Source organism: Hydrogenophaga sp. 2FB (assembly GCF_005503365.1).
Lineage (GTDB): Bacteria > Pseudomonadota > Gammaproteobacteria > Burkholderiales > Burkholderiaceae_C > Hydrogenophaga.
The window spans coordinates 1-57,167 of the sequence record NZ_SCML01000006.1 but is presented as its reverse complement, the minus strand read 5'-3'; the positions used below and the strand labels follow the sequence as shown (position 1 = coordinate 57,167).

Here is a 57,167-nt window from a genome sequence, read left to right as displayed (position 1 = left end):
TGGTGATGCGCGCGCCGTGCAGGCGCGTCTTGCCCTTCGCCAGCCCGGCGACCATGTAGCCATGCTCGACGGCGATTTCGGCGCCCATGGCCTGCATGCCCTTGATGTGCTGGTCCACCGGGCGCGAGCCGATAGCGCAACCACCCGGCAGCGACACGCGCGCATGGCCGAAGCGCGCGAGCAGCGGCCCGAGCACCAGCACCGACGCGCGCATGGTCTTCACCAGTTCATATGGCGCTTCGGCCTTGATCGGGTCGGCCGCATGCAGTGTGATGGCGCCGCGATCGGCGCGCGTCTGCGTCTGCACACCCATGTTGTCGAGCAGCTTGCGCATGGTGACCACGTCCTGCAGGCGCGGCAGGTTGTTCAGCGTCACCGGCTCGGCGGTGAGCAGCGCGGCGCACAGCTCGGGCAGCGCGGCGTTCTTGGCGCCGGAGATGGTGACTTCGCCTTGCAGCGTGCGGCCACCGTTGATTCGCAGTTTGTCCATGGGGCGCGTCAGTTTCGGGGTTGGGCCGCCCATTCGGCGGGGGTGTAGGTCTTCATCGACAGGGCGTGCACCTCGTCGGTCTGGATGCGGCCGCCCAGCGTGCCGTACACGGCCTGGTGGCGCTTGATCAGGCGCAAACCATCGAACGCGGGCGAGACGATCACGGCCGACCAATGGCGGCCATCGCCCGAGACTTCGAGGTGCTCGCACGGCAGGCCGGCGGCGATGAGGGATTGCAGTTCTTCAGCGGTCATGGGGTGGTCAGTGCCGGATCTTGTAGCCGGTCTTGAGCAGGTGCAGCGCGATCGCACTCACGATGGCCAGCGCGCCGCCCACCAGCGCCAGGCTGATCCACGGAGAGACATCGCTCACGCCGAAGAAGCCATAGCGGAAGCCGTCGATCATGTAGAAAAACGGGTTGAGGTGGCTCACGCGCTGCCAGAAATCGGGCAGGGAATGGATGGAGTAGAACACGCCCGAGAGGAAGGTCATGGGCACGATGATGAAGTTCTGGAAGGCGGCCATCTGGTCGAACTTCTCGGCCCAGAGCCCGGCGATCAGGCCCAGGGTGCCCAACAAAGCCGCCCCCATGAAGCCGAACGCCAGAATCCACAGCGGCGCCACCAGCGAAGGCTGCGCGAACCACCAGGTGGCCGCCATCACGCCCACGCCCACGGCCAGGCCGCGCACGATCGAGGACCCCACGTAGGCCACGAACCAGGCGCGGTGCGACAGCGGCGTGAGCAGCAGGAACACGATGCTGCCCATGATCTTGCTCTGGATCAGCGAGGACGAGCTGTTGGCGAAGGCGTTCTGCAGCACGCTCATCATGACCAGGCCGGGCAGGAGGAACGCGGTGTAGCTCACCGTGTCGTACACCCGCACGCGGCCTTCGAGCACGTGGCCGAAGATCATCAGGTACAGGATGGCGGTGATCACCGGTGCCGCGACGGTCTGGAAGCCCACCTTCCAGAAGCGCAGCACTTCCTTGTAGAACAGGGTTTGCCAGCCGGTCATACCGTGACCTCCACGGGTGCGGCGGGGCGCGGTTGCGCACCGGTGAGGTCGAGGAACACATCCTCCAGATCGGCCTTGCGGATCTCGATGTCTTCGGGCGACACGCCCACCTCGCGCAAGCGCGCGAGGATGCGTTCGACCGCCAGCGCGTCGTTGGCGGGCAGTTGCACCACGCGCCCGGTGATGCGGGCCTGCACGGCCAGGTCGGTCGGCAAGGCCGCGTCGGTCTTGAAGCGCAGCACGTTGGAGGCCGCGCGCGCCAGCAGCGCCGACGTGGTTTCGAGCGCCACCACCCGGCCCTGCTTGAGCATGGCGATGCGCCCGCACAGGGCCTCGGCTTCTTCCAGGTAGTGCGTGGTCAGCAGCACCGTGCTGCCCAGGCGCTTGTTGAGGTCGGAGACGAACTGCCACAGCGTCTGGCGCAGTTCCACGTCCACGCCGGCCGTGGGTTCGTCGAGCACGATCACCGGCGGCTTGTGCACCAGCGCCTGCGCGATCAACACGCGGCGCTTCATGCCGCCCGAGAGCTGGCGCATGTTGGCGGTGGCCTTGTCGGCCAGGCCCAGGCCTTCGAGCAGTTCGTCGATCCAGGCGTCGTTGCGCTGGATACCGAAGTAGCCGGACTGGATGCGCAGGGCCTCGCGCACGTTGAAGAAGGGGTCGAACACCAGCTCTTGCGGCACGACGCCCAGTTTGCGGCGCGCGGTGGCGTAGTCGGCCTGCACGTCGCTGCCGTGCACGAGCACGCGACCGCTGGTGGCGCGCGCCAGACCCGCGAGAACGCTGATGAGGGTGGTCTTGCCCGCGCCGTTGGGGCCCAGCAAACCGAAGAACTCGCCGGGTTCGATGTCGAAGGAGACCGATTGCAGCGCGTGCAGTTCGCCGCGCGGGGTCGCATAGGTTTTGGAGACTTGCTGGAAGGAAACGGCTGACATGCGCGGGCGGGACCCAAGGCTCACCGGCCACGGCGCAGGACATCTGGCCGCCGCCGGCGAACCGGGTATTTTATGCGTCCCCACCCTGCGGCGCTGGGCTGGGGTCACCCGCCCCAGCCCGGTTCAGGTGGCGAGCAGGTCGCGCACGCCGTAGAGCGACGCCAGTTCTTCCAGGCGCCCGGGCCAGCCGCTGACGCGCAGCGACTTGCCCTGGCTGAGCAGGCAGCGGCGCAATTCCAGCAGGACCGCCAGCGCCGAGGAGTCGAACACCCGCAGCGAACCGGCATCCACCTCCACCGTGGCGCCGGGCTGGCGCGACAGCTCGTCACCGAGACGACTCAGAGTCAGATCCGCCTCGGCCAGGGTCAGGCGGTCGGGCAAGGCAAGGAGAGCCATGCGGTGTTTACTTGGCCTTGGGGGCCGCGCTGCTCTTGTTGCGCTGCACCAGCGAGGCGATCAGGCCGTCGATGCCCTTGCTGCTGATTTCCTGCGCGAACTGGGTGCGGTAGGTTTCCACCAGCCACACGCCGAGCACGTTGAGGTCATAGATCTTCCAGCCCGTGGGCGTCTTTTCCATGCGGTAGTCGAGCTGGATCGGGTCGCCCCGGCCACGCACTTCCGAGCGCACCACCACTTCGGTGTCTTCAGGCTTGGAGCGCATCGGGCGGAAGCTCAGGGTCTGGTCTTTCACTTCGCCGAGCGCGCCGGAGTAGGTGCGCACCAGCAGGGTCTTGAACTCGTCCTGCAACTGCTTTTGCTGCTCGGGCGTGGCCTGGCGCCAGTAGCGGCCCACAACGGAAGAGGTCATGCGCGTGAAGTTCACGTTGGGCATGATCTTGCTGTCCACCAGCGCCATGATGCGGTTGATGTCGCCGGCCTGGATGGCGGCATCGGACTTGATGGTGTTGAGCACTTCGGTGGAGAGGCGCTTGACCATGGCATCGGGCGCTTCGTCCTGCGCCAGGGCGGGCAGGGAGAGGCTGGCGACGGCCATCGTCGCGGCGGCGAGCCAGGAGCGGCGTTTCAACATGTGGTTTCCTTTCGAGGCCATCATCGGCCGTGCTGCAGTGATTGCAGACTAAAGCATCGGACGGCCGGGATTGTGAAGGGGTTCCCCTTCAATCGTTGCGATTCGTATCTTTGGGCTTGTCGCCGCCGTCGCTGTCGCCGTCACCCAGGCCGATGCCACGGTCCACCATGTCGTCGATCTGGCTTTGGCGGCGGTTCAGGTAGAGATCGCGCGTGAAGCTGTATTTGTCCAGCGCGGCGTCTTCCAGCAAAGTGGTCGCCCGGAGGTACGTGGCGCGGGTGTCCACGATGCGCAGCGCGCTGAGGGAGTTGCGGGTTGCCACATGGTCGATGCTGTTCACGGGATCGCCATAGGCGTTGACCACCGTGCCGGCACCATCGCGCACCGACGAAGGGCCCAGCAATGGCAGCACCAGATAGGCCCCCGCAGGCGCACCCCAGAAGCCCATGGTCTGTCCGAAATCCAGGCGGGTGCGCGGAATGCCCATTTCCGTGGCGATGTCCAGCACGCCCGCGAGCCCGAAGACGGAGTTCACGCTGAAACGCATGAGGTTTTCGGTGGCTTCGCGGGGGCGCAGTTGCAGGCCCGCGTTCACCGACGACCACAGGTCGGTCAGGTTGTTGAAGAAGTTGCCCACGCCGGTGCGCACCGGGCTGGGGGTGACGTTCTGGTAGGCCGTCGCCACAGGCTTGAGCACGGCCGTGTCGAGCGCGTCGTTGAATTGGTAAACACCCCGGTTGAGCGGCTCGAGCGGATCGCGCGGATTGGCGTCCGGCCCGGTGGCGCAGCCCGCCGTGAGCGCGATGGCCACCGCCAGCGCGGCGCCTTTCAACATGGCGGCCGTGGGAGGTTGGTGAGTGCGTGTCATGGTGTGGGTTTCCCTGGGCATGCGCCCGGCTGTTTTTGTGTGATCAGCCTGCATTCTCTGCGGCCCCGCGAGGCAGCCGGCCCGCGCTGTTGCAAAGTCCCCACAAGGATTACTTGGGTGCTTCCGCCTCTTTGTTGTTGCTGCCGTCCGCCGCTTTGCTGAACAGGAACTGGCTGATGAGGTTTTCCAGCACGATCGCGGACTGCGTCTGCGTGATCACGTCGCCGTCGGCGAAGTTGCGTTCGTCGCCACCGGGTTCGATGCCGATGTACTGCTCGCCGAGCAATCCGCTGGTGAGGATCTTGAGCGAGCTGTCCTTGGGGAAGGCGTAGCGCGACTGCAGTTCCAGGCGGATGTTGGCCTGGAAGGTCTTGTCGTCGAAGCTGATCGATTCGACGCGACCGACCACCACGCCCGCGCTGCGCACCGCCGCCTTGGGCTTGACGCCGCCGACGTTGTCGAAGCGGCCGGTCACGTGGTACGTCTTCTCGAAATTCAGGCTCAGCAGATTGGCCGATTGCAACGCGAGGAACAGGATGGCAACCGCGCCGATCAGCACGAACAGGCCCACCCAGACGTCGTTCTTGGAAGTTTGCATGTCCATTTTCACCACTCCAGATCAGATGCTGAACATCATGGCGGTGAGGACGAAGTCCAGCGCCAGCACGGTCAGCGAAGCCACCACCACCGTGCGGGTGGTGGCGCGAGAAACCCCTTCGGGCGTGGGATGCGCCTCGAAGCCTTGCAGCAAGGCCACGAAGGTCACGGCGAAGCCGAACACCACGCTCTTGACGATGCCGTTGCCAACATCGGCCCACACGTCCACCCCGCCCTGCATCTGGCTCCAGAAAGCGCCGCTGTCCAGGCCGATGAGCAACACACCCACAACCCAGCCACCGATGATGCCGACGGCGCTGAACACGGCCGCGAGCAAGGGCATGGTGATCACGCCGGCCCAGAAACGCGGCGCGAGCACACGGCGCACCGGATCCACCGCCATCATTTCCATGGCGCTGAGCTGCTCGCCCGCTTTCATGAGACCGATCTCGGCGGTGAGCGAGGTGCCGGCGCGGCCCGCGAACAACAAGGCCGTGACCACGGGGCCGAGTTCGCGCATCAACGACAGCGCCACCAACAGGCCGAGCGCTTCGGTCGCGCCGTAGCGTTGCAGCGTGTAATAGCCCTGCAGGCTGAGCACGAAGCCCACGAAGAGGCCCGAGACGCCGATGATGGCCAGCGAGTGGTTGCCCAGGAAGTGGATCTGGTCGCGCACCAGGGAAGGACGGCGCATCGCCGCGCCCATCAGCCACAGCAGGCGAAGGAACAGGCGGGTGCCGTCGCCGATGCTGGCGAGCAGCAGGCGCGCCGCACGGCCCACACGGGCGGGATGCAGGGCGTTCATGGGCGTGCTCCCCGGCCTGGTTGCGGGCCGAAATCGTTGGCGAGTTCCGGGCCCGGGTGGTGGAAACGCACCGGCCCGTCGGGCAGTGCATTGACGAACTGGTGCACCAGCGGGTCCTGGCTGTGGCGCACTTCTTCGGGCGTGCCTTGCGCGGCGATCTTGCCGTTGGCCAGCACGATCACCTGGTCGGCAATGTGGAAGGTTTCGTCCAGGTCGTGCGACACCACGATGCTGGTGAGCCCCATGGCGTCGTTGAGCTGGCGGATCAGGCGTGCGGCGGTGCCGAGCGAGATCGGGTCCAGGCCGGCGAAGGGCTCGTCGTACATCACGAGTTCGGGGTCGAGCGCGATCGCGCGCGCCAGCGCCACACGACGCGCCATGCCGCCCGACAACTCGCTGGGCATGAGGTTGCGTGCGCCACGCAGGCCCACGGCATTGAGCTTCATCAACACGATGTCGCGCACCAGGGCGTCGGGCAGTTGCGTGTGCTCGCGCAACGGGAAGGCCACGTTGTCAAACACGCTCATGTCGGTGAACAGCGCGCCAAACTGAAACAACATGCCCATGCGCCGGCGCGCTTCGTACAGGGCCTTGGCCCGCATGGTGGTGACATCCTGTCCATCGAACAGGGTCTGGCCCGATTGGGCGCGGATCTGCCCGCCAATCAGCTTGAGCACGGTGGTCTTGCCGCCGCCGGACGCGCCCATGAGCGCGGTGACCTTGCCACGCGGCACGGTCAGCGAGATGTTGTCGAGGATGGCGCGCTGGCCGTAACCGAAGGTCAGGTTGCGCAGCTCGACCAGAGGGGTGTTGGACTCGGTAGGCATCAAACAAAAAACCGGGCAGTTCGGAGCCCGGTTTTTGGATGATACGGGATTCGGGTTTAACCCCCGATCCGTTACCAGCGGTGTCAGCGCGGCAGGTCGGAGAAGCCCATCAGGAACTCGTCCACCGAGCGGGCGGCCTGGCGGCCTTCGCGGATCGCCCATACCACCAGGCTCTGGCCACGGCGCATGTCACCCGCGGCGAACACCTTGGGCACGTTGGTCGCGTAGCCGTCGATGAAGTCGGTGCTGGCCTTGGCGTTGCCGCGCGCGTCCTTCTCCACACCGAAGCCGTCAAGGATGGTGGCGACCGGGTTCACGAAGCCCATGGCCAGCAGCACCATGTCGGCCTTGTAGGTTTTCTCCGTGCCGGGGATCTCGACCAGCTTGCCGTCCTTCATTTCGACGTGCACGGTGGTGAGGCCGGTGACCTTGCCCTTCTCGCCGATGAATTCCTTGGTGGAGATGGCGAACTCGCGCACGCAACCTTCTTCATGGCTGGAACTGGTGCGCAGCTTGAGCGGCCAGTAGGGCCACACCAGGGGCTTGTTCTCTTCTTCGGGTGGCTGCGGCATCACCTCGAACTGCGTGACGCTGACCGCGCCGTGGCGGTTGCTGGTGCCCACGCAGTCGCTGCCGGTGTCGCCACCGCCGATCACGATGACGTGTTTGCCATCGGCGCGCAACTGGCCTTTGACTTTGTCGCCGGCGTTGACCTTGTTCTGCTGCGGCAGGAACTCCATGGCGAAATGGATGCCGTCCAGGTCGCGGCCGGGCACGGGCAGGTCGCGGCTTTGCTCGGAACCGCCGGTCAACACCACGGCGTCAAAGTCCTTCTGCAGCTGCGCCGGCGTGATGGTTTCTTTGGCCCAGTTGGTGACCTTGCTGCCCTTGGGCAACTCGCCCACCATGACGCCGGTGCGGAACACCACGCCTTCGGCCTCCATCTGCTGGACGCGCAGGTCGATGTGGCTCTTCTCCATCTTGAAGTCGGGAATGCCGTAACGCAGCAGGCCACCCACGCGGTCGTTCTTCTCGAACAAGGTCACGTCATGGCCCACGCGCGCGAGTTGTTGCGCGGCAGCCATGCCGGCCGGGCCAGAGCCCACCACGGCGACCTTCTTGCCCGTCTTGTGGCGCGCCGGCTGCGGCTGCACCCAGCCTTCGGCCCAGGCGCGGTCGATGATCGCGTGCTCGATCGACTTGATGCCGACCGCGTCGTCGTTCACGTTGAGCGTGCAGGCGGCCTCGCAAGGCGCGGGGCAGATGCGGCCGGTGAACTCCGGGAAGTTGTTGGTGCTGTGCAGCACGGTGATGGCGTTCTGCCAGTCGCCCTGAAACACGAGGTCGTTGAAGTCCGGAATGATGTTGTTGACCGGGCAGCCGCTGTTGCAGAACGGCGTGCCGCAGTCCATGCAGCGCGCGGCCTGGACCTTGGATTGCGGCTCATCGAGGCCGACGACGAATTCCTTGTAGTGCTTCACGCGCTCCGGCACGGGCTTGTAGCCCTCTTCCAGACGCTCGAATTCCATGAAGCCGGTGACTTTTCCCATGATGCGATTCCTTCGTTTGCTTGCGTGCGTGCGTGCGTGCGGCTTATTTGGCGGGCACGGTGGCTTTTTTCGCCGTGACCTGGGCCTTGGCGGTGGCTTCGGTCGCGGCCTTGCGGGCGTTGATCTCGCCCAGCGCGCGCTTGTACTCGTTGGGGAACACCTTCACGAACTTGCCGCGCGACTGCGCCCAGGTGTCGAGCAGTTCGCGCGCGCGCTTGCTGCCGGTCCAGCGGTTGTGGTCTTCGAGCAGCTTCTTCAGTTGCGCTTCGTCGCTCAGCTCGCGGTGCCAGATGGCGCGGTCCAGCGTGGCTTCCTGCTCGGCGGTGGACAGCACTTTTTCCAGGCTGACCATGGCCGTGTTGCAGCGCTTGGCGAAATCGCCGTCCTCGTCGTACACGTAGGCAATGCCGCCGCTCATGCCGGCGGCAAAGTTGCGGCCGGTCTTGCCGAGCACGGCCACGGTGCCACCGGTCATGTATTCACAACCGTGGTCGCCCGTGCCTTCCACCACCGCGGTGGCACCCGAGAGGCGCACCGCGAAGCGCTCGCCAGCCACGCCGCTGAAGAAGGCTTCACCGGTGGTGGCCCCGTACATCACGGTGTTGCCCACGATGATGTTGCGCACGGCTTCGCCGCGGAAGTCGATGCTGGGGCGCACCACCACGCGGCCGCCGGACAGGCCCTTGCCGGTGTAGTCGTTGGCGTCGCCAATCAGGTACAGCGTGATGCCGCGCGTGAGGAACGCGCCGAACGACTGGCCGCCCGTGCCTTCGAGCTGGATGCGGATGGTGTCATCGGGCAAACCTTCGGGGTGCACCTTGGTCACGGCGCCCGAGAGCATCGCGCCCACCGAGCGGTTGACGTTGCGCGCCACCTCGATGAATTGCACGCGCTCCCCCTTGTCGATGGCCGCGCGCGACTTCTGGATCAGGATGTTGTCGAGCGACTTCTCCAGCCCATGCTCCTGGTTCTGGGTGTGGAAACGGGGCACATCGGCCGGCACGATCGGTTGCGCCAACAAGCGTCCAAAGTCCAGGCCACGCGCCTTCCAGTGTTCGATGCCTTGCTTCATGTCCAGCAGGTCGGCGCGGCCGATCAGATCGTCGAACTTGCGGATGCCCAGCTGCGCCATGATCTGGCGCGCTTCTTCGGCGATGAAGAAGAAGTAGTTCACCACGTGCTCGGGCTTGCCGGTGAATTTCTTGCGCAGCACCGGGTCTTGCGTGGCCACGCCCACCGGGCAGGTGTTGAGGTGGCACTTGCGCATCATGATGCAGCCTTCCACCACCAGCGGAGCGGTGGCGAAGCCGAACTCGTCGGCACCGAGCAAGGCGCCGATAACCACGTCGCGGCCGGTTTTCATCTGGCCGTCGGCCTGCACGCGGATGCGGCTGCGCAGGCGGTTGAGCACCAGCGTCTGCTGCGTTTCGGCCAGGCCGATTTCCCAGGGGCTGCCGGCGTGCTTGATGGAGGACCAGGGCGAAGCGCCCGTGCCACCGTCGTGGCCCGCGATCACCACGTGGTCGGCCTTGCACTTGGCCACGCCCGCCGCGATGGTGCCCACGCCGATTTCGGACACCAGCTTGACGCTGATGCTCGAGTGCGGCGCGACGTTCTTCAGATCGTGGATCAGCTGCGCCAGATCTTCGATCGAATAGATGTCGTGGTGCGGCGGCGGCGAGATCAGGCCCACGCCGGGCACGCTGTGGCGCAGCTTGCCGATGTAGTCGCTCACCTTGCCACCGGGCAGTTGACCGCCCTCGCCTGGCTTGGCGCCCTGCGCCATCTTGATCTGGATCTGGTCGGCGCTGTTGAGGTACTCGGCCGTGACACCGAAGCGGCCCGACGCCACCTGCTTGATCTTCGAGCGCATCGAATCGCCCGCTTGAAGTTCGTAGTCGACCTCGAAGGTGTCCTTGCCCAGCAGGTCGGACATGGTCTGGCCCTGCTTGATCGGGATGCCCTTGAGCTCGTTGCGGTAGCGCAGCGCGTCTTCACCACCTTCACCGGTGTTGCTCTTGCCGCCGATGCGGTTCATGGCCACGGCCAGCGTGGCGTGGGCCTCGGTGGAGATGGAGCCGAGCGACATGGCGCCGGTAGCGAAGCGTTTGACGATTTCCGCGGCGGGCTCGACTTCGTCGATCGGAATCGCGGTGCTCGGATCGATCTTGAATTCGAACAGGCCGCGCAGCGTCATGTGGCGGCGACTCTGGTCGTTGATGAGCTGAGCGTACTCCTTGTACGTGTTCCAGTTGTTCGCGCGCGTGCTGTGCTGCAGCTTGGCGATGGCGTCGGGCGTCCACATGTGCTCTTCGCCGCGAGTGCGCCAGGCGTATTCGCCACCGGCTTCGAGCATGGTGGCCAGCACCGGGTCGTGGCCGAAAGCGGCCTTGTGCATGCGGATGCCCTCTTCGGCGATCTCGAACACGCCGATGCCGCCCACGCGGCTGGCGGTGCCGGTGAAGAACTTGTCGACCGTCTCGCTGTTGAGGCCGATAGCTTCGAACAGCTGCGCACCGCAGTACGACATGTAGGTCGACACGCCCATCTTGGACATGATCTTGGACAGACCCTTGCCGATGGCCTTGACGTAGTTATAGATCGCTTTGTCCGCGCTCAGGTCGCCCGGCAGCCCCTTGCTGATGGCTTCCAGGGTTTCCATCGCCAGGTAGGGGTGCACCGCTTCGGCGCCGTAGCCCGCGAGCACGGCGAAGTGGTGCACCTCGCGCGCCGTGCCGGTCTCCACCACCAGACCGGCGGTGGTGCGCAGGCCTTCACGCACCAGGTGCTGGTGAATGGCGGAGAGCGCGAGCAGCGCGGGAATGGCGATTTGCGTGGCGCTGATGGCGCGGTCGCTGATGATCAGGATGTTCTTGCCACCCTTGATCGCGTCCACCGCGCTCGCGCACAGCGAGGCCAGCTTGGCTTCCACGCCTTCACGGCCCCAGGCCGCCGGGTAGGTGATGTCCAGCGTGTGGCTGCGGAACTTGCCCTGCGTCACGGCTTCGATGTCGCGCAGCTTGGCCATGTCGGCGAAGTCGAGCACGGGCTGGCTCACCTCGAGCCGCATCGGCGGGTTGACCTGGTTGATGTCGAGCAGGTTGGGCTTGGGGCCGATGAAGGACACCAGCGACATCACGATCGCTTCGCGGATCGGGTCGATCGGTGGGTTCGTCACCTGCGCGAACAACTGCTTGAAGTAGTTGTAGAGCGGCTTGTTCTTGTCGGAGAGCACGGCCAGCGGGCTGTCGTTGCCCATGGAGCCGATGCCCTCTTCGCCGTTGGCGGCCATCGGGCTCATCAGGAACTTGATGTCTTCCTGGGTGTAGCCAAAGGCCTGTTGACGGTCCAGCAACTCGGGCGCGACGCGCTCCATGCCGGCGGTTTGCGGCTCGGTGGCGCCGATGCCCTGCTCCTGTGCCGACTCGCCAGCCACGGGCGTTTCCACGTCGTCGAGGCGGATGCGCAGGTTGTCGATCCACTGCTTGTAGGGCTTGCTGTTGGCGAGGTTGGCCTTGAGCTCCTCGTCGTCGATCATGCGGCCTTGTTCCAGGTCGATCAGGAACATCTTGCCGGGTTGCAGGCGCCACTTGCGCACGATCTTGTTTTCCGGCACGGGCAACACGCCCGACTCGGAACCCATGATCACGAAATCGTCGTCGGTGATGCAGTAGCGCGAGGGGCGCAGGCCGTTGCGGTCCAGCGTGGCGCCGATCTGGCGGCCGTCGGTGAACACGATCGAGGCCGGGCCGTCCCACGGCTCCATCATGGCCGCGTGGTATTCGTAGAAAGCCTTTCGGCGCAGGTCCATGGTGGTGTGCTGCTCCCAAGGCTCGGGGATCATCATCATCACCGCTTGCGCCAACGGGTAGCCGGCCATGGTGAGCAGTTCAAGGCAGTTGTCGAACGTGGCGGTGTCGGACTGGCTGGCGAAGCTGATCGGGTACAGCTTCTGCAGATCGGCGCCCAACACGGGGGACGACATCACGCCTTCGCGCGCCTTCATCCAGTTGTAGTTGCCCTTGACGGTGTTGATTTCGCCGTTGTGCGCGACGTAACGGTATGGGTGCGCCAGCGGCCACTCGGGGAAGGTGTTGGTGGAGAAGCGCTGGTGCACCAGGCCGAGGGCCGACACACAGCGCTCGTCTTCCAGATCACGGAAGTAGGTGCCCACCTGATCGGCCAGCAACAGGCCCTTGTAGACCACGGTGCGGCTGCTCATGCTGACCACGTAGTACTCTTTGCTGTGGGTCAGCTTGAGGCTCTGGATGTGGGCGCTGGCGGTCTTGCGGATCACGTACAGCTTGCGTTCCAGCGCGTCCTGGACGATCACGTCGTTGCCACGGCCGATGAACACCTGGCGGATGATCGGCTCCTTCTCGCGCACCGTGGGCGACATCGGCATGTCGCGGTTCACCGGCACATCGCGCCAGCCCAGCAGCACCTGGCCTTCGGCCGCGATCGCGCGCTCCATCTCTTGCTCGCAAGCCAGGCGGCTGGCGTGTTCCTTGGGCATGAAGATCATGCCCACGCCGTATTCACCGGCGGGTGGCAGCGTCACGCCTTGAGCAGCCATTTCCTCGCGGTACAGCGCGTCGGGCAGTTGGATCAGCAGACCCGCGCCATCGCCCATGAGCTTGTCGGCACCCACCGCGCCCCGGTGGTCAAGGTTCTCAAGAATCTTCAGGCCCTGCTGCACGATCGCATGGCTCTTCTCGCCCTTGATGTGCGCCACGAAGCCCACGCCGCACGCGTCGTGCTCGTTGGCCGGGTCGTATAGACCATGTTGTTGAAGATGCTGCTGCTCGGCTGCCGTGTTCATGGCGCTTCCTTCTCGGTTCGTGGGGCGTAAATGCAAAAACGGATGTGGAGCTTATTGCATTGCAACAACAATGCCAAGCAATTTAAATGGGGTCAGATTCCATTTAAATTCCGACAAATTCAATCTACATTTTATTGGGGACAGATCAAATTGAAACGAATTTGGCCGCTTGACCGCGAGCTGCTCAGTCCTTTTCCACCGGCGCAGACGCCGGGCGTCCCGGGCGGGAACGCGTGGTTCTGCGCGGTGTGCGCTTCTGCAAGTCGGCGGAAAACTCGGCGTCGCCCAACGCCCAGCCGTGCACGGTGGCATCGGTAATGACGCCTTGCTGCGCAGCCGACTGCCCCACACGCACCAACTCGGTGTACGCCGCCTCGCGTGCGAAGGGTGTGTTGCCCAGCGCCCAATAGGTGGATGGAGGCGTGATGCGTCGGTCTGCCGTCTGGCCGATGTAGTGACGGTGGCTGGACCAAGGGTGGTTTTTCGGATCCACCACTATGCCTGCACGCACCGGGTTGAGGTCCATGTAGACCATGCAGGCAAGCAGATAGCGCTCCGTCTGAACGAGCGTGGACTTGTAGCGCCCTTCCCACAGCGTGCCCGTGCGGTGGTGCAGGTCGTTGAAATAGCGCACATAACGCCGCCCCACGGCCTGCATCATCAGCGGCACGCCCTGCGCGCTCTCGGGTGTGAGCAGCAGGTGAAAGTGGTTGTCCATCAACACGTAGGCGTGGAGCGCCACCTGGTGCTTGCGCGCGTTTTCGCTCAACAGATCCAGCAAGACCTCACGGTCGGCATCGCTCTTGACGATGTCCTGGCGGTTGTTGCCGCGCTGGATGATGTGGTGTGGGTAGCCAGGGACGGTGAGGCGGGGAAGACGGGCCATGGTGCGGAGTTGGCGTGCGGCCACGCCGCCGAATTGGAATCCGACCCCGATTATGAATGTGTGCGCCACACCATCTGAAGTCGAATCGCTATTGCCACACCCAACAACGAGGACGCGCCCGTCACAACCCACGTCCATTGCCAACCACCCACCACGGTCGCCACCCATGCTACCAGGGGCGGCCCCAGAAACTGACCCAGTGAGGAGAACTGCTGCATCCAGCCCACCGTGGTGGACACGGTGTCGCTGTCGGGCGCGAGCTTCACCGCCAGTCCAAACAAGGTGCCCGGAATCAGGCCACCGACACCGGAAAACGCCAGCACGGCGAGGTACTGCAGGACCGGGTGTCCGTCGGCACCAAATGCGACTCCTGCCCCCAGACCCATGACAACGTAGGCCAACACAAGCACCGCGCCAGGCCGCGCGCCGCGCGCGAGCCACCAACCTGCGCCGATGTTGCCAGCCATGTTGATACCTGCCGCGAGTGCGCTGAGCGAGGCCACCACCGACCCGGCATACCCGGCCTGGCTGTAGATCGTGGGCAGGAAGCCCACCACGGCCAGCCACTGCCCCGAATAGAGAAAGAACGCCAAGGCCAACAACCACGGACCGGGTGCATGCAAGGTCCGCCGCAGCCGTTCCCCCAATGCGGCAGCATCCGATCGCCTTTCAGAGACCGTCGGCAATGACCCGTCCGGTGTCACCCCCTGCGCGAGCGCTGCCGCGGCCAGCAACGACAACAGCGCCAGCAAGGCCCACGCCCAGCGCCAGCCTATGGCAGACAGCAAGGGTACGCCGAGCAGCAACGCCAGCGCGGTCCCCACCGGCATGTAGGCGCCCCACCAACCCAGGGAGCGCGAGAGCATGGGCGCGTGATGCACGCGTTGGCGCAGCAGCCCCGGCGCCGGTAGCACCGCCAGCAAAAAACCCATGCCCTCTACGACGCGTGTGGCCAGCAACACCATGACATTGGTCGCCAGGGCGCCCAGCGCGCTGCCCAGCGCCAACAGCAGCAGGCCGGCCATCATGACGCGGCGGGGGCCGAGCTTGTCGGCCATGAGACCCACCGGCAGACCCAGCGTCATGCCCGCCAGTTGCACCAGCGAGAGTAGAAAACCGGCTTGCACCAGCGTCACGCCCAGGCTCTCCGTCAACGCCGGGATGGCCACGGGCAACTTGCCCACGTGCAATGCGCAAGTCACACCTACCATCACCACGAGGGCGGCCAAACGCCGCGGATCCGAGTCTGCGTGGCTTGTCACGGAAACAGCACCGCGCCAAACAGGCGCTCGTGCTCGCGAATCGCAAAGCGGTCGGTCATGCCAGCGATGTAGTCGGCCACCGCACGGGCCAGCAGCCGACGGCGCCCGTGGGCTTCGGGCAGCTCGTGGGGCGCTTCCATGTAACGCTCGAAGAGGTCGGCGACCACGCGACGGGCCCGATCGGTGGTCTCCATCACCTGCGGATGGCGATACAGGTTGCGAAAAAGAAACGTCTTCAAGGTCTGGGAGCGTTCGCGCATGCCGTCAGAAAAAGCCACCAGCGGCGGGCTCGCGCGCACCGCAGCCGGCGAGTCCACACCCGTAGCCGTGATACGCGACTGCGTCGTCGCAATCACGTCGTAGACCTGATCGCTGAGCATGAGACGGATGGTTTCAAACAGCAGTCGGCGCCCCATGAGCGATGGGTGCGCGTCCACCGCAACTTGGCGGTAGTGCCGAAAGAGCTCGACCTCATCCAGCTGTTCAATGGCAAGCAGGCCGGAACGCACACCGTCGTCGATGTCGTGCGCGTTGTAGGCGATTTCATCGGCGAGGTTGCAGAGTTGGGCCTCCAGCGATGGCGATCCACCTTTCAGGAATCGCGACGCCACACCGCCGGGCTCTTGCTGCTCCAGTCGTTGCGCATTGGCCTTGGAACAATGTTTAAGAATGCCTTCACGGGTTTCAAAGCACAGGTTAAGGCCATCGAATGCCGGGTAGCGCTCCTCCAGTTCGTCCACCACGCGCAGACTTTGCAGGTTGTGCTCGAAGCCCAAGCCATCGCCGCCCTCAGAGACGAGGCCTGCCGAGAAGCTCTTGAGGCTGCTGTTGAGCGCATCTTGCCCAGCATGGCCAAACGGGGTATGGCCCAAGTCGTGGGCCAGCGCAATGGCTTCCACCAAGTCCTCGTTGAGCCGCAGCGACCGTGCAATGCTGCGCCCCAATTGCGCGACTTCGAGCGAATGGGTCAGTCGTGTGCGGAAGAGGTCGCCTTCGTGGTTGAGGAAGACCTGCGTCTTGTAGACGAGACGTCGAAACGCAGTGGAATGGATCACCCGGTCTCGATCACGCTGAAACGCGGTCCGGGTCGGCGCTTCGGGCTCTGGATAACGTCGACCACGGCTGGCAGCCGGGTCGCTGGCAAAGCAGGCCAACGGTCCCTTGTGCGCCACGGCGGTCGAAGGAGCCATCACACCCGGCAACTGGCGTTGATCACAGCGGCCACGATCGCATCGGGCGCACTGCGCACCGACGCGTGACCGATAGGGTCGATCACGACAAACTTGATCTCACCGGCTTCGGCCTTTTTGTCCACGCGCATGAGCGCCAGATAGCGGTCCACGTTGTTTTGCTCGTCCAGGACCGGCGCCACCAGGGGAAGACCGGCGCGGAGCACCAACTGCGCCAATCGTTCAACGAAAGCCTGGTCCACCAGCCCCAAGGCTGCCGAGAGCCGCGCCGCCATGACCATTCCGCACCCCACCGCTTCGCCATGCAGCCACGCGCCGTAGCCCATGCCGGCCTCGATTGCGTGGCCAAAGGTGTGGCCGAAATTCAGAATGGCGCGCACGCCGGATTCGCGCTCGTCCTGGCCGACGACCCAGGCCTTGATTTCGCAACTGCGGCGCACCGCAAAGGCCAGCGCGCCCGGATCGCGTGCCAACAGCGCGTCTAGGTTGGCTTCAAGCCAGTCCATGAACGACACGTCTGCGATGGGCCCGTACTTGATGATCTCCGCCAGGCCTGCGCTGAGTTCGCGATCGGGCAACGTTTTGAGCACTTCCAGATCACACAGCACCCGCTGCGGCTGGTAGAACGCCCCGATCATGTTCTTGCCCATCGGGTGGTTGATCGCCGTCTTGCCACCCACTGACGAATCCACCTGGGCCAGAAGCGTGGTCGGCACCTGCACGAACGGTACGCCACGCATGTAGCTGGCGGCGGCAAAGCCCGTCATGTCCCCCACCACCCCTCCACCGAGGGCAAACAGCACCGTGCTGCGGTCACAGCGGTTGGCTAGCAAGGCATCAAAGATGAGGTTGAGGGACTCCCAGTTCTTGTAGGACTCGCCGTCGGGCAGCACGACCGTATGCACGGAGGGGAAGCGGCTCTTCAGCGCGTTGGCCAGCCGATCGCCGTACAACGCGGCCACCGTCGGATTGGTCACGATCATCGCGCTCGCTGCGCGAGGAAGATCCGCATAGTTCGCCGCGTCGCCCAGCAGATTCGCACCAATCGCGATCCCATAGCTGCGATCGCCCAGATCGATGTTTACCCACTGAGTTTGCGAATCCGGATGCTGTGAAGTCATGGGCACCGAGTTTATTCGGTGTCCGCGCTTCAGTGGTCCGAGGTACCGCGTTCTGATGGAACCGCGGCGGCTGCTTGCCCCAACTCCACCTGCATCACAATCATATTGACGAGTGTCGCCACGGACGGGCGGCCAGTTTCGATCACGAAGTGCGACACCGTACGGTACAGCGGATCGCGCGCGTCGAACAAGTCTCGCAACCGCTGCAAGGGATCCGCCACCTGAAGCAGCGGTCTGTTGCGATCGTGGCGCAGCCGCCGGAACAGCTCTTCCGGCGCGGACTTCAAGTAGAAGACGGTGCCACGCTCATGCAAATGCATCCGGTTTTCGGATCGCAGCACTGAACCGCCACCGGTAGACACTACCGCGACGGGACCCTGCGTGAACTCGTCAACGATCGCGGCCTCAAGGTCGCGGAATCGCTCTTCACCTTCGCGCTCGAAAAACTCACGGATCGAACAGCCAAGCCGCTGCTCGATCACGTGGTCGGTGTCGACAAAGGGGAGTGCGAGGCGACGGGCAAGTTGTCGGCCCACGGTCGATTTGCCGGAGCCCGGCAGGCCGACGAGAAAACACGATGAAACGCTCAATTGATGGCCGAGCGCCCCAGCACACGTGGCGTGATGAAGATAAGCAACTCGGATTTGTTGGAGATACGGTCGCGCGATTTGAACAGATTCCCGACCCCCGGCAAATCCCCCAGCAAGGGCACCTTGTTGACCTGGTCTCGTTCGGTCTGCTCGAAAATGCCCCCGATCACGACCGTACCACCGTTTTCCACCAGCACTTGGGTTTGCACATGCTTGGTATTGATGGCAATGCCATCTGGCGTCGACTCGCCGCGGCTGTCTTTGTTGATGTCCAGATCCAGAATGATGTTGCCCTCGGGCGTGATCTGCGGCGTCACTTCCAACTTGAGGTTGGCCTTCCGGAACGCGATGGCGGTGGCGCCGCTGGACGTGGCCGTCTGATAGGGAAACTCCGTGCCTTGCTCGATCAAAGCCTTGACCTGATCGGCCGTGACCACGCGAGGGCTAGAGACGATACGGCCTTTTCCGTCAGACTCCAGGGCAGATATTTCAAGACTCAGAAATCTCGATGCATTCGGGCTGAACAGAGACAGCGCGTACGACGCCGCAGCAGCAGACCCTGGATTGGCTGGCAAGCTCACGAAGGGGGCGGACGTCAGCGTCGGACCCGCCGCGCTCGACACAGCACCATAGGTCGAGCCGAAGTTGCCATTCACTTGATTGCCGTTCACGGAGCCCACGCCAAAGCCGCGCACACCGCCGCCCAATCGCACACCCAGCGATTTACCAAAGGTGTCATCGGCTTCCACGATCCGCGCTTCGATCATCACCTGACGGATTGCAATATCGAGCTTGCTGATGAGTTCCTGCACCTGTTCCAGACGAGACGGGATGTCGGTCACGAACAGCTGGTTGGTTCGCGGTTCGGAGATCACACTGCCTCGGCTGGAGAGGATGCGAGCATTGGCGCTGCCCGAGCCGGTGCTACCCGAGCCCGTTGACGTCAATTGGGCTGCAATGTCGGCCGCCTTGGCATAGTTCATCTGGAAGGCCTGGGTGCGAAGCGTTTCCAGGCTTTCAATCGAGGCCTTGGATTCCAGCTCCTGCTTTTCCCGCGCAGCAATTTCGTCTTTGGGCGCAATCCACAACACATTGCCCGATTTGCGCATGCCCAGGCCCTTGGCTTGCAAGATGATGTCCAACGCTTGATCCCAAGGAACATCTTTGAGTCTAAGCGTCACCGCGCCGGTCACCGAGTCGGACGTCACGATGTTGAAGTTCGTGAAGTCTGCTATCACCTGCAGCAACGAACGCACTTCGATGTTCTGGAAGTTCAGTGAGAGTTTCTCTCCGTTGTACCCCGGACCTTGCGTGAGCTTGGACGCATCGATCTTTTGTTCACGCACTTCCAACACGAATTGGTTATCACTCTGGTAGGCCGAGTGCTCCCAATTGCCGGTGGGTGTAACCACCATGCGCACGCGATCCCCGGTTTGTGACGTCGTCACGCTCTGCACAGGGGTACCAAAGTCGCTGACATCGAGGCGACGGCGCAAGCCCTCGGGCAAGGAGGTCTTGAGAAATTCAACCACCAGATTTTGACCTTGCTGCCGAATGTCCACGCCGACCTGGTTGTTGGCCAGTTCGACCACCACGCGACCCGCGTTGCCAACACCGCGACGAAAATCGATGTCACGCAGGGCGGCGACGTCACGATTCCGGTTTTCGGCGAACGCTGACGGAGGTGCGGTGGGTGCCGACACCGGCTGCGCACGTTCAAGGATCACCAACAACGTCTTGCCTTCGATCTTGGCTTCGTAAGCGGCCGCCTGCTTCAGGTTGATGACAACACGCGTTCGGTCACCGGCTTGAACGACGTTGGCCGACCGAAGATTGCCTTCATTGATCTCGACTGCGTTGCGACCAATGGCATTGGCGACCCCCGGGAAATCCAGCGCAATGCGCGCTGGCGCCTGAACAGTGAAACCAGTAGGCAACGCGGTCAACGGCTCGGTCGTATTGATGCGAACAACCTCCACGCCACCTTGAACGCCTCCTGTCACCGACTGGATTGCGTTCTGAGCATGCGCCCAAACGGCGGTCAACGCCATGCATGCGAACATGGCCCCCTTGAGCATTCCGCGCTGCACACCCGCGAATACGGTCGCCTTGTTTGGCTTGTTGTTCATTTAGAAGCATCCTCTTGTAACTGCAGCGCCGCAGCGCGCTCCGTCCATTCCCCAGCGGAATCCTGCACGATCTCGCGCATCACCACTTCTCGTTCGGTAATTCGGGTGACTCGCCCATAGTTCTGGCCCAGATAGCTGCCCGGCTTCACTTGGTACAACAACTCGCCCACCTTGACCAAAGCCACCAGTTGACCATCGCGATTCAGACTGCCCACCAAGGACATCGTGTCGAGCGGAAACGCCTCCAAGGGCTGTTTGCGCCGATTAAGTTCGGGCTCGATAAGTGCCGAATTGACCACAGGCGCCGATTGAGAACCACGTAAGGCGCTGGCCAGTTTCTCACTGCTGAAGGGTGGCGTCAGGCGCTCGCCTTCGTACGCTTGCGGAACGAATTTGGTCGGCTCGGGAATGGGAGCGACCGAAGGCCTGATCGAATTGCGTTCGCTCTGCATCCAGGCTTGAAGTTCGTCTTGACCGGACGACGTGCACGCCGCCAACGCGAACGCCAGCACCAGAGTGCCGCCCACGGATATCCCTCGAATCTGCATCACTTCTTCGCTCCCTTCGCCGCCTGCTGTTGCGCGGCAACCTCCTCCTGATCGAGGTACCGGAAGGTCTTGGCCGTTCCGTCCATGGTCAGCACGCCTTCACGGTCCTTGACAGGGGTCAGGCTGAGGTTGTTGAGCGTGACGATGCGAGAGAGGTTGGCAATATCTGCCGCGAACAGCCCAATGTCGTGGTAGGTGCCCGTCACGCGCAACGCGATCGGCAGTTCAGCGTAGTATTCCTTTACGCTCACTTGGCCAGGACGAAACAGCTCGAACTGCAAGCTGCGGCCCAACCCGGCCTGGTTAATATCCGACAGCAGCGCGTCCATTTCCGCTTTACTGGGAAGTTGCTTCTCAAGCTGTGTCACATACTGCTGCACCTGCTCAAGTTGCTTGCGCAGAGCATCCAGATTGACTGCCTGTACGAGCTTCTTGCGATAGTCCTCGCGAAGCTGCTCTTCGCGCGCTTTCTCCGCAATCAGTTCTTCATCGGATGTCTTCAGCCATGCAAACCACAAGCCCGCGATCACGGCCACACACACGGCGACAAACAATAGGTTACGAGGTAGCCCCGGCCACTGAGATGGGTCATTGGGATCAAGGCCAGTGAATTGGCCTTTGAGCTTGTCCTGGATTCCCTTGAAATCCACATTCATACTGGGCGATTTGGCCATGGTGCGCGGTCCTGGATCAACCTTTGCTGGGAGCGGCGACGGCGGGCGCAGCAGATGGGCGCTTGAGTGAAACGCGAATCGTGAAGTTCGAAACGCGGCGTTGCTCGCGCCCCGCCTCTCCAAACCTCGCCGCAACAATCTCTACCAGCTCAGGCTTGACCAACCAAGGGCTGTTGTTGCCGAGATTGCGCAGCAGATCCGATACACGTTCTTGCGACTGCGCCACCCCCAGGAGGAGCACGCTCTGGCTCTCTTGCTTCATGCTGGTCAGGTAGACGCCATCGGGCAACTGCTCGGCCAGTTCGTCCAGCAGATGCACGGGAAGATTGCGATCGCCTTGCAAATTTTCCACCGCCGTCTGGCGCGCGCGCAAGGACGCGATTTCGCGCTGCAGATTGGCAATGTCCTTGATCTCTGCTTCCAGTTTGGAAATCTCGGACTGCAGAAACTGGTTTCGCTCCTGCTGTTCTGCGATCTGGCCTTGATACCAAGTAAAGACGGCACCACAAATCACGCCACCGAGCAGTGCGGACAAACCCAACTGCGTGAAGAACTGATCCTTTTGCCGCTTTCTGGTCGCCTCGCGGTGAGGCAACAAGTTGATCAAGATCATTGGTAAAACCTCCGCAGCGCCAAGCCGGTGGAGGTCAGGTACGACGGTGCCTCGCGAGAGATTTTTCGGGCCTGAATCGAGGTGGCCATTTCCATCGCATCAAACGGATTGATCACCATGCACGCGAACGAGGTCTGGTGGGTCACCGCCTCCGTGAGTCCAGGCAATGCCGCACTGCCCCCGGCCAGCAGAATGTGGTCGAGTTTGTTGTAAGGCGTGCTTGTAAAAAAGAATTGAAGGGCTCGCCCGATTTCCTGGGCCATGCTCTCGATGAACGGATCCAGCACAGCCGCGCGGTAGTCGTCGGGCAGGTCGCCGGAGCGCTTTTTCGCCTCAGCCTCGTCCGACGAGAATCCATACTGACGGACGATGAGTTGTGTCAGCTGGGCACCGCCGAAAGCCTGATCGCGCTCATACAGCACGTCGTCGTTGCGTATCACCTGCATGCTGGTGGTCAGAGCACCCACTTCAAACAGCGCCACCAGAGAATCCACGCCTTGGTTCGGCAACGTTTCAATCACGCGCCCTGCTGCCATGCGGGATGCATAGGACTCAACGTCCATGACCACCGGCTTGAGCCCCGCGGCTTCAGCCAGGCCCTGCCGATCCGACACCTTTTCCTTGCGCGAAGCGGCGATCAACACTTCCACATCGCCGACCGAACTTGCACTGGGTCCGATCACGCAAAAATCCAGGCTCACTTCATCCAGCGAAAAGGGAATGTACTGATTGGCCTCGGACTCCACCTGGGCTTCCAGCTCCTTGTCTGAAAGGCCGCCCGGCAGAATGATTTTCTTGGTGATCACCGCCGAGGCCGGCAGCGCGAGTGCCACGTTCTTTGTCTTGCTGCCACTCTTGCGCACAACACGGCGTACCGCTTCCGCCACCTCATCGAATTTTTCGATGTTGCCATCGGTGATCCAGCCCCGCTCCAGCGGTTCCATGGCGCAACGCTCCAGCACCAGATCGCCCGACCGGTTGCGGCCAAGCTCCACCAACTTGACACTGGAGGAGCTGACGTCGATGCCCAACAAGGGCGCCGGTTCCCGGCTGAATAACGACCCCAATGAGATCAAGGTGGCCCCCAAAAATGGTAACGACAGGTGTCGTCAAACTTAAGAATTCACTTCAATGCTAGCAGCAAGCCCATTGTCCAGCAAAGATTTTTTGCCTTTGAGACAAAGTGAAACGTTGTCAAAAGCATACGCATCAAGGCCCATCAAGAATTGCTTTATCGGCGCGTTGGCCGCGAACTTCGCAACGACTCACAATACGCCGACGCGACCGGTTGCCGGCTCGCGGATTTTTATAATCAAGGGCCACGGCTCTGAACGACTGCATGCCCAAAACAGACACTTCTTCAACCCACTCCTCTGACGTACCAGTATCGGCCGGGCACCCTGTGCTGATCTGGCTGGGTCGCTTGGTGGTGGGTCTGGCCGGACTGGCGGCGGCGGGTGTTGCGTGCGTGTTGATGGCCGTCGGCATCGCGCTGGCAGTGGCCTATCCCAACCTGCCGGAGGTGGCGGGATTGGCGGATTACCGGCCCAAGTTGCCCTTGCGGGTGATCACGGCCGACGGTCAATTGATCGGCGAGTTTGGTGAGGAACGGCGCAACCTGCTCACCATTCAAGAGATTCCCGCGGTGATGAAGAACGCGGTGCTGGCCATCGAGGACGCGCGGTTTTTCGAGCACAACGGCGTCGACTACCGCGGCATGATCCGCGCGGCGCTGGCCAATTTGCGGCAGGCAAAAAGCCAGGGCGCATCGACCATCACGATGCAGGTGGCGCGCAATGTCTACCTGTCCGCGGAGAAGAGCTACACGCGCAAGATTTATGAGGTGCTGCTGACCTTCAAGCTCGAGCACATGCTGACCAAGGAGCAAATCCTTGAGATCTACATGAACCAGATTTATCTGGGTCAACGTGCCTACGGCTTTGCGGCGGCATCCCAGATCTATTTCGGCAAATCGCTCAAGGATGTGACGGTCGCCGAAGCAGCGATGCTCGCGGGCCTGCCACAGGCACCGTCGGCCTACAACCCAGTGAAGAACCCTCGGCGGGCGCGCAGCCGTCAGTTGCACATCATCGACCGCATGGTCGAGAACGGGTTCATAACCGCCGAGGAAGCCGAAGCGGCCAAGTCCGAGCAGCTCAAGCTGCGCTCACTGGGCGGGTCCGACCGACTGCACGCCGAGTATGTCGCGGAGATGGTGCGTCAATCCATCGTTTCCCAGTACGGAGAAGAGGCGTACACGAGAGGTCTGGTAGTCACCACGACGCTCAAGGCCGCCGAACAACGGGCCGCTTACAAAGCCATGCGACAGGGTGTACTGGACTTCGAACGGCGGCAGTTTTACCGCGGTCCGGAGTTGTTCATCGACTTGCCGAAAGAGCGGCCGGCGCTGGACGACGCCATCGATGAAGCCCTGAACGAGCGGCCAGACAATGACGACTTGCTGTCGGCGGTGGTGCTGGAAGCGAACGCCAAGCGGGTGGTTGCCGTGCGACAGGATGGTGAACCGTTCGAGATCACGGGCGAGGGCCTCAAGCCGGTGCAATCGGGTCTGTCGGACAAGGCCGGCCCGAACGTCAAGATTCGACCGGGCGCGGTCATTCGGGTCGTGCAGACCGCGCCCAAAATCTGGCGCATTACGCAATTGCCGGAAGTGGAATCGGCGTTCGTGGCGCTAGATCCCAACACTGGCAAGGTGTTCGCGCTGGTGGGCGGGTTCGATTTCCAGAAGAGCAAGTTCAACCACGTGACGCAAGCCTGGCGCCAGCCCGGTTCCAGCTTCAAGCCTTTCATCTACTCGGCGGCGTTGGAAAAGGGCTTGACGCCCACCACCGTGGTCAACGATGCACCCCTGTTCTATTCGGCCGGCGAAACCGGGGGCAAACCCTGGGAGCCCAAGAACTACGACGGCCAGTTTGAAGGCCCCATGTCCGTGCGCCGCGCGCTGGCCAAGTCCAAGAACATGGTGTCGATCCGCGTATTGCAGATGGTCGGCACGCGAAGCGCACAGGAGTGGGTGTCTCGCTTCGGCTTCGATGCGGACAAGCACCCGCCCTACCTGACCATGGCACTGGGCGCCGGCGCCGTCACCCCGATGCAAATGGCTACCGGCTACGGCGTGTTCGCCAATGGGGGTTACCGCGTTCCCCCAGTGCTGATCTCCCGCGTGAGCGACCACAAGGGCAAGGTGCTTTACGAAGCACCCGAACCCACGCTGAGCGACACCCAACGCGCCATCGAGCCGCGCAATGCGTTCATCATGAACAGCTTGCTGCAGGAGATCACACGCACAGGTACCGCCGCGCGCGCACAGGCCACTTTGAAGCGCCCTGACCTCTACGGCAAAACCGGCACCACCAACGATTCCGTGGATGCGTGGTTTGTCGGTTACCAACCTTCCATCGTGGCCGCCGCATGGGTTGGTTATGACGCGCCGCGCAACCTCGGCAGCCGCGAGACCGGTGGCGGTTTGAGCTTGCCCATCTGGATTTCGTTCATGTCGGAGGCGCTCAAGGGTGTGCCGGTGGCGACGTACACCCCGCCAGCGGGTGTGGTCAACGTGGGCAACGAGTGGTACTACGAAGAATACGGCCCCGGGCGCGGCGTGCACAGTTTGGGCTTGCAGGACCCGATGCCCGGTGCGGCGGCACCCACCTCCGAACTCGATGCCAACGGTGCCCCCGTGCCCAAGCCTGTGGCGCCGATCGAGGAGCGCCGCAGCATCCTCGATCTGTTCAGGAACTGAACGCCAGTTTCAAGCCGGCTTGCTCGGACGCGCACCGTGACAGGTGGGCGAAGAATTCGCCCTGCCCCTTGGTGTCCATCCAGACCTTGCCGTCGTGCTTGTAGTGGAACCCACCTGCGCGGGCCGCCATCCACACCTCCTGCAGGGGTTTCTGCAGGTTGATGATGATCTGGCTGCCGTTGGCAAACGTCATGGTGACCATGCCGCCCACGCGCTGGTTGTCGATATCGGCGTCGGTGTGGTCGTTGATGCGATCGCACGCCAGTTCAACCGCCTTCAGCAAGGCTTCCGCGTGGTCCTGATATTCAGAGTCCGTCATTACAATGCGCCGATGTTTGGTTCAAAACGCATTCTAGGTGGGGCTGCCGGCCCCTCGCGTCGCATGGCCATCGCTGCGATGTGCACGGGCGCACTGCTTCTGAGCGCTTGCGGCCAACGGGGGCCGCTGTATCTGCCGCCGCCCAAGCCCGCGACCGAGAAGCCCGCCGATCAAACGCCACGTCCCGCGCCAGCCCCTCCGGCTCAGCGCTGAATCCTCTCTTCTTCTCTGTCTCGAATGACCACACCATCTGGCCTGCCGGCTGCCGCACTCTTGCCGTTTTTTACCTATCAGGACCAGCAGTTGACGGTCGAAGGTGTGCCGCTCGATCGACTGGCCCGTGAGCATGGCACCCCCTTGTTCGTGTACAGCCAGGCCGCCATGCTGAACGCGCTGGCGGCGTATCAACGCGGGCTGGCGGGTCGCCCCCATCTGATTTGTTACGCCATGAAGGCCAACTCCTCGTTGGCGATTCTGCAGACGCTGGTGCGCGCGGGCTGTGGCCTGGACATCGTCTCGGGCGGGGAACTCGAGCGCGCGCTCGCCGCGGGTGTTGAACCTGCGAAGGTGATCTTCTCTGGCGTGGGCAAGACCCGCGCCGAGATGCGGCAGGCGCTGACGGTCGGCATCGGTTGCTTCAACGTGGAAAGCCGCGCGGAACTCGACGTGCTCGACGAAGTGGCTCGCGGCATGGGGCTGCGCGCGCCGGTGAGCGTGCGCGTGAACCCCAACGTGGACGCGCAAACCCATCCCTACATTTCCACCGGGCTCAAGGGCAACAAGTTCGGCATCGCGCACGAAGACGTGATCGACACGTACATCCACGCCGCGGCTTGCGGCGGGTTGCGCGTGGTGGGTATCGACTGCCACATCGGCTCGCAGATCACACAGACCGGGCCGTACCTGGACGCCATGGACCGCGTGCTGGACCTGGTGCAGGCCATCGAGGCCAAGGGTGTCTCGATCGAGCACATCGACTTCGGTGGTGGACTGGGCATCGACTACCAGGGCGACACCCCGCCCGAGGCCGACGCGCTCTGGGCTCAGCTGCTGCAGCGCATGGACGCGCGGGGCTTCGGTGACCGCAAGATCTTCATCGAGCCAGGTCGATCGCTGGTGGGCAACGCGGGCGTGTGCCTCACCGAAGTGCTGTACCTCAAACCCGGCGAGCACAAGAACTTCCTGATCGTCGACGCCGCCATGAACGACCTGCCGCGCCCGGCCATGTACCAGGCGTTTCACCGCATCGTGCCGCTGCGGCAACCGCATCCCGACGTTGATACGACCACCTGGGACGTGGTCGGCCCGGTGTGCGAAAGCGGTGACTGGATCGGGCGGGATCGCGCGCTCGCGGTGCAGTCGGGCGACTTGCTGGCGGTGATGTCGGCTGGCGCCTATTGCATGAGCATGGCCAGCAACTACAACACGCGCGGCCGCGCGGCCGAAGTGCTGGTGGACGGCACCCAGGCCACACTCATCCGCGAACGCGAGACGGCCGCCGACCAGTTCCGCACCGAGCGCATGCTGCCACCCACCTGAACACGCGGGGGCGTTTTACGCCGACGGCTTGCGCAGAAAGCGGCGCCACAAGCGCCAGCCCAGCAACGACGCCAGGATCGCGGCATACACCGCCACTTCCGCAAAATCGTTCTTGCCCGCGCGCATCCAGAAGAAGTGCAGCACCGCCAGCCCGGCGATCACATACACCGCGCGGTGCAACATCTGCCAACGCGCCGCCCCCATGGTGCGGATGGCGCGGTTGAACGACGTGGCCGCCAGCGCCAGCAGCAGCAACCAGGAGAGGAAGCCCACCAGGATGAAGGGGCGCTTGGCCACATCGGCCGCGATGCCGGACAGGTCGAACTCCATGTCGAACCAGGCGTACGACAGCAGGTGCATGCAGGCATAGAAGAACACGAACAGCCCCACCATGCGGCGCAAGCGCGCGAGCGCAGGCCATCCGGCCGTCACGCGCAGCGGCGTGATGGCCAACACCAGCACCAGAAACCGCAGGGTCCAGTCGCCCAACGAACGGATCAACGCCTCGGCGGGGTTGGCGCCGAGTTGGTCGCTGAATGCCGCCCAGACCAGCCAGGCGAAGGGGAGGCAAGCGAGCACAAAGCCCACAGGTTTGGCCGCGCGGTGCCCGAGCCAGCGGTTGATGCGCGAGCCGCCGGTCAGCGGCGGGCGCAGGCGGACGGATGCGCTGGATGAGGATGAAGACGGCACGGTAGGGTCTTTGCCGCTCAGTACAGCTTGCGCAGATCCATGCCGGCGTACAACTGCCCCACCTGGGCCGCGTAGCCGTTGAACATCAGCGTCTGGCGGCGCTTGGCGAACAGGCCACTGCCCTCGCCAATCCGGCGTTCGGTGGCCTGGCTCCAGCGGGGATGAGACACCTCGGGGTTGACGTTGGAGTAAAAGCCGTATTCCTGGGGCGCGGCCACGTTCCACGCGGTGCGTGGCTCTTTGTCGGTAAAGCGGATCTTCACCAGCGACTTGCCGCTCTTGAAGCCGTACTTCCAGGGCACGACCAGCCGCAGCGGCGCGCCGTTCTGGTTGGGCAGCACCTCGCCGTACATACCGAACGCCAGCAAGGTCAGCGGGTGCATCGCTTCGTCCAGCCGCAGGCCTTCCACGTACGGCCAACCGAGCACGTTGGAGCGCAGCCCGGGCATCTGCTTGGGGTCGGCCAAGGTCACGAACTCAACGAACTTCGCGCTGCCTTGCGGCTGCACCTGCTTGATGAGCTCGCTGAGCGAGTAGCCCACCCAGGGAATCACCATCGACCAACCTTCGACGCAGCGCAGGCGGTAGATGCGCTCTTCCATCGGGCTGAGTTTGAGCAGTGTGTCGAGATCGAAGGTGCCGGGCTTGTTCACCAGGCCTTCCACGCTCACCGTCCAGGGTCTGGGCTTGAGCGTCCTGGCGTTGTCCACGGGGTCGGACTTGTCGGTGCCGAACTCGTAGTAGTTGTTGTACGAGCTGGCGTCGTTGTACGAGGTCAGCGGCTCCATCGTCATCGCCCCATCGACCGCGGAGCGCTTGCCCGGCAGGGCCGCAAGTTTGCCGGGTTTGGGCGTAGCGCCTGGCGTCTGCGCCCACGCATCGCGCCCGGCCCAGGCGGTCATGCCGCCGCCAACTGCTGCCGCGGTGAGCAGCCATTGCCGTCGGTTCTGATAGACCGACTGCGACGTGATCTCGCTGGGCAGGGGGTGGTTGAAGCCGTCGTCGCGCGTGCGGAAATTCATGGCGCTGTCCTTGGTGGATGGGGCCCTGCCGCGGAGGATGCCGCGCGGGCTTCGTCAGTCATGAGACCGACGCCATTCTTGCAAAGTTCCGGCGCCCGCGCCGTTATCAGAGCTCGCCGTAGCTGTGCAGGCCGGAGAGGAACATGTTCACGCCGATGAAAGCAAAGGTCGTGATCGCCAGCCCCACCAGCGCCCACCAGGCCGAGACCGTGCCACGCAAGCCCTTCATGAGGCGCATGTGCAGCCACGCCGCGTAGTTCAGCCAGACGATCAGCGCCCAGGTTTCCTTCGGGTCCCAGCTCCAGTAGCCCCCCCAGGCCTCGGCCGCCCACAGCGCGCCCAGCACGGTGGCGATGGTGAAGAAGGCAAAACCCACCGCGATGGCCTTGTACATCACGTCGTCCAGCACCTCGAAGCTGGGCAAGCGCTCGGCAATGCGGCGGCGGCCGAACAGGATGGTGCCCACGATCAGCGCAGATACGCCGAAATACACGAACCAGTAGCTGCCACCGTTCTCCGCTGCCGTTTGGCGGAACACGATGGGTTCGAAGCACAGCACCACGCCCAGCAACCACAGCGGCGCGAGCTTGTACCAACGGCTCTCGCTCGCGCTCTGTTTGATCAGGTAGGCAAACGCAAGCATGGCCGCGATGGCGAAGGTGCCATAGCCGATGAAGTTGGCCGGCACGTGCAGTTTCATCCACCAACTCTTGAGCGCAGGCACCAGCGGTTGAATGGCGTGCGCCTCGCGCACCAGCGTGTACCAGAGCAGGAAGCCCACGGCGGCGCTGACCACCAGCATCACGAACGCGCCCATGCGGCGGGTCTTGTACTGGTCTTCGTAGTAGAGGTAGAACGCCGTCGTCATCCAGCAGAACAGCACGAACACCTCGTAGAGGTTGCTCACCGGGATGTGGCCGATGTCGGGGCCGATCTGGTGGCTCTCGTACCAGCGCACCATGGAGCCCACCAGGGCCAGCGTCACCGCTACCCAGGCCAGGCGCGAGCCCAGCACTTCAAAGGTGTCGCCCGCGCGCTTGAACATGCCCACCCAATAGAACAGGGTGCTCATGAAGAAGAGCACGCTCATCCACAGAATGGCCGACTGGCTGGAGATGAAGTACTTGAGCAGGAACGCCTGGTCGGCACGCGCCAGGTCGGCGCCCGTGGGCGTCTGGTAGAGCCAGATGGCGAGCAGCGCCAGCGCCGCCACCACCACCGTCAATGCACGCAGCGGACGCCAGAACCAGCCCAGCCAGATCATGGCCGGCACCGTGCCCACGAGGATGGCCTTTTCATACCCATCCATGGCCGCGTTGTAGCGCATGAAGGCCCAGGCCGCGCCCGCGATCACGAACGCGGCAAACAGCCAGTCCCACACGTTGCGGCGGGCAAAGTAGTGGGGCTCCAGTCCCTGGCCCTGCTGGCCTTTCTTCAACTCGATGGTGTGCGAGGACGCGGCGGCGGTATTCATGGTTGCACCTTCAGCAATTGGGTCTTCAACAGGTCGAACTCGCGGTCGGCTTCCATCGTCTTGCGGTTCGTCGACAAGGCCATGCGGGCCTGCGCGTGGTGGTCGCGCGATGGCGAGAGCCACACCCAGAGGCGGCGCTCGCGGACATAGAGCATGGCAAAAACGCCCAGGATGAGCAACAGGCAGCCCAGGTAGACGATGTTCTGCCCCGGCGCGCGCGCCACCTGGAACACGCTGGCCTGCACGTGCGTGAAGTCCTTGAGCTGGAACGTCATGGGCGCGGGGTAGAAGAAGGTGTCGCTCAGGCTGATCACGGCCTGCGACATGAACTGCTGCGTGGCCTCGCTCTGCGCCAGCGGCGGCAGGCCGGCGCGTTCGCGGCTGAGCTGCATCAACTCGAACAGCGTGCCATTGAGAATGCGCACCAGCACGTCGCTGGCACGTTCGCGCTCGGCCTTGGGCACGTTGCTCTCCAGAAATGCCGAGACCGCCTGCAAACCACCGCGCACGGCTGGCGCGCCATTCGCCACCGGCGCGTTCACCGCTTCCGCACCGGCAAACAGGCCCAGCGCCCGCGTGGCCGATGCGGCCAGCGCCTCGGCCAGCTCGGGTCGGCCATCTTCCACCGCCGCCTTCGCATAGCGGCGCACCGCCTGCTCGCGCAGCGCGGGATCGCCCAACGCGGCGCGCAGGCCCACGAAGCCGTCCATCCCGTCCTTGTCGTCCACGGGGATGCGCAGATAGCGGAACGGCTCGGACGGCGTCTCGCGCAGGCCCAGCAGGTACACGCGCGCGCCATCGATCTCGACCGGCAGCATGTAGTTGTGGTACTCCACCGCCTGCCCGGCCGCGTCGCGCAGTTTGTAGGTGATGCTCGGCCCCACGTTGCGCAGCGTCTTTTCGGTCACGGTCTTGTGGCCCGACCCCAGCCGGCTTTCGATTGAACTGCGCAGGTCCACCTTGCGCACGTCCGTGGCCGCGCCGGCGCTGGAGCCCGCGAAGTTCTCCACGTTGATCACGCGCAGGCCGGTGTACTCCAGCGTCAACTTGTCGTCGCCATTGCTCAGCGCGGTCGTGCTGCCGATCGTGCCCTCGACCTCGAAGGGCGCGGTGGGACGGTTCAGTGGCACGGCCTGCAGCTTCACGCGCGAGCCGCCGTCGTCAAAGCTGGACTGGTAGATGTTGATGCCGCGGTGGCTGGCGGGGTGGTTCACCTCCACGCGCGCTTCCTTGCTCTCACCCGTCTCGTTGTCGTGGATCACGATCTCGCTGGCAAACAGCTTGGGCATGCCGGTGTCGTAGTACTCGACGATGAATTTCTTGAGTTCGACGCCAAACGGCAGATCCTGTAGCAGCACGCCCTGCGGCTGGGCCAGGATCGCGGTGCCCGCCGTCGTGCCTTCGGTCACCAGCAGGTTGCCGCGAAAGGTGGGGTTGTTCGCCGAGAGGCGGTGCTGGGCCGGCACGTCGGCGATCAGGCCGCCGCCCATGAACGGGGATTTTCCGAGGAACCAGGTCTGCGCACGCACCATCAGATCGCCATCGAGCAGGCCGCCGATGCACACCAGCACGATGGCGCTGTGCGCGGCGATGTAACCGATCTTGTTGGCCGTACCGGTCTTGGCCGCCACCATCCAGCCCGTGCCCGTCGGCGTGACGCGCGATTGCAGCTTGACCTTCCAGCCCGAACCCAGCAGCGTCTGGCCGATGCGGTTGGCCGCGGCCTCCGGGGTTTCGCCCAGTTCGCCTTCGGCGCGGTGGGGAAAGGCTTTCAGGCTCTGCTCGCGGATGTTTTCCTTGTAGGCCTTGAAGTCCGCCAGGATCTTGGGCGTGTTGCGGGCGATGCACAGGCTGGTGCTGATCACCAGGAAGGCCAGGATCAGCAGGAACCACCACGCGCTGTAGACCGAGAACAGGTGGGCGCTGGCGAACACGTCGGCCCAGAACGGCCCGAACTGGTTGACGTAGTTGATGAAGGGCTCGTGCTGCTTGACCACGGTGCCGATCACCGACGCGATGCAGATCACGGAGAGCAACGAAATCGCAAACCGCATGGACGAGAGCAACTCCACCGTGCCGCTGACGATGGGAGAGCCGGTGCGGATGTGCAGGCCTTGGGTGGAAACGGTCATGGACGGATCAGTGGGGAACGGTGCAACAAAAAAGGGCGGCTCCGGTGTTCCCGGAACGCGCCCTCATGTGATGTGTTTTTTGTCTGGCGGTTCAGCGCCCGGCGAGGTTTATTGCATTGTGCCGGCAAATATCAACACATTCTTATATGTCAACCCGCAGCGCGGGGGTTTGCGGCTCAGCGCAGGCCGGCGATGTAGTCCGACACCGCCTTGATTTCGTGGTCGTTCATCTTGGAGGCCACGTCCCTCATCTGCACGCTGTTCTTGCGGGTGCCATCGCGGAACTGCTTGAGCTGGGCGGCGGTGTACTCGGCTTGCTGGCCCGACACGCGCGGGTACTGCGCGGGAATGCCAGCGCCATTGGGGCTGTGGCAACCGGCGCAGGCGGCGATCTGGCGGTCGGCAATGCCACCGCGGTAGATGCGCTCACCCAGTTTCACCAGGTCCTTGTCGGTGGCGGCGCCGCCCTTGTCTTTCTGGCTCGCGAGCCAATAAGACACGTTGCGCATGTCGGCGTCGGACAGGGCCGAGGCGAAACCCTTCATGATGGCGTTGTCGCGCTTGCCCGACTTGAATTCCTGCAACTGCTTGACGAGGTACTCGGGGTGTTGCTGCGCCAGCTTCGGGTTGGCCGGCGTGGTCGAATTGCCATCCGCCGCGTGGCAGGCCACGCATGTCTGGCCGTAGAGGGCGCTTCCTTTGGCCAGATCAGGCTTGACCGATTGCGCCTGGGCAGTGAACGACAGGGCTGCGGCAGCAGCGGCGCAAAGGAAAGAGACGGACAATTTCATGACGGGGCGGGCGTCGGTGCGACGGGTTCGGTTTATGGAATTTCGCGCTTTGCGTGGACAAAGCCGATCGATTTTACAATGTCCCACCGGGAAAACCCCCAAATGACCCAACGCCCCACTCCAGCCCCCAAGACCGCTTCGCCGTCACACGACGCCACGGGCCTCAAAGCCCCACCACCCCACGCTGGAAAACCCCTGACCGATCTCAAGCCCGACGCCAAAGTGGCACATGGCTGGCTCCACACCGCCCGCTTCCTCACCACCGCGCCGCAACTCGAGCACCTGCCGCCGCTGGAGGTGCCCGAAATCGCCTTTGTCGGACGCTCCAACGCCGGCAAATCCACCTGCATCAACACGCTGACGCAACAGAAGCGCCTGGCCTTTGCGTCCAAGACGCCGGGCCGCACGCAGAGCATCAACCTGTTCTCGCTCGGCAAACAAGGCGTCACCGACGCGGTGCTGGCCGACCTGCCGGGTTATGGCTACGCGGCCGTGCCGCGCGAAGCCAAGCTGCGCTGGCAGCGCGTGATGGGCAACTACCTGCTCACGCGCGAAAACCTCAAGGGCGTGGTGCTGCTGATCGACCCGCGCCTGGGTTTGACCGAGCTCGATGAAATTCTTCTGGAGGTGATCCGCCCTCGGGTCGAGGCCGGCTTGAAGTTCCTGGTGCTGCTCACCAAGTCCGACAAGCTCAACCACGCCGAGTCGCAAAAGGCGCTGTCGATTGCGCGCCTGCAGTCCGGTGGCGGTCACGCCATGCTCTTCTCGGCCTTGAAGAAGAAGGGGCTGGACGATGTGGCGATGCTGCTCTGGAACTGGGCCCACGACGAGGTCAAAGCGGCTCCTGCAATGGTCCAACCACCGCTCGACGACGAGCCGCCCGCGCTGGACTGAGGCGGCATCAGATGTCGGCGTAGAACGAGGGCTCGGTGCCCGGCCGGGTCTTGAAGCGCTTGTGCACCCAGTAGTACTGCTCCGGCGCGTTGCAGATGTAGCCTTCCAGGTAGCGGTTCATCTCGGCGGTATCGGCCTCGGCATCGTCCGTCGGGTAGTCGGGCCAGGGCGACATCACCGTCACTTCGTAGCCCTCGCGCGTGAGCCGGCTCACCACCGGCACGACGCGCGCGCGCCCGAGCCGGGCCAGACGGGAAAGTGACATGAGCGTAGCGGTCTGCACGCCAAAAAAAGGCACGAAGGCCGCATCGCGCATGCCGTGGTCCATGTCGGGCAACAGATACAGCGGCAGACCCTGGCGCATCGCCGCCACCAAGGGCTTGATGCCCTGGCGCTTGGCCACGACATGGGGCTGCCCGAACCGCTGGCGACCCTCTGCCATCCAGCTGTCCAGGCCAACATTGGCTTGTTCGGCGTACAGCCCGCAGAAGCGCCGCTCCAGGTGCGCGGTGAGCGCGGTCCAACCCGCGTCCATGCCCACGAAGTGCGGGGCGAACAGCACCGTGGGCTCGTTGCCCTGCAGCGCCTGCAGGTCGCCGGTCAGCGTGAGGCGCTTTTGCACGGTGGCCAGTGGTGCCTGCCAGAGCCAGCCCCGATCGAGCCAGGCCTGCGCGAAGTAGACGAAGTGCCGGCGCACCGCGCGCTTGCGCTCGGCCGCACTGTCTTGCGGGAAACACAGACGCCAATTGACGTGCGCGATGCGCCGGCGCTTGAGCGCCAAGGCATGCAGCGCCTGACCCAACAGCCAACCCAGGCCCCGCACCCAGGACAGCGGCAGGATGGCGAGCAGGTGCATGAAGGCCACGCCGAGTCGGTTGACCAGACCACCGCGTGGCAGTGGCTGTGGTTCGGAAGTGGGGGGCAATGAAGACATCAGGGCATCAAGGCGACGGGGGCGCCGAGCGGTGCGGCTGCTTGTAGCGGTCGTACGACCAGAGGTATTGGGCCGGGCATTCTCGCACCAGCGCCTCCATCGCCCGGTTGATCTGCCGCGCAGCCTCGTCCGCATCGGTCGACAGCGGACCGCCGTTGAGGGTGTCGAAGGGCCGCACATGCACCCGGTAGCCACGGCCCCAGCGCAGGCGCTCGCCCCAGCTCAGCAGGATCTGCACGCGACCGGCCTGGGCCAGGCGGGCCGACAGCGTCATGGTGTACGCATCGCGCCCGAAGAACGGCGCCCATACCCCCTGCCCCTCGGGTGGCACCTGATCGGGCAGCAGACCCACTGCCTGACCGGCCTTGAGCGCCTTGATGAGCTGCTTGACGCCGGCCAGCGTGGTGGGCGCGGCGAACAGGCCCGGGCGTTGGCGGGCGCCCGCGACCAGGTCGCGCAGCCAGGGTTTGCGCGCGGGGCGAAACAGCACCGTCATGGGATGCGTTGCGCCAAAGCGCTGCGCATAGGCCTGCGCCGTGATTTCAAAGCAGCCCAGGTGAGGCGTCAGGAACAGCACGCCCGCGTTCTGCGCCAGCGTGGCGTCGATGTGCTCTGCGCCGGCCCATGCCACCCGCACCGGCCGACCCAGCCACAGGCGCGGCAGTTCGGCCACCAGCTTGCCCGATTCACCCACCGTGGCCAGCGCCAAGCGGCGTGGATAGCCGGCCTGCGCCGCATGGGCGAACAGGCGCCGCCGGTAGCGGCTGGACAATCCGAAACTCAGCCAGCCGATCACCCAGCCCAGGGCGTGCAGGACAGGCAGCGGCAACCAGCTCAGCGCGCGAAAAAGGCAGTGGATCAGTAGGGCCACGGGCGGATGGGGAAAGGGACTTGTGCGTCGGCATGATTTAGAATGCCGCCATCGCCGAGTTACTGAACTAATTGCGGGGCGATTCACAAATTCCGCTAAAGCGTTCGCCGAACTCGACAGACCGGCAACGCCGATCAACCAACGTGGAGTTTATACATGGCGAACGATTTCCTTTTTACCTCCGAATCCGTCTCTGAAGGCCACCCCGACAAGGTCGCCGACCAGATTTCCGACGCGATTCTCGACGCGATCTTCGAACAGGACCCGCGCAGCCGCGTGGCCGCCGAAACCCTGACCAACACCGGTCTCGTGGTGCTCGCCGGTGAAATCACCACCAACGCGCACGTCGACTACATCCAGGTTGCGCGCGACACCATCAAGCGCATCGGCTACGACAACACCGAGTACGGCATCGACTACAAGGGTTGCGCGGTCATGGTCTGCTACGACAAGCAGTCCAACGACATCGCCCAGGGCGTGGACCACGCGTCCGACGACCACCTGAACACCGGCGCTGGCGACCAGGGCCTGATGTTCGGCTACGCCTGCGACGAAACGCCCGAGCTCATGCCCGCGCCGATCTACTACGCGCACCGCCTCGTGGAACGCCAGGCCCAGCTGCGCAAGGACGGCCGCCTGCCGTTCCTGCGCCCCGACGCCAAGAGCCAGGTGACCATGCGTTACGTGGACGGCAAGCCGCACAGCATCGACACCGTGGTGCTCTCCACGCAGCACTCGCCCGACCAGAGCGAGACGCCGCACAAGATGAAGGCCTCGTTCAACGAAGCCATCATCGAAGAGATCATCAAGCCCGTGCTCCCCAAGGAGTGGCTCAAGGACACGAAGTACCTGATCAACCCGACCGGCCGCTTCGTCATCGGCGGCCCGCAAGGCGACTGCGGCCTGACCGGCCGCAAGATCATCGTCGACACCTACGGCGGCGCCTGCCCGCACGGCGGTGGCGCGTTCTCCGGCAAGGACCCGTCCAAGGTGGACCGCTCGGCTGCCTATGCCGCACGCTACGTGGCCAAGAACATCGTGGCCGCCGGCCTGGCCAAGCAGTGCCAGATCCAGGTGGCGTACGCCATTGGCGTGGCGCGTCCGATGAACGTGACGGTGTACACCGAAGGCACCGGCGTGATCTCCGACGAGCAGATCGCCGCGCTGGTCAGCGAGCACTTCGACCTGCGTCCGAAGGGCATCATCCAGATGCTCGACCTGCTGCGCCCGATCTACACCAAGACCGCCGCCTACGGCCATTTCGGCCGCGAAGAGCCCGAGTTCACCTGGGAGCGCACCGACCAGGCTGCCGCACTGCGCGCTGCGGCCGGGTTGAAATAAGACCGCGCGGCGCTCTGTCGCCGCTGGTGAATATTCACCAAACCCACCCAAAACCCCGGAAACCACGGTTTTCCGGGGTTTTTTTCTTTCTTTCTTCTTAATCCACCGCATTTTCCCCACTCGCACAGCCCTGAATTTTTTGCCGCACCGTCCGATATGGGAGTACAAGCCCATTTTCTGGTTTGCACAACAACGAACTGGAGTTTTGAACCATGGACACTCCCAGCTCCTCCGAAGGGATGGAAACCGCTGAATTGGCGCTCGATCACCTGCTGGCCCTGCGCACGCAAGAACTTCAAGCCGCGCTGGACAGCGCGCGAGCGCTGAGCGACAGCGCGCCCTGTGGCCTGCTCACCTTCGATGCCGCGCAACACTGCGTGCACGTCAACCAGACCTTGCTCGGCTGGCTGGGCCGCACCGAACCGGCGCGGCACCTGCACGACCTGGTTGTACCGGCCTGGCACGACGCCATCAGCGCCCATGCGGAGTCGCTGCGCCAAAGCGGCCACAGCGAACCGCTGGAGCTGGACATGCTGCGCGCGGACGGCCGGGCGCTGCGCGTGCGCATGGTGTCAACGCCCATGTTCGACGCCGAAGGCCATTTCCTGCATGGCAACGCCGCCTTGACGCGACTCGACGAGCAAGCGAGCGCGGACGCATCGTCCGGCACCTCGGACAGCCTTCTGCTGAGCATCACCAACCGCATCCCGGCCCGCCTGGCGTACTACGACAAGAACCTGATCTGCCGCTTTTCCAACCAGGCCAACGCCGTGCGCTACGGCAAGACGCCGGCCGAGCTGGTGGGCTCGCCCTTGAGCCAGGTGGTGCGCCCGGAGATCCTGCCCGACATCCTGCCGCGCGTGGCGCAGGCGCTCTCGGGCCAGACTCAGACCTTCGAGGCCGAGCGCATGGCCACCGACGGCCAACGCAACTACTTCGAGATCCACTACATCCCCGACTTCCAGAACGGTGCGGTCGAAGGCATCTTCATCGAGCTGCACGACATCACCGAGCGCCGCCGCACCGAAGAGTTCGTGCTGCACGCCAACCACGACCTGGAAGAACGCGTGCGCGAACGCTCGGCCGAGCTGTTCGCCAGCGAGCAGCGCTACCGCCTGATGGTGGACGCCATCCAGGATTACTGCATCTACTTCGTGGACGAAAACGGTGGCATCACCGAGTGGACCGAAAGCGCGCAGCGCCTGCACGGCCACACCCGCTCGCAGATCATGGGGCGTTCCTACGAGGTGCTGCTGTCCGCCGACAACGCTGGTGAAGACGAGATCGATCCGGGCCAGGTGCTGCGCCTGGCCAAGGCCCACGGGCAATGGGAGACGCGCGGCTGGCGGCTGCGCGAAGACGGCTCGCGCTTCTGGGCGCACACCGTGCTCACCGCGCTGCGCAATGAAGCGGGCGAGTTGCAAGGCCTCTCCAGCATCACGCGCGACATGACGGCGGCCAAGAGCCTGGAGGACGTGATGAACGACCTCAACCGCGAGCTGGAAAAACGCGTGGCCGAGCGCACGCGGCAGCTGGTGGCGGCCAACAAGGACCTGGACGTGTTCTCGCACATGGTCTCGCACGACCTGCGCGCGCCGCTGCGCCACATCGCCGGCTTCGTGGGACTGCTGCAGGAGCAGATGGGCGATTCGGGCGACACACTGGCGCTGCAGTACCAGAACTCGATCGCCAAGGCCTCCAGGCGCATGAGCCTGATGATCGAAGGCCTGCTGGAATTCGCGCGGTTGGGGCGCGTGACCATCACCCCGCAGGCCGTGCCGATGGCGCAACTGCTGCACGGTGTGATCGCGCACCTGAAACAGGAAAACCCGGACCGCCGCATCGAATGGGTGATCGAGAACGACCTGCCGGTGGTGCGCGGCGACGCCATGCTGCTGGCCCAGGCACTGGGCAATCTGCTGGACAACGCCGTGAAGTACACCCGGCCGCGCGACCTGGCGCGCATCGAAGTGGGCTGGAAGGTCAACCCCGTGGGCGGCCGTACGTTCTTCATTGCCGACAACGGCGTCGGCTTCGATCTGGAGAAGGCGCACAACCTCTTCGTGATGTTCCAGCGCCAGCACCATTCGATGGACTTTGAAGGCACGGGCACGGGCCTGGCGCTGTCGCAGCGCATCATCGAACGCCATGGCGGGCGCATCTGGTCCGAGACCGCCGTGGGTGAAGGCTGTACTTTCTACTTCACGTTGCCGTTCGATGGCCTGGAGCCGGAGATGGCCTTTCCCGCATCGTCGCTGACCGAGCTCTCGGTCTGAACGTCTGAGCCGCGGCGCGAAGTGCCCGGTCGATAATCGACCGGTGCACACCGCCGCTTCCATCCCCACTTCGCTGTTTTCCCTGCAGGGCCGCGTGGCCCTGGTCACCGGCGCCAGCCGCGGCCTGGGCTTGTCCATGGCGTGCGCGCTGGCCGCGCACGGGGCCACCGTGTGGCTCAACGGCCGGGATGGTGCGGGGCTGGCCGATGCCCTGGAGCGAGCACAGGCCGCAGGCAAAGCGGCGGGCGGCACGGCGCGCGCGCTGCCGTTCGATGTCACCAATGAAACCGCCGCCACCGCCGCCGTGGCCCAGGTCGTCGCCGAGAGTGGGCGGCTCGACATTCTGATCAACAACGTCGGCCAACGCCGGCGCGAACCCTTCGACGCCTTGCCCGCCCAAGCCCTGCGCGCGTTGCTGGAAGCGAATCTGGTCTCGGCCTGGCACCTGTGCCGCGAAGCCGCGCGCCCCATGCGCGCGCAGGGCTTCGGCCGCATCATCAACGTCACCTCCATCGCCGGGCCGATCGCGCGCGCGGGCGATGCGGCCTACACCACCAGCAAGGGCGCGCTCGAAGCCTTGACGCGTGCGTTGGCGGCCGAGCTTGGGCCGCACGGCATCAACGTCAATGCGATCGCGCCGGGCTACTTCGCCACCGAGGCCAACACCGCCATGGTGGAAGACGTGAGCACGGCGGCATGGCTGCAGCAGCGCAGCTCGCTGGGCCGCTGGGGCCATCCCGACGAAATCGGCGGCGCCGCGGTGTACCTCGCATCACCCGCCGCCAGCTACATCACCGGTCACGTGCTGGCGGTGGACGGCGGTTACCTGGCGCACTTCTAGCCGAGGGACAAGACGACCTGCTTTCGCAGGAACGCCTTGTTGGCGGCGCCGACGCCGTTCAGCCCGCGTGCTGGCGCACCCAGGCCGCGTAGGCATCGACCCACTTCTGCAGAAATTCCTTGCTGTCGGCGCCGATGCCGCCGTCCTTGTCGAACAGGCCTTCCTTGGCCTGGATGAAGGCCTCTGGCTGCCCCAGCGTCGGTGCATCCAGATAAGCGAGCACATTGCGCAAATGCTGCTGAGACAGGGCGGTGCCGATAGCGCCCACCGACACGCCGATCACGCCCGCTGGCTTGCCCGCCCACGCGCTCTTCCCGTACGGGCGCGATGCATGGTCGATCGCGTTTTTGAGCACGCCAGGAATGGAACGGTTGTATTCGGCAGTGACGAAGAGCACCCCTTGGGACGCACCGATCTCGGACTTCAACCGCTTCACGGACGCGGCCTGGTTGCCGTCATCGTCCTGGTTGTACAGCGGTAGATCGCCAATCTCGAGTTGCTTGAACGAGAAGTCCTGAGGTGCCAACTTTTCGATCGCGGTGGCGAGCTGGCGGTTGAAGGAGTCGCGCCGCAGGCTGCCGACGATCACGCCGATCTGGAATCCACTCATGTCAAATCCTCTCCAGTAAGTTGGAAGCACAAGGCCAAAGGGTGAACGCGAGAGGCTACAGATTTGCGACAACACTCAGGCCGTTGTGGGTAACCGAGCGCCTGCCTGCAAATGCTGGACGACCTTGCGCGGCTCATTCACCAACTGGTCGAGCGCGCTGTGCAGGCGCTGCAGCAGTTGCGCATCGTCGACCTCATCCTCCCCCGCCAGAGGCAGCGACGCCGACACCAGGCGAAAGCGCAGCGAAAGGTCGCTGGGGAGCATGGCGACGCGCCCCAGCCCTTTGGCAATGATGTGCTGGGCCACCAGCTTGAGGTCTTCCGGCCCTTCGACCAACACGGCAAAGCGCGTGTCGGCGATGCGACTCACGGTATCCACGTCACGCACCACCCGCGACAGCCGCGAGGCCGCCACCACGAGCACGCGCTCGCCCGCTTCGCGACCTTCGCGCCCCACGATCTCGCGGTGGTTGGACAACTCCACGAGCACCAGGCCGCAACGGTGTCCATACCGGCGCGAGCGCCGCATGGCATCGCGCAAGCGCAGCATGAGCACCGGCGCCAGCGTGAGACCGGTCAACGGGTCGGTGCTGTCGATGGCGCGCCGGCGCGCGCGGTTCTCGTTGAACTCCTTGGCGCGGCGGTGCAGGATGTACAGCAGCAAGGGAATCTCGATCGCCGATCCGATCAGCAAGGCGTACTGCGTCGCCCAGCCATCGGGCAGCACCCCGGCGCTGCGCAGCGCCGGGAACGGGTACGTCAGGTGCACCGGCAGGAAGCCCAGCGCCAGCCAGCCGGCATAGGTCTCGCCCCGGCGCCAGGTCCAGAGGCACAACGAGATGCTCAGGAACACCGACAGCAGGCCGTAGAGGCTGAGCAGCAGAAAGGCCGGCGTGTTCATGGCCCACAGATAGACGATCGGGTACAGCAAACCGAACACCGACCAGCCGAGGACGAAACGGTCCACCCCACGGTGGTGGCGCTGGATCGCACAGGCCTCGCGCACGAACCAGATGCCCGACGCGGTCAACCAGAGCATGAACACGGCGGGCGCGGCATCGTTCCACCACGCCCAGTCGCGCCAGAAAAACAGGCCGCCCACACCGGTGAACGCGGCCTGGAAACCGAGCATGCACGCCACATAGCAGCAATAGGCGATGAACGCGCGGTCCGCATACAGCCGCGCGTGCACCCAACCGAGGAAGAGCACCAGCAGACCGAAGCCCAGGTAGCCGCCGACCATCAGGTAGGTCCAGGAGCGCGTCTCCTGCAAACGCTGCTCGGTCAGCAACACCAGACGCGGGCTCAGTGGTGCTGGTGCATTCTCCAGGCGCAACCACACCGGCCCGAGGGTCTGGTCGAGCGCGAACACCGGCGTCTGGTCAGGGTGCGTCCATTGCGCCACGGGCAGGTGATCGCCCGCGTGCTGCGGCGTCCAGCGGCCATCGGGTCCGGATGTGTACAAGGTGGCACCGTTGGTGAAGGCCGCGGCACTCAACATAAGGAACCAGCGGTGCGTGGTGTCCTGCGCGGGCAGTTCCAGTCGCAGCCACAACGCGCCAGAGCCCAGGTCGAAGCTGCGGTAGCGGTCCAGGGGCTGGAACGTCTCGGCGGAGCGGCTCACCACCTCGTCGATGCCCAGAGCGCCAGAGGCATCGACCCAATGCTGCGCCTGCAAGGTGACGTCGGCTTCGCCGGGCGTGGCCGCCCCGGCCCGGCCGGGCCAGCAGGCCAGCCACAGGCTCAACAACAGCAAGACCCACGGGTCATTCCAGCGAAATCGAACCATATCCGGCGATGGGGGTTGGGTGGGGGTGCGGCGAAATACACCCGGCGGGTATTCTAGGAGGCACCCTCTGCCACGCCTTTTCTCGGCCTGGCGCGCCATAAATAAAGCGCTCCAGCTTGAAAAGCGACGGGGGTGCCCTTATGATTAGCACTCGCTGGGGTTGAGTGCTAACACGCAACCCCAAGTCGATCAGCGGTTTCCGCTCCCTGCTCAGGGGGCTCCGCCGTTCTGAAAATCCAATCCGTTCCCATACCCCAGGAGATGCAATGAACCTTCGTCCTCTCGCCGATCGCGTGATCGTCAAGCGCATTGACAGCGAAACCAAGACCGCCTCCGGCATCGTCATCCCCGACGCCGCCGCCGAAAAGCCTGACCAGGGCGAAGTCCTGGCGGTCGGTCCCGGCAAGAAAAACGACAAGGGCGAACTGTCCGCCATGAACGTCAAGGTCGGTGACCGCGTTCTGTTCGGCAAGTACAGCGGCCAGACCGTCAAGGTCGGCGGCGACGAACTGCTGGTCATGAAGGAAGACGACCTGTTCGCCGTGGTCGAATCCAAGTAATTTTGCGGGACTGACCGGCCGACGCGCTGTGCGCCCGGCCGCTCTGTCCTCAACTGACTAATCTTAATTTTTTCGGAGAAACATCATGGCAGCAAAAGACGTCATTTTCGGCGGCGAAGCCCGCGCACGCATGGTTGAAGGCGTGAACATCCTGGCCAACGCGGTCAAGGTCACCCTGGGCCCCAAGGGTCGCAACGTGGTGCTCGAGCGCTCGTTCGGCGCCCCCACCGTGACCAAGGACGGTGTGTCCGTGGCCAAGGAAATCGAACTCAAGGACAAGCTCCAGAACATGGGCGCTCAGATGGTCAAGGAAGTCGCTTCCAAGACCTCCGACAACGCCGGTGACGGCACCACCACCGCGACCGTGCTGGCACAAGCCATCGTTCGCGAAGGCATGAAGTACGTGGCCGCCGGCATGAACCCGATGGACCTGAAGCGCGGCATCGACAAGGCGGTCACGTCTTTGGTCGCCGAGCTGAAGAAGGCTTCGAAGGCCACGACCACCTCCAAGGAAATCGCCCAAGTTGGTTCCATTTCGGCCAACAGCGACGAAACCATCGGCAAGATCATTGCTGATGCGATGGACAAGGTTGGCAAAGAAGGCGTGATCACCGTCGAAGACGGCAAGTCGCTGGAATCCGAACTCGAAGTCGTCGAAGGCATGCAGTTCGACCGCGGCTACCTGTCGCCCTACTTCATCAACAACCCCGAGAAGCAGTCGGCGCTGTTGGACAACCCCTTCGTGCTGCTGTACGACAAGAAGGTTTCCAACATCCGTGACCTCCTGCCCACGCTGGAGCAAGTCGCCAAGGCTGGCCGTCCGCTGCTGATCATTGCCGAAGACGTCGAAGGCGAAGCCCTGGCGACGCTGGTGGTCAACACCATCCGCGGCATTCTGAAGGTTGTGGCTGTGAAGGCCCCTGGCTTCGGCGACCGCCGCAAAGCCATGTTGGAAGACATCGCCATCCTGACCGGTGGCAAGGTCATCGCTGAAGAAGTCGGCCTGACGCTCGAAAAAGTGACCCTGGCAGACCTCGGTTCCGCCAAGCGCATCGAAGTGAGCAAGGAAAACACCATCATCATCGACGGCGCCGGCGCTGCTGCTGACATCGAAGCCCGCGTGAAGCAAGTGCGTGTGCAGATCGAAGAAGCCACCAGCGACTACGACCGCGAAAAGCTGCAAGAGCGCGTGGCCAAGCTGGCCGGCGGTGTTGCCGTGATCAAGGTCGGCGCTGCCACCGAAGTCGAAATGAAGGAAAAGAAGGCCCGCGTGGAAGACGCCCTGCACGCGACCCGCGCTGCTGTGGAAGAAGGCATCGTGGCCGGTGGTGGCGTGGCGCTGCTGCGCGCCCGTCAGGCTGCTGGCACCATCAAGGGCGACAACGCTGACCAAGACGCCGGTATCAAGCTGGTGCTCAAGGCCATCGAAGCCCCCCTGCGCGAAATCGTGGCCAACGCCGGTGGCGAGCCGTCGGTGGTGGTCAACGCCATCCTGGCTGGCAAGGGCAACTACGGCTTCAACGCCGCCAACGACACCTACGGCGACATGATCGAAATGGGCATTCTGGACCCGACGAAGGTGACCCGCACCGCGCTGCAGAACGCCGCTTCGGTGTCCAGCCTGATGCTGACGACCGAATGCATGGTGGCCGAGTCCCCGAAGGATGACGCACCTGCTGGCGGCATGGGCGGCGGTATGGGTGGCATGGGCGACATGGGCGGCATGGGCATGTAATTGCTCCTTGCCTGAGGGCGCATGGCGGCGTTGCAGCCGCTTGCCGTGGCGATGCCACTGTCAGCGCGTCTGCGCCTTGCCATGCACCCTCATGCAGCGTCGGAATGCTTCTTGGCGCTCTGACGGCAAGCCAAAACAAAAAGCCCCGCGATTTCTCGCGGGGCTTTTTGTTTTTTTGCTTCGCTGCTTTTACTTCATCAAGCCTTCCAGCTTGATCGTGTCCGCCACGAAGGCGCGAATGCCTTCGGCCAGTTTCTCGGTCGCCATGGCGTCTTCGTTGAGCGCGAAGCGGAAGCTGGCTTCGTCGTGGGTCACAAAGGGGATGTCCAGCGCCTTGGCGGCGTTGGGGTCCAGCGCGCGGGTCAGCGGCGCTTCGCTGGCGGCCAGCTGGGCCAGCAGGTCCGGGCTGATGGTGAGCAGGTCGCAACCGGCCAGCGCCGTGATCTGCCCGACGTTGCGAAAGCTCGCGCCCATCACTTCGGTGGCGATGCCGTGCTTCTTGTAGAACTCGTAGATGCTGCGCACCGAGCGCACGCCCGGGTCGTTGGGACCGGCCATGGCGGCCTCGTCCCACGCGCTGCCGGCGTTCTTCTTGTACCAGTCGTAGATGCGGCCCACGAAGGGTGAGATCAGTTGCACCTTGGCCTGGCCACAGGCGACCGCCTGGGCAAACGAGAACAACAGCGTGAGGTTGGTGTGGATGCCGTCGCGCTCCAGTCTGGCCGCCGCCTGGATGCCTTCCCAGGTGGAAGCGACCTTGATCAACACGCGGTCGACGTGGACACCTTCGCCCTGGTAGAGCTCGACGATGCGGCGCGCGCGGGTCACGGTGGCCTCGGTGTCGAAACTCAGGCGGGCGTCCACCTCGGTGGACACGCGGCCCGGGATGAGCTGGAGGATTTCGCAGCCGAAACGCACCAGCAAGCGGTTCATGACCTCGTCCAGGCCTTGCGCGCCGTATTTCGCCACCGCGTCTTTCAACAGATGGGCGTACTCGGGCTTCTGCACCGCCTTGAGGATCAGCGACGGATTCGTCGTGGCGTCGTGCGGCGCGTAGGCCGCGATCTGGTTGAAGTCACCCGTGTCGGCCACGACCGTGGTGTGCTGTTTGAGGGCATTGAGCTGGTTCATGGGCGAATTATCGGACAGAACACGTAATAAAATTTCACTCTTCCGCAGGACGTATGTAACCAGGGATCACACCACCATGCTCGACCGCATCAAAGCCTCTCTGCCTTCGCTGGCACCCGCCGAGCAACGCGTGGGCAAGCTCGTGCTGCTGGACCCGCGCACCTTCGCCAGCCTGCCCGTGACCGAACTGGCCGATCGCGCGCACGTGAGCAAACCCACGGTGGTGCGCTTCTGCCGCAGCATGGGTTATGACGGTCTGTCGGATTTCAAACTCAAGCTCGCGGGCACCGTGAGCGAGGGCGTGCCCTTCATCCACCGCAGCGTGGACGTGGACGACAAGACCAGCGACGTGCTGGTCAAGGTGATCGACAACACGGTGGCGGCGTTCCTGAAGTACCGCAACGACGCGTCGAGCCACGCGATTGAGAAAGCCGTGGACGCGCTGGTGGCCACGTACAAGAACCGGGGGCGCATCGAGTTCTATGGCGCGGGCAACTCGGGCATCGTGGCGCAGGACGCGCAACACAAGTTCTTTCGCCTGGGCATCAACGCGATTGCCTACAGCGACGGTCACATGCAGGTGATGAGCGCCTCGCTGCTCGGCCCGGGCGACTGCGTGGTGATCATCTCCAATTCGGGCCGCACGCGCGACCTGATGGACGCGGCCGACATCGCGCGCAAGCACGGCGCGACGGTGATCGTGATCACCACCAGCGGCTCACCATTGGCGCAGAGCGGGCACATCCACCTCTCGGCCGACCACCCCGAGGGTTACGACCGCTACAGCCCGATGACCTCGCGCCTGATGCACCTGATGGTGATCGACATCGTGGCCACGTGCCTGGCGCTGCGCATCGGGGGCCACAAGCTGCAGCCGCTGCTCAAGGAAATGAAGAACAACCTGAAGAGCAAACGGTACGCCTGAAGGTGCATTGCGCATCAACGAAATGAGTACGCGCACAGACATGACCACAGGACCACGGGTGCTCCCCGCAGCGACGTAAAGGGGGAGGCGGCTCCAGCCGCCAGAGGACAGTCGCGGAGGGGAGCGCCCGTGGTCCGGCGCCAACGCCAACCCCCACCGCGTCAGATCCGCCCCTCCTCCACCGCATGGCAAGCGATGCGGATGCCTTCGATGTCCAACAGATTCGGCCGCTCGCTGCGGCAACGGTCGTTCGCGTGCGGGCAACGCGGATTGAACGCGCAGCCATTCGGCGGATTCAGCGGATTCGGCACCTCCCCCGACACCGGCGTGCGCGCCCGACCGGTATCGTGCATCTTCGGAATCGCGTCGAGCAGCATGCGCGTATACGGGTGGCGCGGATGGCTGAACAGCGTGTGCTTGGGCGCCAGCTCGACCAGCCGGCCCAGGTACATCACCCCCACCTGATCGCTCACGTGGCGCACCACGGCCAGGTTGTGGCTGATGAAGAGGTAGGTCAACCCGCGCTCGCGCTGCAGGTCTTTCATGATGTTGAGCACCTGCGCCTGCACGCTCACATCCAGCGCCGACGTGGGCTCGTCGCACACCAGAAATTCGGGCTGCGTGGCCAGCGCGCGCGCGATCGAGATGCGCTGGCGCTGACCACCGGAGAACTGGTGCGGGTACTTCACGCGGTCCAGCGGCGACAGGCCGACCGACTTCAGCAACTCATCGACCCGCGCGCGCAGAGCCACCGGCTCGGTTTCAATCTCGTGTTCGCGCAAGGGCTCGGCAATGATGTCCTCGACACGCCAACGCGGATTCAGGCTCGCGTAGGGGTCCTGGAAGATCATCTGGATGCGGCGGCGCAGCTTGCGGCCCTCGGGCGTCTTGAACGCAGCGTGCGCATCCTGCCCATCGAACTCGAAGCCGCCGCGCGTGGGCTCGTACAGCCCCACGAGAAGGCGCGCCACAGTGCTCTTGCCGCAACCCGACTCGCCCACCAGCGCCAGCGTCTGGCCGCGCGGGATGTCGAAGGACACACCATCGACCGCACGCAGCAACTGGCGCGGCTGGCGTTCGAGCACTCGGTTGAGCCAGGGCGCGGACACGTCGAAGGTCTTGGCCAGATCGGTCGCGCGCACGAGTGGCGCCTGTGGCGCTTGGGCGGCCACGTCGGGCTCGGTGGTTGCGGGTGGGCGCTCGCGCGCCAGTTGCGCCCGCACGGCTTTTTCGATCATGTCCGCGCTCATGCCACCACCGCCTTCTTCTCGTCGGCGTGCAGCCAGCAGGCCGCGCGCGTGGCGCCCGCAGGCAGGAGATCGGGGCGCTGCGTGTGGCAGCGGTCGAAGACACGGGGGCAACGCGGGTTGTAGGCACAACCTTGTGGAATGGCATTGAGCCGCGGCATCGCGCCATCGATCTGGTGCAGGCGCTCGCGGTCCTGGCTCATGTCGGGAATGCAGGCCATCAGACCCGCGGTGTAGGGGTGCGCGGGCTGGTTGATCACCTGGTGCACCGGGCCGATCTCGGCAATGCGGCCGGCGTACATCACGGCCACCCGGTCGCAGGTTTCGGCGATCACGCCCATGTCGTGCGTGATCAGCATCACCGCCGCGCCACGCTGTTTGCAGATGGTCTTGAGCAGCGTGATGATCTGCGCCTGGATGGACACGTCCAGCGCCGTCGTGGGCTCGTCGGCCACGATGAGCTGCGGTTCGGCCGCCAACGCGAGCGCGATCACGACGCGCTGGCGCATGCCGCCAGAGAACTGGTGCGGGAAGTGGTCGATGCGCTGCTCGGCCGCGGGAATGCCCGTGTCCTTGAGCAGATCGATCGCGCGCCGGCGCGCCTCGGCGTGGCTCACCGGCAGGTGCGTGGTGATGGTTTCGATGAGCTGCCGGCCCACCGAATACAAAGGGTTGAGCGAGGTCAGCGGGTCCTGGAAGATCGCGCCGATCTTTCGACCGCGCACCTTGCGCATCTGGTCGTACGGCAGGTTGTCGATGCGCTGGCCGTGCAGCAATATCTCGCCCGACGCCACGCGGCCTGGCGGCTCCAGCAGGCCGATGATGGACGCGCCGGTGAGCGACTTGCCCGCGCCCGACTCGCCCACCACACCGAGGATTTCGCCCGGGGCGATATCGAAGGAAACGTCGTCCAGCGCGCGCAGCGTGCCGCGGCGGTGCGGAAATTCGACGACCAGGTTCTTGACTTGAAGCAGGCTCATGTTCAGCGCAGTCGTGGGTTCAAAGCGTCGCGCAGCCAGTCGCCCAGCAGGTTCACGCTCAGTGCAATCAGCACGAGCATGGCGCCCGGGAAAATGGTGATCCACCATTCGCCGGAGAACAGGTAGTCGTTGCCCACGCGGATCAGCGTGCCCAGCGACGGCGAGGTGGGTGGCGCGCCCACCCCCAGGAAGGACAAGGTGGCTTCGGTGATGATGGCCGTGGCCACCTGGATGGTGGCGAGCACCAGCACCGGGCCCATCACGTTGGGCAGCACATGGCTGCGCATGATGTGCAGTGGCGCCACGCCGGTCACGCGCGCGGCCTGCACGTACTCCTTGTTGCGCTCCACCAGCGTGGAGCCGCGCACCGTGCGCGCGTACTGCACCCAGCCCGTGAGCGTGATGGAAATGATGAGCACGCCAAACGCCAACGCGTCGTGCGCATTGGGAAACAGGGCGCGGCCCACGCCCGCGATCAACAGCGCGACGAGGATGGCGGGAAAGGACAGCATGACGTCGCACAAGCGCATGAGAAAGCCGTCGATCCAGCCGCCGAGAAAACCGGCCAGCAAGCCAAACGTCACCCCGATCACGACCGACAGCAGCACGGACGCCAACCCCACCGCGAGCGAGATGCGTGCGCCGTACATCAGCGCGGAGAGGATGTCGCGGCCCTGGTCGTCGGTGCCCAGCAGGAAATTGCTCGAGCCTTCGGGATGCCAGGCGGGAGGCAGGCGTGCGTTGGAGAGTTCGAGCGTGGCGAGATCGAACGGGTTGTGCGGCGCCACCCACGGCGCGAACACCGCACAGAACACGCAAATGACAGCGATGACCGCCGCCACGATGGCGGTGGGGGATGAGCGAAAGCTGTGGCCGACATCGCTGTCGAGCCCTCTTTTGATGAGGCTGATCACGTGGGGAACCTTGTTGTCAGCGGAGTGGCCGCCGCGAGACGCGAGGTCTCCTGGCGGCACTCCGGCATCGCCTTACTTCGGCGACTTCACGGACATGAAGCGGAACGGCATGAAGTTGTCGGCAAGCTGGACCAGTTCCACGTTGTTGGAAACGCCCCAGGCCAGGGCCTGCTGGTGCAGCGGCAGGTGGCCGATGTCGTCGGTGTGCAGCTTGAAGGCTTCCGCGATCATGGCGTCGCGCTTGGCCTTGTCGGTTTCGGACTGGATCTTCACCGTCAGCTCATCGACCTTCGGGTTGCAGTACGCGCCCAGATTGAACTGGCCGCTGCCCTTGTCGTCCACGCAGCGCATCAGCGCATTCAGGGCGTTGTGCGCGTCGTAGGTGCCGGGCGTCCAGCCGAGCATGTAGAAGCTCGTGTCGCGCCGCAGAACCTTGGGGAAATAAGTGCCCTTGGTTTCGGCCTGCAGGTTGATCTTGACGCCCACGCGCGCGAGGTTGGCCGCCACCGCCTGGCAGATGTCGCCATCGTTCACATAGCGGTCGTTGGGGCAATTCATCGTCACTTCGAAGCCGTTCGGGTAACCGGCATCCGCGAGCAGCTTCCTGGCCGCATCCGCGTCGTAGGGCAGGCGCTTGTTCATGGCATCGTCGTACCCATTGATGCCAGGGCCCACCATCAGCGCCATGGGCTTGGACGCGCCGCGCATCACCACGCGCTGGATGGTGTTGATGTCGATGGCCTGGTAGAAGGCCTGGCGCACGCGCTTGTCCTTGAACGGGTTCTTGCCTTTGACGTTCGAATACTGCAGCTCATCGCGCTTCTGGTCCATGCCCAGGAAGATGGTGCGCAGCTCCGGCCCTTGCATCACCTTGCTCTTGCCACTCGCGTTGATGCGCGCGATGTCCTGCAGCGGCACGGGCTCGATCACGTCGACCTGGCCCGAGAGCAGCGCAGCCACGCGCGTGGCGTCGTTGCCGATGGGCGTGTACTCCACGTTGGTGACGTTGCCTTCGATCTTGCCCCAGTAGTTGCCATTGCGAACAAAGCTGGTCTTGACGTTGGGCTGGCGTTCGCGCAGGCGGAACGGCCCGGTGCCATTGGCGCGGAACGAGGCCGCGTTCTCGATGCCCTTGCGGCGGTCCACCGGGCGCGTGGCCTGGTTGTCCTCGGCCCACTTCTTGTTCATGATGAACAGCAGCGACAGCACATCGGGCAAGATGGGGAACGGTCCCTTGGTCTCGATGTCGACCGTGAAGTCGTTGACCTTGCGGACTTCCTTCACGTCGTTGGTGTAGCTCTTCATGTCCGAGCCCTCGCCCGAAGCGCGAGCGAAGGTGAACAACACGTCATCGGCCGTGAAGGACGCGCCGTCGTGGAATTTCACGCCCTTGCGCAGTTCGAAGCGCCACACGCTCGGCGAGGTCTGCTTCCAGCTGGTGGCCAGCGCGGGCACGAGCTTCAGGTTCTTGTCGCGCCCCACCAGCGGCTCGTACACGTTGTTCGTCACGCTGAGCTGCAGCGATTCGTTGAGCGAGTGCGGGTCCATCGACAAGGCATCGCCCTGGTTGCCGATGCGGATCGTCTGCGCCGACGCGCTGCCCATGGCGACCAGAGCGGTCGCCACCAAAGTGGCCGCCAGCGTCTTCCGAATGCTCTTCATGCTTCGCTCCTTGATGCGTTTGTGGTGGTGGAATGGGTTCGGGTGTGGCCAGTGTGTGCATCGCCTGCCAGGGGCATGCCCTGCTCCACCAGACTGGCGTGCAAGGCCGCGCCAAGCGGCAACACCTCGTCGTTGAAGTCGTAACGGCTGTTGTGCAACACGCAGCTGCCAATACCGTTCTCGGCGCCCTGCCCCAGGCGCAGGTACGCGCCGGGTTTGACCTGCAGCATGAAAGAAAAATCTTCCGCGCCCATGCTCGGGTCCATGTTGCGGTCCACGTGGTCGTGGCCCACCAGTTTCTGCGCCACGTCCGCGGCAAAGCGGGCTTCGTCGCGCGTGTTGATGGTGGCGGGGTAGATGCGTTCGTAGTTCACATGCGCGGTGGCGCCCAGGCCCAGTGCCACGCCGGAGCACACCTCTTGCAGGCGCTTCTCCACCATGGCCTGCACCTCGGGATTGAAGGTGCGCACCGTGCCCACCAGCGTGGCCTTGCCCGGCATCACGCTGAAGGCGCCCATGTCGCCCGCGTGCATGGCACAGAGGCTGATGACCGCGCTGTCGATCGCGCGCACGTTGCGCGCAACGATGCTCTGCACCGCTGTGATGATGTGGGCCGCGGCCAGCACCGGGTCCACGGTCTGGTACGGGTGCGCGCCATGGCCGCCCTTGCCGGTGACTTCGATGGTGATGCGGTCGGCCGATGCCATCATCGGTCCCGGGTTCACCCCCACCATGCCCGGACGCATCAGCGGCCAGTTGTGCATGCCAAAGACCGACTGCACCGGGAAGCGTTCGAACAGGCCATCTTCGATCATGGCCTTGGCGCCCGCAAAGCCCTCTTCACCCGGCTGGAAGATCAGCACCGCCATGCCATCGAACTGCCGCGTTTCGGCCAGGTAGCGCGCCGCCCCCACCAGCATGGTGGTGTGCCCGTCGTGGCCGCAGCCGTGCATCATGCCGGGACGGGCCGACTTCCAGGCGAAGTCGTTGTGCTCGGTCATGGGCAGCGCGTCCATGTCGGCGCGCAGGCCAATCATGCGGCCGCTGGTGTTGCTGCGCCCGCGGATCACCGCCACCACACCGGTCTTGCCAATGCCGGTGTGGATCTCGTCGACACCGCACACCTTGAGCGACTCGACCACGCGCTGCGCCGTGTAGTGTTCTTCGAAGCCCAACTCCGGATGGGCGTGCAGGTCGCGGCGCAAGGCCGTGAGCTCGGGATGGAAAGCCGCGATGTGCGAGAACGCGCGGCCATGCGCCTTGATGCGGGACGGTGTGGTCATCAGTGGCCGCCCGCCTTCTCCGCGCGAAGGCGTGGGTCGACCGCGAAGTACAGCAGGTCGACGATCAGGTTGATGACCACGAAGATCAGCGCGATCAGGCACAGGTAAGCGGCCATCACGGGGATGTCGGCGAATGTCACCGCCTGGATGAACAACAGCCCCATGCCGGGCCACTGGAACACCGTCTCCGTGATGATGGCAAAGGCAATCAGGCCGCCCAGTTGCAACCCGGTGATGGTCATCACCGGTACCAGCGTGTTCTTCAGCGCATGGCCGAAATGCACGGCGCGGTTGGTGAGCCCTCGGGCGCGCGCGAACTTGATGTAGTCGGTGCGCAGCACCTCCAGCATTTCGGCGCGCACCAGCCGCATGATCAGCGTGAGCTGGAAGATGGCCAGCGTGATCGCCGGCAAGGTGATGTGGTGCCACCCCTTGGCCGTCAACAGACCGGTGCTCCACCATCCCAATTGCGTCACCTCACCCCGGCCGAAACTCGGGAACCAGCCCAGCGTCACTGCGAACAACAAGATCAGCAGGATGCCGATGAGGAAGGTGGGCAAAGACACGCCCAGCAGCGACACGGTCATGAACACCTGGCTCATGAAAGTGCCGCGCTTCAGGGCAGCGTACACCCCCATCGGGATGCCCACCACCAGTGCGAGCACGGCGGCCACCATGGACAACTCCAGCGTGGCGGGAAAGCGCTCGGAAATCAGGCGTGACACCTTCGCGCCCTGGCGCAGCGACAGGCCGAATTCGCCCTGCACCGCGTTGACGAGGAAGTGCCAGAACTGAATGAAGAAGGGCCTGTCGAGGCCGAGGTCGGCGCGCAGCTCTCGAATCTGAGCGGGCGTGGCGTCCTGTCCGAGCAGGAACACCACCGGGTCCCCCACGTACTGGAACAACATGAACGCGATCAGCGCCACGCTGACCATGACGACCACGGCCTGCGCCAATCGCCGGAGAATGAATGCGAACATCGTGTGGGAAATAAAGAGAGGGTCGCCCCGTGCTGCGGTGCGCGACCCTCTGCCGATGGTTGAAAATCAGTTTACCTTGATGAGGCGCCAGTCCAGGCGGTTGTCCGCGCGGTGCACCAAGTCAATGTTCTTCTTCATCGCCCAAGGGATGACCTGGTTGTGCAGAGGAATGTGTGCCACATCCTGGTTCTGCAAGGCGAGTGCCTTGGTCAGCAGTTCGGTGCGCAGCTTCAGATCGGTTTCCTTCTTGGTGCGCTCGACCAACGCGTCCATCTGCGGGTTGCTGTAGCGACCCACGTTGTAGTTGCCGTCACCGCCCGCGCCCACCGTGCGCACCAGCGACTGCAGGCTGTACAGCGCATCGAAGGTCGGCACACCCCAGCCCAGCATGTAGATGCTGGCTTCGTAGCGCTGGATCATGGGGAAATAGGTCACCAGCGGCAGCGTGCGCAGCTTGGCCTTCACACCAATGCGCGCCCACATGGCCGTCACTGCCTGGCAGATCGCCTCGTCGTTGATGTAGCGGTTGTTCGGGCATGCGAAGTCCACCTCGAACCCATCCGCGTAACCGGCGTCGGCCAGCAGTTTCTTGGACGCTTCGACGTTGAACGGATAGCGTTTGTGCACTTCTTTTGTCCAGCCGTTGACCTGCGGCGCCACGATCGCGCCGGTGGCCTGCCCCAATCCCCGCAAACTCACGCGGGTGATGGTGTCCATGTCAATGCCCTGGTACAGCGCCTGGCGCACGCGCTGGTCCTTGAGCGGATTCTTGCCCTTGACGTTGCTGCCCGGCAATTCGTTGCGGAACTGGTCCATGCCGAAGAAGATCGTGCGGTTCTCGATGCCATCGATCACCTTGAGCGATGGGTTCGAGCGCACACGCGGCAAGTCCTGTGGACTGGGGTCCAGAACAAAATCCACCTCGCCCGACAGCAGGGCCGCCATGCGCGTGGCCACTGCCTTGACCGGCGTGTAGACGATCTCCGTCAGATTGCCCTCTGACTTGCCCCACCAGTTGGGGTTCTTCGCCAGCACGAGCTTCTGATCGGGCTGCCATTCCTTGAGCATGAAAGGCCCGGTGCCGTTGGCATTGCGGTGCGCAAAGTTTTCTTCCTGCGTCTTGATGTCTTTCGGCGACGTGGAGTTGTTCTTCTCCGCCCACGCCTTGCTCATCATGCGCAACTCGGTGAGCTGGTTGAGCAGCACCGGGTTCGGATCTGTGGTGAAGATGTCGATGGTGTTGGCATCCACCTTGACCACACGCTCGATGCCTTGTGCGTAGATGCCGAAGTTGGACGTTTTCGCCATGGCGCGCTGGATCGAGAACACCGCGTCATCCGCAGAGAAAGGAGTGCCATCGTGAAACTTCACACCCGTGCGCAAGTTCACCCGCAGTTGGGTCGGCGTGACCTGCTTCCAGGCCGTCGCCAGCACCGGCTCCGGCTTGAAGGTCCGGCTGTTGTAGTAAACAAGGGATTCATACACCGAGGCATGCACCCCGTTGCCCAGGGCGTTGTTCTGCGAATGGATGTCCCAGGTGGGAATGTCGCTCGCGCTGGTCCATTTGAACGTCTTGGAATGAGCACTACCGACACCAAAGGCCATCGCTGCGAGCAGGACTGCAAGTGGGAGCTTCATTGGTTGACACCTAAATAAAATGAACATCCCGCCACTATGCAACAAACGTTCCCGGGCGCTGCACGGGACTAACCCGAAGCGCAGTCACCTGCGCGCCCATCCCACGGCCATCATCAGCAACTTTGATGCAGGGCAAGAAGGCTTGATGAAGCCCTCAGTCGTTCGCCCGCTCTAGGGTCAACGCCCCATACCAGGCCGTGAGTTCGCTCCCGGTGTTGTCCGTGTCCGTCATCAGGGCAACCAGCCGCAATGGCCCTGGATCTTCGCCAAAAGCGAGGCGGAAGTCGGCCCGCACGTCGCGCACGTGATCGCGCCACTGCCCGATGTTTGCCACACCGCTGTCGAGCACCACTTTGCGGATGCGGTCCGTGCGCGGGTTCACCACAACGGTGCCCGGCGCCTCCTTGGCACTCCACACATAGACCAGAGACGCGTACGGCAACTCCTCGCCCGTCAACAGGCGGCTCATTTCTGACAGACGATGGTTCTTGGGTGTCCAGCGCGCACGGTCGCCATCAAAGGCAAGAACCACCCGCACAGGAGAATCGGCCTGGCTGGACACCGCCAGATCGGCATCTTTGGGCACCCCGTCGACTCTCCACGAGAAAGACACACGCCCCACCGATGCCAGCGACGGCACGAAGCGCTGCCGCAGGATGCTGACGGAACTGCTCGCCCGCACCCGCAGCGCCGCCCGCCCTGAGACCTCCACCGACTCAAATGCGCTGTACCGTTTGCCAGGGAAGAACACCGGTTCCCAAGGCACATTCGCGGCAGGGGTCTTGAACAAGCGACCCGCCGCTTTCAGCGCCTCAGGACGCGTGCCGTTCGACACATTGTGCTGGCCAGGCTCGGACACATCGTCGCCAGGCC

Annotated in this window: 51 protein-coding genes (1 of these 51 running past the window's edge); 10 read left to right on the top strand and 41 right to left on the bottom strand. The window is 64.2% G+C overall.

Annotated features, from left to right (window positions below):
* From murA to FFS09_RS05205, 22 genes are all read right to left on the bottom strand, one after another.
* Positions 1-490: the start of a UDP-N-acetylglucosamine 1-carboxyvinyltransferase gene (murA, locus tag FFS09_RS05310; RefSeq protein ID WP_137917821.1), read on the bottom strand. It extends 791 nt beyond the left edge of the window; the window shows 490 of its 1,281 coding nt (coding positions 1-490); it begins with the start codon at positions 488-490; its stop codon lies beyond the left edge, outside the window.
* A gap of 8 nt (positions 491-498) precedes the next feature.
* On the bottom strand, positions 499-744 hold the full coding sequence (locus FFS09_RS05305) for a BolA family protein (RefSeq protein ID WP_137917820.1): 246 nt from the start codon (positions 742-744) through the stop codon (positions 499-501).
* A gap of 7 nt (positions 745-751) precedes the next feature.
* Complete coding sequence (locus tag FFS09_RS05300; RefSeq protein ID WP_137917819.1) at positions 752-1,507, bottom strand: ABC transporter permease; 756 nt, start codon at positions 1,505-1,507, stop codon at positions 752-754.
* The gene (locus FFS09_RS05295; protein WP_137917818.1) at positions 1,504-2,442 is read right to left on the bottom strand and encodes an ABC transporter ATP-binding protein; all 939 of its coding nucleotides are present in this window, start codon (positions 2,440-2,442) and stop codon (positions 1,504-1,506) included. The genes FFS09_RS05300 and FFS09_RS05295 overlap by 4 nt, the downstream gene beginning before the upstream one ends.
* Before the next feature lie 123 nt (positions 2,443-2,565).
* Positions 2,566-2,838, bottom strand: a complete 273-nt coding sequence (locus FFS09_RS05290) for an STAS domain-containing protein (RefSeq protein ID WP_137917817.1) — start codon at positions 2,836-2,838, stop codon at positions 2,566-2,568.
* Positions 2,839-2,845: 7 nt separating this feature from the next.
* Complete coding sequence (locus tag FFS09_RS05285) at positions 2,846-3,469, bottom strand: MlaC/ttg2D family ABC transporter substrate-binding protein (RefSeq protein WP_502703721.1); 624 nt, start codon at positions 3,467-3,469, stop codon at positions 2,846-2,848.
* 91 nt (positions 3,470-3,560) lie between these two features.
* Positions 3,561-4,340, bottom strand: a complete 780-nt coding sequence (locus FFS09_RS05280) for an MlaA family lipoprotein (RefSeq protein WP_137917815.1) — start codon at positions 4,338-4,340, stop codon at positions 3,561-3,563.
* 109 nt (positions 4,341-4,449) lie between these two features.
* Positions 4,450-4,938, bottom strand: coding sequence for an outer membrane lipid asymmetry maintenance protein MlaD (gene mlaD, locus FFS09_RS05275; RefSeq protein ID WP_137917814.1), 489 nt, complete (start codon positions 4,936-4,938; stop codon positions 4,450-4,452).
* 21 nt (positions 4,939-4,959) lie between these two features.
* Positions 4,960-5,742 (bottom strand): lipid asymmetry maintenance ABC transporter permease subunit MlaE, encoded by a 783-nt coding sequence (gene mlaE / locus FFS09_RS05270; RefSeq protein ID WP_137917813.1) that lies wholly within the window; start codon positions 5,740-5,742, stop codon positions 4,960-4,962.
* Positions 5,739-6,569 carry an ABC transporter ATP-binding protein gene (locus tag FFS09_RS05265; RefSeq protein ID WP_137917812.1) on the bottom strand — a complete coding sequence of 277 codons (831 nt, stop codon included), beginning with the start codon at positions 6,567-6,569 and terminating at the stop codon, positions 5,739-5,741. Before FFS09_RS05265 ends, mlaE begins: the two co-directional genes overlap by 4 nt.
* Before the next feature lie 83 nt (positions 6,570-6,652).
* Entirely contained in the window at positions 6,653-8,119 is a 1,467-nt protein-coding gene (locus FFS09_RS05260) for a glutamate synthase subunit beta (protein WP_137917811.1), read from the bottom strand.
* A gap of 43 nt (positions 8,120-8,162) precedes the next feature.
* Positions 8,163-12,941: a glutamate synthase-related protein gene (locus FFS09_RS05255; protein ID WP_137917810.1), complete on the bottom strand. Its 4,779-nt coding sequence runs from the start codon at positions 12,939-12,941 to the stop codon at positions 8,163-8,165.
* A 184-nt stretch (positions 12,942-13,125) separates the two neighbouring features.
* Positions 13,126-13,827, bottom strand: a complete 702-nt coding sequence (locus FFS09_RS05250) for a transposase (RefSeq protein WP_137917809.1) — start codon at positions 13,825-13,827, stop codon at positions 13,126-13,128.
* Positions 13,828-13,877: 50 nt separating this feature from the next.
* On the bottom strand, positions 13,878-15,038 hold the full coding sequence (locus tag FFS09_RS05245; protein ID WP_137917934.1) for an MFS transporter: 1,161 nt from the start codon (positions 15,036-15,038) through the stop codon (positions 13,878-13,880).
* A 47-nt stretch (positions 15,039-15,085) separates the two neighbouring features.
* Entirely contained in the window at positions 15,086-16,279 is a 1,194-nt protein-coding gene (locus tag FFS09_RS05240; RefSeq protein ID WP_137917808.1) for a deoxyguanosinetriphosphate triphosphohydrolase, read from the bottom strand.
* On the bottom strand, positions 16,279-17,400 hold the full coding sequence (gene aroB, locus FFS09_RS05235; protein WP_137917807.1) for a 3-dehydroquinate synthase: 1,122 nt from the start codon (positions 17,398-17,400) through the stop codon (positions 16,279-16,281). Before aroB ends, FFS09_RS05240 begins: the two co-directional genes overlap by 1 nt.
* A gap of 29 nt (positions 17,401-17,429) precedes the next feature.
* Positions 17,430-17,990: a shikimate kinase gene (locus tag FFS09_RS05230; protein WP_137917806.1), complete on the bottom strand. Its 561-nt coding sequence runs from the start codon at positions 17,988-17,990 to the stop codon at positions 17,430-17,432.
* Entirely contained in the window at positions 17,987-20,068 is a 2,082-nt protein-coding gene (locus tag FFS09_RS05225; protein WP_252374251.1) for a type IV pilus secretin PilQ, read from the bottom strand. Before FFS09_RS05225 ends, FFS09_RS05230 begins: the two co-directional genes overlap by 4 nt.
* Positions 20,069-20,115: 47 nt before the next feature.
* Positions 20,116-20,667 carry a pilus assembly protein PilP gene (locus tag FFS09_RS05220; protein ID WP_137917933.1) on the bottom strand — a complete coding sequence of 184 codons (552 nt, stop codon included), beginning with the start codon at positions 20,665-20,667 and terminating at the stop codon, positions 20,116-20,118.
* A complete protein-coding gene (locus FFS09_RS05215; RefSeq protein WP_137917804.1) occupies positions 20,667-21,341 on the bottom strand; it encodes a type IV pilus inner membrane component PilO in 675 nt (224 codons plus the stop codon). Before FFS09_RS05215 ends, FFS09_RS05220 begins: the two co-directional genes overlap by 1 nt.
* Positions 21,342-21,357: 16 nt before the next feature.
* On the bottom strand, positions 21,358-21,954 hold the full coding sequence (locus tag FFS09_RS05210) for a PilN domain-containing protein (protein WP_137917803.1): 597 nt from the start codon (positions 21,952-21,954) through the stop codon (positions 21,358-21,360).
* Positions 21,951-23,030, bottom strand: coding sequence for a pilus assembly protein PilM (locus tag FFS09_RS05205; RefSeq protein ID WP_137917802.1), 1,080 nt, complete (start codon positions 23,028-23,030; stop codon positions 21,951-21,953). The genes FFS09_RS05210 and FFS09_RS05205 overlap by 4 nt, the downstream gene beginning before the upstream one ends.
* Before the next feature lie 263 nt (positions 23,031-23,293).
* On the opposite strand from FFS09_RS05205, the gene FFS09_RS05200 reads away from it, so the two are divergent.
* Positions 23,294-25,717, top strand: a complete 2,424-nt coding sequence (locus FFS09_RS05200; protein ID WP_137917801.1) for a penicillin-binding protein 1A — start codon at positions 23,294-23,296, stop codon at positions 25,715-25,717.
* On the opposite strand, the gene cyaY is transcribed toward FFS09_RS05200, so the two are convergent.
* Positions 25,707-26,036: an iron donor protein CyaY gene (gene cyaY / locus FFS09_RS05195; RefSeq protein WP_137917800.1), complete on the bottom strand. Its 330-nt coding sequence runs from the start codon at positions 26,034-26,036 to the stop codon at positions 25,707-25,709. The genes FFS09_RS05200 and cyaY overlap by 11 nt on opposite strands.
* A gap of 12 nt (positions 26,037-26,048) precedes the next feature.
* Between cyaY and lptM the strand changes: the two genes are divergently transcribed.
* Positions 26,049-26,249, top strand: a complete 201-nt coding sequence (gene lptM, locus FFS09_RS31500; protein WP_137917799.1) for an LPS translocon maturation chaperone LptM — start codon at positions 26,049-26,051, stop codon at positions 26,247-26,249.
* A gap of 24 nt (positions 26,250-26,273) precedes the next feature.
* On the top strand, positions 26,274-27,575 hold the full coding sequence (gene lysA / locus FFS09_RS05185; protein WP_137917798.1) for a diaminopimelate decarboxylase: 1,302 nt from the start codon (positions 26,274-26,276) through the stop codon (positions 27,573-27,575).
* Between the two features lie 15 nt (positions 27,576-27,590).
* Here lysA and msrQ read toward each other — a convergent pair whose 3' ends face one another.
* The 5 genes from msrQ to FFS09_RS05160 all read right to left on the bottom strand — a co-directional run bounded on the left by msrQ (position 27,591) and on the right by FFS09_RS05160 (position 33,684).
* Positions 27,591-28,217, bottom strand: coding sequence for a protein-methionine-sulfoxide reductase heme-binding subunit MsrQ (gene msrQ / locus FFS09_RS05180; protein WP_502703720.1), 627 nt, complete (start codon positions 28,215-28,217; stop codon positions 27,591-27,593).
* A 65-nt stretch (positions 28,218-28,282) separates the two neighbouring features.
* A complete protein-coding gene (gene msrP, locus FFS09_RS05175; protein WP_137917797.1) occupies positions 28,283-29,287 on the bottom strand; it encodes a protein-methionine-sulfoxide reductase catalytic subunit MsrP in 1,005 nt (334 codons plus the stop codon).
* A gap of 106 nt (positions 29,288-29,393) precedes the next feature.
* Positions 29,394-30,761 (bottom strand): c-type cytochrome biogenesis protein CcsB, encoded by a 1,368-nt coding sequence (gene ccsB, locus FFS09_RS05170; protein WP_137917796.1) that lies wholly within the window; start codon positions 30,759-30,761, stop codon positions 29,394-29,396.
* A complete protein-coding gene (locus tag FFS09_RS05165; protein ID WP_137917795.1) occupies positions 30,758-32,893 on the bottom strand; it encodes a cytochrome c biogenesis protein ResB in 2,136 nt (711 codons plus the stop codon). The genes ccsB and FFS09_RS05165 overlap by 4 nt, the downstream gene beginning before the upstream one ends.
* 176 nt (positions 32,894-33,069) lie before the next feature.
* The gene (locus FFS09_RS05160; RefSeq protein WP_137917794.1) at positions 33,070-33,684 is read right to left on the bottom strand and encodes a c-type cytochrome; all 615 of its coding nucleotides are present in this window, start codon (positions 33,682-33,684) and stop codon (positions 33,070-33,072) included.
* 102 nt (positions 33,685-33,786) lie between these two features.
* Between FFS09_RS05160 and yihA the strand changes: the two genes are divergently transcribed.
* A complete protein-coding gene (gene yihA / locus FFS09_RS05155; protein WP_137917793.1) occupies positions 33,787-34,578 on the top strand; it encodes a ribosome biogenesis GTP-binding protein YihA/YsxC in 792 nt (263 codons plus the stop codon).
* Positions 34,579-34,585: 7 nt separating this feature from the next.
* On the opposite strand, the gene FFS09_RS05150 is transcribed toward yihA, so the two are convergent.
* Positions 34,586-35,512 carry a lysophospholipid acyltransferase family protein gene (locus FFS09_RS05150; protein ID WP_137917792.1) on the bottom strand — a complete coding sequence of 309 codons (927 nt, stop codon included), beginning with the start codon at positions 35,510-35,512 and terminating at the stop codon, positions 34,586-34,588.
* 7 nt (positions 35,513-35,519) lie between these two features.
* Positions 35,520-36,383, bottom strand: a complete 864-nt coding sequence (locus FFS09_RS05145; protein WP_252374247.1) for a lysophospholipid acyltransferase family protein — start codon at positions 36,381-36,383, stop codon at positions 35,520-35,522.
* A 156-nt stretch (positions 36,384-36,539) separates the two neighbouring features.
* Between FFS09_RS05145 and metK the strand changes: the two genes are divergently transcribed.
* From metK to FFS09_RS05130, 3 genes are all read left to right on the top strand, one after another.
* Complete coding sequence (gene metK, locus FFS09_RS05140; RefSeq protein ID WP_137917791.1) at positions 36,540-37,724, top strand: methionine adenosyltransferase; 1,185 nt, start codon at positions 36,540-36,542, stop codon at positions 37,722-37,724.
* A gap of 212 nt (positions 37,725-37,936) precedes the next feature.
* The gene (locus tag FFS09_RS05135; RefSeq protein ID WP_137917790.1) at positions 37,937-40,000 is read left to right on the top strand and encodes a PAS domain-containing sensor histidine kinase; all 2,064 of its coding nucleotides are present in this window, start codon (positions 37,937-37,939) and stop codon (positions 39,998-40,000) included.
* 43 nt (positions 40,001-40,043) lie between these two features.
* Positions 40,044-40,841: an SDR family oxidoreductase gene (locus FFS09_RS05130; RefSeq protein WP_212745057.1), complete on the top strand. Its 798-nt coding sequence runs from the start codon at positions 40,044-40,046 to the stop codon at positions 40,839-40,841.
* 58 nt (positions 40,842-40,899) lie between these two features.
* Here the strand turns inward: FFS09_RS05130 and FFS09_RS05125 are convergent, their stop codons facing one another.
* Entirely contained in the window at positions 40,900-41,451 is a 552-nt protein-coding gene (locus FFS09_RS05125) for an NADPH-dependent FMN reductase (protein ID WP_137917789.1), read from the bottom strand.
* Positions 41,452-41,526: 75 nt separating this feature from the next.
* Positions 41,527-43,239 (bottom strand): sensor domain-containing diguanylate cyclase, encoded by a 1,713-nt coding sequence (locus FFS09_RS05120; RefSeq protein ID WP_171019883.1) that lies wholly within the window; start codon positions 43,237-43,239, stop codon positions 41,527-41,529.
* A gap of 266 nt (positions 43,240-43,505) precedes the next feature.
* Here FFS09_RS05120 and FFS09_RS05115 point away from each other — a divergent pair, with 266 nt between their 5' ends.
* Together FFS09_RS05115 and groL are read left to right on the top strand one after the other, a co-directional pair.
* Entirely contained in the window at positions 43,506-43,799 is a 294-nt protein-coding gene (locus tag FFS09_RS05115) for a co-chaperone GroES (protein ID WP_137917787.1), read from the top strand.
* 85 nt (positions 43,800-43,884) lie between these two features.
* The gene (gene groL / locus FFS09_RS05110) at positions 43,885-45,534 is read left to right on the top strand and encodes a chaperonin GroEL (RefSeq protein WP_137917786.1); all 1,650 of its coding nucleotides are present in this window, start codon (positions 43,885-43,887) and stop codon (positions 45,532-45,534) included.
* A gap of 189 nt (positions 45,535-45,723) precedes the next feature.
* On the opposite strand, the gene tal is transcribed toward groL, so the two are convergent.
* On the bottom strand, positions 45,724-46,665 hold the full coding sequence (tal, locus tag FFS09_RS05105) for a transaldolase (RefSeq protein WP_137917785.1): 942 nt from the start codon (positions 46,663-46,665) through the stop codon (positions 45,724-45,726).
* Positions 46,666-46,741: 76 nt separating this feature from the next.
* On the opposite strand from tal, the gene FFS09_RS05100 reads away from it, so the two are divergent.
* Positions 46,742-47,590 carry a MurR/RpiR family transcriptional regulator gene (locus tag FFS09_RS05100; protein WP_137917784.1) on the top strand — a complete coding sequence of 283 codons (849 nt, stop codon included), beginning with the start codon at positions 46,742-46,744 and terminating at the stop codon, positions 47,588-47,590.
* A 161-nt stretch (positions 47,591-47,751) separates the two neighbouring features.
* On the opposite strand, the gene FFS09_RS05095 is transcribed toward FFS09_RS05100, so the two are convergent.
* The 8 genes from FFS09_RS05095 to FFS09_RS05060 form a co-directional block, all read right to left on the bottom strand.
* Positions 47,752-48,828 carry an ABC transporter ATP-binding protein gene (locus tag FFS09_RS05095; RefSeq protein ID WP_252374246.1) on the bottom strand — a complete coding sequence of 359 codons (1,077 nt, stop codon included), beginning with the start codon at positions 48,826-48,828 and terminating at the stop codon, positions 47,752-47,754.
* Positions 48,829-48,836: 8 nt separating this feature from the next.
* The gene (locus FFS09_RS05090) at positions 48,837-49,817 is read right to left on the bottom strand and encodes an ABC transporter ATP-binding protein (RefSeq protein ID WP_137917783.1); all 981 of its coding nucleotides are present in this window, start codon (positions 49,815-49,817) and stop codon (positions 48,837-48,839) included.
* Positions 49,818-49,819: 2 nt separating this feature from the next.
* Complete coding sequence (locus FFS09_RS05085) at positions 49,820-50,731, bottom strand: ABC transporter permease (protein WP_137917782.1); 912 nt, start codon at positions 50,729-50,731, stop codon at positions 49,820-49,822.
* 72 nt (positions 50,732-50,803) lie between these two features.
* Positions 50,804-52,393: an ABC transporter substrate-binding protein gene (locus FFS09_RS05080; RefSeq protein WP_137917781.1), complete on the bottom strand. Its 1,590-nt coding sequence runs from the start codon at positions 52,391-52,393 to the stop codon at positions 50,804-50,806.
* Positions 52,390-53,676 (bottom strand): M20 aminoacylase family protein, encoded by a 1,287-nt coding sequence (locus FFS09_RS05075; RefSeq protein ID WP_252374245.1) that lies wholly within the window; start codon positions 53,674-53,676, stop codon positions 52,390-52,392. Before FFS09_RS05075 ends, FFS09_RS05080 begins: the two co-directional genes overlap by 4 nt.
* On the bottom strand, positions 53,676-54,656 hold the full coding sequence (locus FFS09_RS05070; RefSeq protein WP_137917780.1) for an ABC transporter permease: 981 nt from the start codon (positions 54,654-54,656) through the stop codon (positions 53,676-53,678). Before FFS09_RS05070 ends, FFS09_RS05075 begins: the two co-directional genes overlap by 1 nt.
* 66 nt (positions 54,657-54,722) lie before the next feature.
* On the bottom strand, positions 54,723-56,294 hold the full coding sequence (locus tag FFS09_RS05065) for an ABC transporter substrate-binding protein (protein ID WP_137917779.1): 1,572 nt from the start codon (positions 56,292-56,294) through the stop codon (positions 54,723-54,725).
* 154 nt (positions 56,295-56,448) lie between these two features.
* A partial coding sequence (locus FFS09_RS05060) for a DUF3047 domain-containing protein (RefSeq protein WP_137917778.1) occupies positions 56,449-57,167 on the bottom strand: 719 nt, incomplete at its 5' end.

Excerpts from the sequence above, each read along its gene's own strand:
- FFS09_RS05305 (WP_137917820.1), bottom strand. The coding sequence starts at position 744 with ATGACCGCTGAAGAACTGCAATCCCTCATCGCCGCCGGCCTGCCGTGC.
- FFS09_RS05300 (WP_137917819.1), bottom strand. The coding sequence starts at position 1,507 with ATGACCGGCTGGCAAACCCTGTTCTACAAGGAAGTGCTGCGCTTCTGG.
- FFS09_RS05295 (WP_137917818.1), bottom strand. The coding sequence starts at position 2,442 with ATGTCAGCCGTTTCCTTCCAGCAAGTCTCCAAAACCTATGCGACCCCG.
- FFS09_RS05290 (WP_137917817.1), bottom strand. The coding sequence starts at position 2,838 with ATGGCTCTCCTTGCCTTGCCCGACCGCCTGACCCTGGCCGAGGCGGAT.
- FFS09_RS05280 (WP_137917815.1), bottom strand. The coding sequence starts at position 4,340 with ATGACACGCACTCACCAACCTCCCACGGCCGCCATGTTGAAAGGCGCC.
- mlaD (WP_137917814.1), bottom strand. The coding sequence starts at position 4,938 with ATGCAAACTTCCAAGAACGACGTCTGGGTGGGCCTGTTCGTGCTGATC.
- mlaE (WP_137917813.1), bottom strand. The coding sequence starts at position 5,742 with ATGAACGCCCTGCATCCCGCCCGTGTGGGCCGTGCGGCGCGCCTGCTG.
- FFS09_RS05265 (WP_137917812.1), bottom strand. The coding sequence starts at position 6,569 with ATGCCTACCGAGTCCAACACCCCTCTGGTCGAGCTGCGCAACCTGACC.
- FFS09_RS05260 (WP_137917811.1), bottom strand. The coding sequence starts at position 8,119 with ATGGGAAAAGTCACCGGCTTCATGGAATTCGAGCGTCTGGAAGAGGGC.
- FFS09_RS05255 (WP_137917810.1), bottom strand. The coding sequence starts at position 12,941 with ATGAACACGGCAGCCGAGCAGCAGCATCTTCAACAACATGGTCTATAC.
- FFS09_RS05250 (WP_137917809.1), bottom strand. The coding sequence starts at position 13,827 with ATGGCCCGTCTTCCCCGCCTCACCGTCCCTGGCTACCCACACCACATC.
- FFS09_RS05245 (WP_137917934.1), bottom strand. The coding sequence starts at position 15,038 with ATGGTAGGTGTGACTTGCGCATTGCACGTGGGCAAGTTGCCCGTGGCC.
- FFS09_RS05240 (WP_137917808.1), bottom strand. The coding sequence starts at position 16,279 with ATGGCTCCTTCGACCGCCGTGGCGCACAAGGGACCGTTGGCCTGCTTT.
- aroB (WP_137917807.1), bottom strand. The coding sequence starts at position 17,400 with ATGACTTCACAGCATCCGGATTCGCAAACTCAGTGGGTAAACATCGAT.
- FFS09_RS05225 (WP_252374251.1), bottom strand. The coding sequence starts at position 20,068 with ATGCTCAAGGGGGCCATGTTCGCATGCATGGCGTTGACCGCCGTTTGG.
- FFS09_RS05220 (WP_137917933.1), bottom strand. The coding sequence starts at position 20,667 with ATGCAGATTCGAGGGATATCCGTGGGCGGCACTCTGGTGCTGGCGTTC.
- FFS09_RS05215 (WP_137917804.1), bottom strand. The coding sequence starts at position 21,341 with ATGGCCAAATCGCCCAGTATGAATGTGGATTTCAAGGGAATCCAGGAC.
- FFS09_RS05210 (WP_137917803.1), bottom strand. The coding sequence starts at position 21,954 with ATGATCTTGATCAACTTGTTGCCTCACCGCGAGGCGACCAGAAAGCGG.
- FFS09_RS05200 (WP_137917801.1), top strand. The coding sequence starts at position 23,294 with ATGCCCAAAACAGACACTTCTTCAACCCACTCCTCTGACGTACCAGTA.
- cyaY (WP_137917800.1), bottom strand. The coding sequence starts at position 26,036 with ATGACGGACTCTGAATATCAGGACCACGCGGAAGCCTTGCTGAAGGCG.
- lptM (WP_137917799.1), top strand. The coding sequence starts at position 26,049 with ATGTTTGGTTCAAAACGCATTCTAGGTGGGGCTGCCGGCCCCTCGCGT.
- lysA (WP_137917798.1), top strand. The coding sequence starts at position 26,274 with ATGACCACACCATCTGGCCTGCCGGCTGCCGCACTCTTGCCGTTTTTT.
- msrP (WP_137917797.1), bottom strand. The coding sequence starts at position 29,287 with ATGAATTTCCGCACGCGCGACGACGGCTTCAACCACCCCCTGCCCAGC.
- ccsB (WP_137917796.1), bottom strand. The coding sequence starts at position 30,761 with ATGAATACCGCCGCCGCGTCCTCGCACACCATCGAGTTGAAGAAAGGC.
- FFS09_RS05165 (WP_137917795.1), bottom strand. The coding sequence starts at position 32,893 with ATGACCGTTTCCACCCAAGGCCTGCACATCCGCACCGGCTCTCCCATC.
- FFS09_RS05160 (WP_137917794.1), bottom strand. The coding sequence starts at position 33,684 with ATGAAATTGTCCGTCTCTTTCCTTTGCGCCGCTGCTGCCGCAGCCCTG.
- yihA (WP_137917793.1), top strand. The coding sequence starts at position 33,787 with ATGACCCAACGCCCCACTCCAGCCCCCAAGACCGCTTCGCCGTCACAC.
- FFS09_RS05150 (WP_137917792.1), bottom strand. The coding sequence starts at position 35,512 with ATGTCTTCATTGCCCCCCACTTCCGAACCACAGCCACTGCCACGCGGT.
- metK (WP_137917791.1), top strand. The coding sequence starts at position 36,540 with ATGGCGAACGATTTCCTTTTTACCTCCGAATCCGTCTCTGAAGGCCAC.
- FFS09_RS05135 (WP_137917790.1), top strand. The coding sequence starts at position 37,937 with ATGGACACTCCCAGCTCCTCCGAAGGGATGGAAACCGCTGAATTGGCG.
- FFS09_RS05125 (WP_137917789.1), bottom strand. The coding sequence starts at position 41,451 with ATGAGTGGATTCCAGATCGGCGTGATCGTCGGCAGCCTGCGGCGCGAC.
- FFS09_RS05120 (WP_171019883.1), bottom strand. The coding sequence starts at position 43,239 with ATGGTTCGATTTCGCTGGAATGACCCGTGGGTCTTGCTGTTGTTGAGC.
- FFS09_RS05115 (WP_137917787.1), top strand. The coding sequence starts at position 43,506 with ATGAACCTTCGTCCTCTCGCCGATCGCGTGATCGTCAAGCGCATTGAC.
- groL (WP_137917786.1), top strand. The coding sequence starts at position 43,885 with ATGGCAGCAAAAGACGTCATTTTCGGCGGCGAAGCCCGCGCACGCATG.
- tal (WP_137917785.1), bottom strand. The coding sequence starts at position 46,665 with ATGAACCAGCTCAATGCCCTCAAACAGCACACCACGGTCGTGGCCGAC.
- FFS09_RS05100 (WP_137917784.1), top strand. The coding sequence starts at position 46,742 with ATGCTCGACCGCATCAAAGCCTCTCTGCCTTCGCTGGCACCCGCCGAG.
- FFS09_RS05095 (WP_252374246.1), bottom strand. The coding sequence starts at position 48,828 with ATGATCGAAAAAGCCGTGCGGGCGCAACTGGCGCGCGAGCGCCCACCC.
- FFS09_RS05090 (WP_137917783.1), bottom strand. The coding sequence starts at position 49,817 with ATGAGCCTGCTTCAAGTCAAGAACCTGGTCGTCGAATTTCCGCACCGC.
- FFS09_RS05080 (WP_137917781.1), bottom strand. The coding sequence starts at position 52,393 with ATGAAGAGCATTCGGAAGACGCTGGCGGCCACTTTGGTGGCGACCGCT.
- FFS09_RS05075 (WP_252374245.1), bottom strand. The coding sequence starts at position 53,676 with ATGACCACACCGTCCCGCATCAAGGCGCATGGCCGCGCGTTCTCGCAC.
- FFS09_RS05070 (WP_137917780.1), bottom strand. The coding sequence starts at position 54,656 with ATGTTCGCATTCATTCTCCGGCGATTGGCGCAGGCCGTGGTCGTCATG.
- FFS09_RS05065 (WP_137917779.1), bottom strand. The coding sequence starts at position 56,294 with ATGAAGCTCCCACTTGCAGTCCTGCTCGCAGCGATGGCCTTTGGTGTC.